The 57,240-nt window shown below is 42.9% G+C and carries 57 protein-coding genes (1 of these 57 only partly in view); 40 read left to right on the forward strand and 17 right to left on the reverse strand.

Translation table 11 applies throughout. The features are described 5' to 3' along the window. Positions 1-145: 145 nt before the first annotated feature. From L3V37_RS15645 to L3V37_RS15760, 23 genes are all read left to right on the forward strand, one after another. Positions 146-808 carry a hypothetical protein gene (locus L3V37_RS15645; RefSeq protein WP_029853294.1) on the forward strand — a complete coding sequence of 221 codons (663 nt, stop codon included), beginning with the start codon at positions 146-148 and terminating at the stop codon, positions 806-808. Between the two features lie 142 nt (positions 809-950). Further along, the gene (locus L3V37_RS15650; RefSeq protein ID WP_077281663.1) at positions 951-1,448 is read left to right on the forward strand and encodes a hypothetical protein; all 498 of its coding nucleotides are present in this window, start codon (positions 951-953) and stop codon (positions 1,446-1,448) included. A 208-nt stretch (positions 1,449-1,656) separates the two neighbouring features. Next, on the forward strand, positions 1,657-1,947 hold the full coding sequence (locus L3V37_RS15655) for a YkgJ family cysteine cluster protein (RefSeq protein WP_079879636.1): 291 nt from the start codon (positions 1,657-1,659) through the stop codon (positions 1,945-1,947). Between the two features lie 185 nt (positions 1,948-2,132). Next, complete coding sequence (locus L3V37_RS15660) at positions 2,133-2,891, forward strand: hypothetical protein (RefSeq protein WP_237306573.1); 759 nt, start codon at positions 2,133-2,135, stop codon at positions 2,889-2,891. 154 nt (positions 2,892-3,045) lie between these two features. After that, positions 3,046-3,597 (forward strand): class IV adenylate cyclase, encoded by a 552-nt coding sequence (gene cyaB / locus L3V37_RS15665; RefSeq protein WP_115386074.1) that lies wholly within the window; start codon positions 3,046-3,048, stop codon positions 3,595-3,597. 106 nt (positions 3,598-3,703) lie between these two features. Then, complete coding sequence (locus L3V37_RS15670) at positions 3,704-4,129, forward strand: hypothetical protein (protein ID WP_171748329.1); 426 nt, start codon at positions 3,704-3,706, stop codon at positions 4,127-4,129. A gap of 139 nt (positions 4,130-4,268) precedes the next feature. Next, the gene (locus L3V37_RS15675) at positions 4,269-4,649 is read left to right on the forward strand and encodes a hypothetical protein (RefSeq protein ID WP_025539259.1); all 381 of its coding nucleotides are present in this window, start codon (positions 4,269-4,271) and stop codon (positions 4,647-4,649) included. Between the two features lie 151 nt (positions 4,650-4,800). Then, positions 4,801-5,094 carry a hypothetical protein gene (locus tag L3V37_RS15680; RefSeq protein WP_213973602.1) on the forward strand — a complete coding sequence of 98 codons (294 nt, stop codon included), beginning with the start codon at positions 4,801-4,803 and terminating at the stop codon, positions 5,092-5,094. 171 nt (positions 5,095-5,265) lie between these two features. Beyond that, entirely contained in the window at positions 5,266-5,619 is a 354-nt protein-coding gene (locus L3V37_RS15685; RefSeq protein ID WP_130546151.1) for a hypothetical protein, read from the forward strand. A gap of 558 nt (positions 5,620-6,177) precedes the next feature. Continuing rightward, a complete protein-coding gene (locus tag L3V37_RS15695; protein ID WP_130546150.1) occupies positions 6,178-6,579 on the forward strand; it encodes a DUF2007 domain-containing protein in 402 nt (133 codons plus the stop codon). A 143-nt stretch (positions 6,580-6,722) separates the two neighbouring features. Beyond that, positions 6,723-7,331, forward strand: a complete 609-nt coding sequence (locus tag L3V37_RS15700) for a pyridoxamine 5'-phosphate oxidase family protein (protein ID WP_237306574.1) — start codon at positions 6,723-6,725, stop codon at positions 7,329-7,331. Between the two features lie 141 nt (positions 7,332-7,472). Continuing rightward, on the forward strand, positions 7,473-7,886 hold the full coding sequence (locus L3V37_RS15705; RefSeq protein WP_130546149.1) for an RDD family protein: 414 nt from the start codon (positions 7,473-7,475) through the stop codon (positions 7,884-7,886). Between the two features lie 143 nt (positions 7,887-8,029). After that, the gene (locus L3V37_RS15710) at positions 8,030-8,593 is read left to right on the forward strand and encodes a sugar O-acetyltransferase (protein WP_053306980.1); all 564 of its coding nucleotides are present in this window, start codon (positions 8,030-8,032) and stop codon (positions 8,591-8,593) included. 253 nt (positions 8,594-8,846) lie between these two features. Beyond that, positions 8,847-9,392: a GNAT family N-acetyltransferase gene (locus L3V37_RS15715; protein WP_130546148.1), complete on the forward strand. Its 546-nt coding sequence runs from the start codon at positions 8,847-8,849 to the stop codon at positions 9,390-9,392. 142 nt (positions 9,393-9,534) lie between these two features. Further along, entirely contained in the window at positions 9,535-10,176 is a 642-nt protein-coding gene (locus tag L3V37_RS15720; RefSeq protein WP_054579575.1) for an alanyl-tRNA editing protein, read from the forward strand. 142 nt (positions 10,177-10,318) lie between these two features. Continuing rightward, the gene (locus L3V37_RS15725) at positions 10,319-10,606 is read left to right on the forward strand and encodes a putative quinol monooxygenase (RefSeq protein ID WP_237306575.1); all 288 of its coding nucleotides are present in this window, start codon (positions 10,319-10,321) and stop codon (positions 10,604-10,606) included. A 143-nt stretch (positions 10,607-10,749) separates the two neighbouring features. After that, complete coding sequence (locus L3V37_RS15730; RefSeq protein ID WP_033907479.1) at positions 10,750-11,046, forward strand: antibiotic biosynthesis monooxygenase; 297 nt, start codon at positions 10,750-10,752, stop codon at positions 11,044-11,046. Positions 11,047-11,118: 72 nt separating this feature from the next. Next, a complete protein-coding gene (locus L3V37_RS15735; RefSeq protein ID WP_237306576.1) occupies positions 11,119-11,724 on the forward strand; it encodes a hypothetical protein in 606 nt (201 codons plus the stop codon). 97 nt (positions 11,725-11,821) lie between these two features. Then, entirely contained in the window at positions 11,822-12,175 is a 354-nt protein-coding gene (locus L3V37_RS15740) for a DUF1428 domain-containing protein (protein WP_017821465.1), read from the forward strand. A gap of 129 nt (positions 12,176-12,304) precedes the next feature. Further along, positions 12,305-12,931 carry a LysE family translocator gene (locus L3V37_RS15745; protein WP_237306577.1) on the forward strand — a complete coding sequence of 209 codons (627 nt, stop codon included), beginning with the start codon at positions 12,305-12,307 and terminating at the stop codon, positions 12,929-12,931. Between the two features lie 327 nt (positions 12,932-13,258). Further along, positions 13,259-13,885, forward strand: a complete 627-nt coding sequence (locus tag L3V37_RS15750; RefSeq protein ID WP_005377098.1) for a LysE family translocator — start codon at positions 13,259-13,261, stop codon at positions 13,883-13,885. A 169-nt stretch (positions 13,886-14,054) separates the two neighbouring features. Continuing rightward, on the forward strand, positions 14,055-14,519 hold the full coding sequence (locus tag L3V37_RS15755; protein WP_005377099.1) for a DUF2846 domain-containing protein: 465 nt from the start codon (positions 14,055-14,057) through the stop codon (positions 14,517-14,519). Positions 14,520-14,855: 336 nt separating this feature from the next. Further along, complete coding sequence (locus L3V37_RS15760) at positions 14,856-16,514, forward strand: autotransporter assembly complex family protein (RefSeq protein ID WP_237306578.1); 1,659 nt, start codon at positions 14,856-14,858, stop codon at positions 16,512-16,514. 58 nt (positions 16,515-16,572) lie between these two features. Here the strand turns inward: L3V37_RS15760 and L3V37_RS15765 are convergent, their stop codons facing one another. From L3V37_RS15765 to L3V37_RS15790, 6 genes are all read right to left on the reverse strand, one after another. After that, positions 16,573-18,024, reverse strand: coding sequence for a phospholipase D family protein (locus L3V37_RS15765; protein ID WP_237306579.1), 1,452 nt, complete (start codon positions 18,022-18,024; stop codon positions 16,573-16,575). 101 nt (positions 18,025-18,125) lie between these two features. After that, on the reverse strand, positions 18,126-20,165 hold the full coding sequence (locus L3V37_RS15770; RefSeq protein ID WP_237306580.1) for a carboxylesterase family protein: 2,040 nt from the start codon (positions 20,163-20,165) through the stop codon (positions 18,126-18,128). Between the two features lie 210 nt (positions 20,166-20,375). After that, positions 20,376-22,031, reverse strand: a complete 1,656-nt coding sequence (locus L3V37_RS15775; RefSeq protein WP_130546141.1) for a hypothetical protein — start codon at positions 22,029-22,031, stop codon at positions 20,376-20,378. Positions 22,032-22,332: 301 nt separating this feature from the next. Further along, entirely contained in the window at positions 22,333-23,688 is a 1,356-nt protein-coding gene (locus L3V37_RS15780) for an FUSC family protein (RefSeq protein ID WP_237306581.1), read from the reverse strand. A 13-nt stretch (positions 23,689-23,701) separates the two neighbouring features. Beyond that, positions 23,702-24,562: an HlyD family secretion protein gene (locus tag L3V37_RS15785; protein WP_005435679.1), complete on the reverse strand. Its 861-nt coding sequence runs from the start codon at positions 24,560-24,562 to the stop codon at positions 23,702-23,704. 10 nt (positions 24,563-24,572) lie between these two features. After that, on the reverse strand, positions 24,573-24,785 hold the full coding sequence (locus L3V37_RS15790; protein ID WP_031781105.1) for a DUF1656 domain-containing protein: 213 nt from the start codon (positions 24,783-24,785) through the stop codon (positions 24,573-24,575). Positions 24,786-25,211: 426 nt separating this feature from the next. Between L3V37_RS15790 and aspT the strand changes: the two genes are divergently transcribed. From aspT to L3V37_RS15820, 6 genes are all read left to right on the forward strand, one after another. Continuing rightward, the gene (aspT, locus tag L3V37_RS15795; protein WP_237306582.1) at positions 25,212-26,927 is read left to right on the forward strand and encodes an aspartate-alanine antiporter; all 1,716 of its coding nucleotides are present in this window, start codon (positions 25,212-25,214) and stop codon (positions 26,925-26,927) included. A gap of 95 nt (positions 26,928-27,022) precedes the next feature. Continuing rightward, positions 27,023-28,618, forward strand: coding sequence for a bifunctional aspartate transaminase/aspartate 4-decarboxylase (locus tag L3V37_RS15800; RefSeq protein WP_237306583.1), 1,596 nt, complete (start codon positions 27,023-27,025; stop codon positions 28,616-28,618). 125 nt (positions 28,619-28,743) lie between these two features. Continuing rightward, on the forward strand, positions 28,744-29,601 hold the full coding sequence (gene pdxY, locus L3V37_RS15805) for a pyridoxal kinase PdxY (protein ID WP_005377109.1): 858 nt from the start codon (positions 28,744-28,746) through the stop codon (positions 29,599-29,601). A 210-nt stretch (positions 29,602-29,811) separates the two neighbouring features. Further along, complete coding sequence (locus L3V37_RS15810; protein ID WP_158156557.1) at positions 29,812-30,981, forward strand: patatin-like phospholipase family protein; 1,170 nt, start codon at positions 29,812-29,814, stop codon at positions 30,979-30,981. Between the two features lie 17 nt (positions 30,982-30,998). After that, positions 30,999-31,427, forward strand: coding sequence for a hypothetical protein (locus L3V37_RS15815; protein WP_237306584.1), 429 nt, complete (start codon positions 30,999-31,001; stop codon positions 31,425-31,427). Positions 31,428-31,569: 142 nt separating this feature from the next. Then, complete coding sequence (locus tag L3V37_RS15820) at positions 31,570-32,478, forward strand: LysR family transcriptional regulator (protein ID WP_130546136.1); 909 nt, start codon at positions 31,570-31,572, stop codon at positions 32,476-32,478. Between the two features lie 286 nt (positions 32,479-32,764). Here L3V37_RS15820 and L3V37_RS15825 read toward each other — a convergent pair whose 3' ends face one another. From L3V37_RS15825 to L3V37_RS15845, 5 genes are all read right to left on the reverse strand, one after another. Continuing rightward, positions 32,765-33,916 carry an ABC transporter permease gene (locus tag L3V37_RS15825; protein ID WP_237306585.1) on the reverse strand — a complete coding sequence of 384 codons (1,152 nt, stop codon included), beginning with the start codon at positions 33,914-33,916 and terminating at the stop codon, positions 32,765-32,767. Continuing rightward, on the reverse strand, positions 33,913-35,079 hold the full coding sequence (locus L3V37_RS15830; RefSeq protein WP_104975369.1) for an ABC transporter permease: 1,167 nt from the start codon (positions 35,077-35,079) through the stop codon (positions 33,913-33,915). The genes L3V37_RS15825 and L3V37_RS15830 overlap by 4 nt, the downstream gene beginning before the upstream one ends. A 22-nt stretch (positions 35,080-35,101) precedes the next feature. Further along, positions 35,102-36,082 carry an HlyD family secretion protein gene (locus L3V37_RS15835; RefSeq protein ID WP_206949659.1) on the reverse strand — a complete coding sequence of 327 codons (981 nt, stop codon included), beginning with the start codon at positions 36,080-36,082 and terminating at the stop codon, positions 35,102-35,104. A gap of 3 nt (positions 36,083-36,085) precedes the next feature. After that, entirely contained in the window at positions 36,086-37,501 is a 1,416-nt protein-coding gene (locus L3V37_RS15840; protein ID WP_053306992.1) for a TolC family protein, read from the reverse strand. 130 nt (positions 37,502-37,631) lie between these two features. Continuing rightward, positions 37,632-37,859, reverse strand: coding sequence for a hypothetical protein (locus L3V37_RS15845; RefSeq protein ID WP_005377125.1), 228 nt, complete (start codon positions 37,857-37,859; stop codon positions 37,632-37,634). 476 nt (positions 37,860-38,335) lie between these two features. On the opposite strand from L3V37_RS15845, the gene L3V37_RS15850 reads away from it, so the two are divergent. Both L3V37_RS15850 and L3V37_RS15855 read left to right on the forward strand, forming a co-directional pair. Beyond that, positions 38,336-39,955 (forward strand): sensor histidine kinase, encoded by a 1,620-nt coding sequence (locus tag L3V37_RS15850; protein ID WP_025768107.1) that lies wholly within the window; start codon positions 38,336-38,338, stop codon positions 39,953-39,955. Then, positions 39,952-40,638, forward strand: coding sequence for a response regulator (locus L3V37_RS15855; protein WP_017634565.1), 687 nt, complete (start codon positions 39,952-39,954; stop codon positions 40,636-40,638). Before L3V37_RS15850 ends, L3V37_RS15855 begins: the two co-directional genes overlap by 4 nt. Positions 40,639-40,729: 91 nt before the next feature. Here the strand turns inward: L3V37_RS15855 and L3V37_RS15860 are convergent, their stop codons facing one another. Next, on the reverse strand, positions 40,730-42,865 hold the full coding sequence (locus L3V37_RS15860) for a TonB-dependent siderophore receptor (protein ID WP_237306586.1): 2,136 nt from the start codon (positions 42,863-42,865) through the stop codon (positions 40,730-40,732). A 99-nt stretch (positions 42,866-42,964) separates the two neighbouring features. Beyond that, complete coding sequence (locus L3V37_RS15865) at positions 42,965-43,930, reverse strand: helix-turn-helix domain-containing protein (protein ID WP_213915344.1); 966 nt, start codon at positions 43,928-43,930, stop codon at positions 42,965-42,967. 537 nt (positions 43,931-44,467) lie between these two features. Here L3V37_RS15865 and zwf point away from each other — a divergent pair. From zwf to gnd, 3 genes are read left to right on the forward strand one after another with little or no spacing between them, the layout of a single operon-like run. Continuing rightward, complete coding sequence (gene zwf, locus L3V37_RS15870) at positions 44,468-45,970, forward strand: glucose-6-phosphate dehydrogenase (RefSeq protein ID WP_017634563.1); 1,503 nt, start codon at positions 44,468-44,470, stop codon at positions 45,968-45,970. Further along, positions 45,967-46,683, forward strand: a complete 717-nt coding sequence (gene pgl / locus L3V37_RS15875; RefSeq protein WP_017634562.1) for a 6-phosphogluconolactonase — start codon at positions 45,967-45,969, stop codon at positions 46,681-46,683. Before zwf ends, pgl begins: the two co-directional genes overlap by 4 nt. 38 nt (positions 46,684-46,721) lie before the next feature. Continuing rightward, on the forward strand, positions 46,722-48,170 hold the full coding sequence (gnd, locus tag L3V37_RS15880) for a decarboxylating NADP(+)-dependent phosphogluconate dehydrogenase (protein ID WP_005377160.1): 1,449 nt from the start codon (positions 46,722-46,724) through the stop codon (positions 48,168-48,170). Between the two features lie 85 nt (positions 48,171-48,255). On the opposite strand, the gene L3V37_RS15885 is transcribed toward gnd, so the two are convergent. Beyond that, positions 48,256-48,459 carry a hypothetical protein gene (locus L3V37_RS15885; protein WP_005377162.1) on the reverse strand — a complete coding sequence of 68 codons (204 nt, stop codon included), beginning with the start codon at positions 48,457-48,459 and terminating at the stop codon, positions 48,256-48,258. A gap of 577 nt (positions 48,460-49,036) precedes the next feature. On the opposite strand from L3V37_RS15885, the gene L3V37_RS15890 reads away from it, so the two are divergent. Then, the gene (locus L3V37_RS15890; protein ID WP_165401698.1) at positions 49,037-49,174 is read left to right on the forward strand and encodes a hypothetical protein; all 138 of its coding nucleotides are present in this window, start codon (positions 49,037-49,039) and stop codon (positions 49,172-49,174) included. Between the two features lie 61 nt (positions 49,175-49,235). Here L3V37_RS15890 and L3V37_RS15895 read toward each other — a convergent pair whose 3' ends face one another. Further along, positions 49,236-51,002: a sigma-54-dependent Fis family transcriptional regulator gene (locus L3V37_RS15895; RefSeq protein ID WP_237306587.1), complete on the reverse strand. Its 1,767-nt coding sequence runs from the start codon at positions 51,000-51,002 to the stop codon at positions 49,236-49,238. 239 nt (positions 51,003-51,241) lie between these two features. Between L3V37_RS15895 and L3V37_RS15900 the strand changes: the two genes are divergently transcribed. Then, the gene (locus L3V37_RS15900; RefSeq protein WP_005377169.1) at positions 51,242-52,762 is read left to right on the forward strand and encodes an aldehyde dehydrogenase family protein; all 1,521 of its coding nucleotides are present in this window, start codon (positions 51,242-51,244) and stop codon (positions 52,760-52,762) included. A 126-nt stretch (positions 52,763-52,888) separates the two neighbouring features. On the opposite strand, the gene exsE2 is transcribed toward L3V37_RS15900, so the two are convergent. After that, the gene (gene exsE2 / locus L3V37_RS15905) at positions 52,889-53,194 is read right to left on the reverse strand and encodes a T3SS regulon translocated regulator ExsE2 (protein ID WP_017821350.1); all 306 of its coding nucleotides are present in this window, start codon (positions 53,192-53,194) and stop codon (positions 52,889-52,891) included. 8 nt (positions 53,195-53,202) lie between these two features. Next, positions 53,203-53,649: a type III secretion system regulatory chaperone ExsC gene (gene exsC, locus L3V37_RS15910; RefSeq protein ID WP_005377174.1), complete on the reverse strand. Its 447-nt coding sequence runs from the start codon at positions 53,647-53,649 to the stop codon at positions 53,203-53,205. Positions 53,650-54,037: 388 nt separating this feature from the next. On the opposite strand from exsC, the gene L3V37_RS15915 reads away from it, so the two are divergent. The 4 genes from L3V37_RS15915 to L3V37_RS15930 form a co-directional block, all read left to right on the forward strand. After that, the gene (locus L3V37_RS15915) at positions 54,038-54,451 is read left to right on the forward strand and encodes a YscW family type III secretion system pilotin (RefSeq protein ID WP_017634557.1); all 414 of its coding nucleotides are present in this window, start codon (positions 54,038-54,040) and stop codon (positions 54,449-54,451) included. A gap of 609 nt (positions 54,452-55,060) precedes the next feature. Then, complete coding sequence (locus tag L3V37_RS15920; RefSeq protein WP_005377191.1) at positions 55,061-55,921, forward strand: AraC family transcriptional regulator; 861 nt, start codon at positions 55,061-55,063, stop codon at positions 55,919-55,921. Positions 55,922-56,069: 148 nt separating this feature from the next. Next, positions 56,070-57,050, forward strand: a complete 981-nt coding sequence (locus L3V37_RS15925; protein ID WP_005377193.1) for a T3SS regulon anti-activator ExsD domain-containing protein — start codon at positions 56,070-56,072, stop codon at positions 57,048-57,050. Positions 57,051-57,062: 12 nt separating this feature from the next. Beyond that, positions 57,063-57,240, forward strand: partial view of a YscB family type III secretion system chaperone gene (locus tag L3V37_RS15930; RefSeq protein WP_237306588.1) — the 5' portion only. The gene runs 251 nt beyond the window's last position; 178 of the gene's 429 nt are visible here — the first part of the coding sequence; the start codon lies at positions 57,063-57,065; the stop codon falls past the right edge of the window.

Below are 57,240 nucleotides of genomic sequence, written 5' to 3' on the forward strand. Positions count from 1 at the left end.
GGCTAGTAAGGTGGCCATCTTTGAGAACAGTGCCCTAACAAAGCATTTAAGAGTGATTCGCAACGCTTGGCGTTTTCGCTTCGCTCAAGTAGAGCCAAGCGCTGCTCACACCTTAATGCGGCGTTAGGCATCAGGAGGTAAGTCTGTGGCATTAACACAAATTCAGGTAATTCAATCACTAGGTGAGTCGATGTCTTGGCTTGAACGCGAGTTAAATTGGGGCGTTCCTATTACTGAGCTCAGGCATTTGACAGGAAGAATTGGTGAGCTGTATTCAGCTTTGATTACCAACGGTCAAATGGCAACTGAAGTTAATCAATCGGGATATGATGTAGTCAGCGGGGACGGTGAAAGAGTCTCGGTCAAAACCACCGGACGTTTGGCTAATAATGGGCAAGTTTCATTTAATCCAAATACACTCAATAGTGTTGACCGAGTTATCGTGTTGCGGATTAACGTTGAAGAAATGCAAATCGAAACCTTGTTCGATGGAAGTGTTGAACAAGCCAAATCGCTCATGTGTACTTCTGGCTCAAAGTACACACTTGCTTTGAGCAAACTAACAAAATCTGACAGCATCGATCGAGACATTCCAAAAGTTAAAGAGGCTGTCTGGGGTAACTTAACTATTGCTGAGCGTGAGAATGGTTCAATAGAGGTTATTGAAAATGGCTCTCCTCTTGTGCCAGCTAAACCATACTTGAGGCAAGTAGCTAAAGCGCTTGGGGTCTCAATACTAAATAGCAATGGTAACTACTACAACACAAGGCAGTTAGGTAGTTTACTCATCCGTGAACTGAGTGCCTAACAAACGCTTTAAGACGGATTCGCAACGTTCGCCGGTTTTGGTTTGATTTAACTTTAGTGTTTACGGTGGAATAATTTTGTGTCGTGGTAGCGTTGCTCACCACTTAAGCGGGCGTTATGCCTTACAAGGAGGATGTAGGTTTATGGAAATACTACTGAAATTGAAGTCTTGGCAAATGTTTTTGCTAATTGTTACGCCTATGGTCTTGCCTTCGATGATTGGGGTCGTCCCTCATCTAGTCGTGTTTTTTATAACCTGGCTGTTGTGGATGTCAGTGCTTTTGGGTTGGATATACAGTGTAGGTATTAAGGCTAATAGCTTAGTTCCCGACAGTTTGAAAAAAAGCACGAGAATATTGAAGTTTTCACTCGGTATACCAATAGCTTACTCAATTGTATTTTCAGTTTTAACCCTAAGTAGTCAGAGTTTTCCTCCTTGGCTCGTACCGGTACATCTCATTTCTATGATCTGTGTTTTTTACGGAATGCTTTTCGCGGCAAAGCAAATGGTTGTTGCCATGAAACAGGAGCCTGTTGGCTTTTTCGAGTATTGTGGTCCGTTCTTTCTGTTTTGGTTTTCTCCAATTGGAGTTTGGTTCTTGCAACCAAAAATTAATAAGCTAGCTGAGGCACAGGCATAACAAGCAATTTAAGAGGGATTCTCAACGCTTGGCATTTTTGCTTCTACTTCAAATATAGCGTTTATGGCACAATGCTTTAGGTTTGGATGGAGGCGTTGTTCACCCCTTAATTGGGCGTTATGGCTCACAAGGTAAGCAATCTCAGAAATGAAGGTTGTTAGCATCAAATTTACGGTATCATGCACAATTGACTAAACTGTAGTTACTTATGCTTATACCAACTAATACACCTTCTTCCTCAAATATATCTTGCTCAAACTGCAAAGCTTGCTGCTGCCGTCTTGAAGTTATGATTATCTCTGATACTGGCGTGCCTGAAGAGTTCATCGCACGTGACCAGTATGGCGGTGAAACAATGATGCGATTAAATGATGGTTGGTGTGCGGCCTTAGATAGAGACACTCTAATGTGCACAATTTATGAAAATCGCCCTTGGATATGCCGCGAATTCGAAATGGGTTCTAATGAGTGCTTAGATGAACGTGTAAAGTTCATCTAAAACAGTCGGTTAATCTTGCAGGTCATTCGTGAGTTGTTAGCCATAACAAAGCGTTTAAGAGGGATTCTCAACGCTTGGCAGTTTTGGTTCAAAGTTTAGCTTTTGTGTTTATGGCACAATGGTTTAAGTTGGGTGGCATCGCGTTGTTCACCCCTTAACGCGGCGTTAGCCGTCAAGGAGGAAATATGGAAGTGCAGGTGATAGCATCCCTTATTGGGGTCGGAGGCATTACGTTGAGTGCGCTCCTTGGTGGTTTCGGGTACTTCTTTAAAGTGCGGGCAGAGAGCCTTAAAGTTACACGTCAAACATTGTTTTATCTATTGGAATTTCGTGCGCATACTCTGGCGTCTGCATTTGACTCTTCTGAACTGTATGATCAATATATTAAAAGGTGTGAAAAATACTTTGAGCAGAAAAAGATAGAAGGCATCGAGTTTCCTGCGGAAAACAAGCAGCTCATGCTAGCTTTTTTTTCAAAACTTGTAGAGCAAATTACTCCTCAGTTGTCATCAGATTTTATCGAGGGTTACGAAAACACCATAGTCAACCTAGCTAAAGAAAAACCGATACTGGCTTATAAGCTTCGCGGTAAAGAAGTTTCAAACAAAATGGTTACTGTGCAGAAAATCTACTTAGAACAAGTACAAAATACAGAACTATTTCGCTTGGACAATGGCATTGGTGAGTTTTTAAAGAAGCAAGTATCTGAAGTCCACAACAAGGGTTTAAGTGAAATACTCAAGGTCATTGAAGAAGACTTGTTACTTGTATCTAAAGCTTGTGGCCTTATTCATTACTTAAAAGTGAGAAGTATTGTCAAAAAGCGAATCAAGCCATCTATGAGCATGGATGAAATCAATATCGAGGAAATGTTTGACGGTATGTTTATTGCGTTTTCTAAGCATGTTTCTAAAGATGTAGAGCACGCTGAAGAAAACGGCTAACAAAGCATTTAAGAGTGATTCGCAACGCTTGGCATTTTCGCTTCGCTCAAGTATAGCCAAGCGTCGCTCACACCTTAATGCGGCGTTATGCGTACGAGCATGATTAGCTACTCTCTCTTATGGTAAAATTCGCATTTTGTTATAGGATCCCAAGATGAGCGATGAGCATTTTCAAGGTAAGTATGAGGTAGAGCTAAAGTACCGCCTTGAGTCGAAGACTAATTTCATGAATGTTTTGAAAAATATACCTCATGAAATAATGGTTGAGGACAATCTAGAATCCGATTGTTATTTTGATACTCCTGATAAATCATTGTATCAGCAGAATAAGAGTGTCTGTATTCGTACTATGAAGCCTTCGGGTATTAAGCTTTGGATTGTAAAAGGCCCTGAGGCAGACCGATGTGAAGCGACTAATATCACTGATGCAGAAAATGCTAAAAGTATGCTTGAAACTATGGGGTACGAAATTACGTTAAAGGCTACCAAAACTCGAAGTATCTATTTCGTTGGCAAGTTTCATATCACGGTTGATTCATTAGATGGTATTGGCGACTTTGCTGAGTTCGCTATCATGACAGACGATGAATCAATGCTAATTGCTTATAGGTCGGAACTTGAAGCCCTAGCTAGCAAGTTTGGGTTGACAGGTTCAGCATTGCAGAATAAATCCTATAAACAGATGTTTGAGGAAAAGTACGCATAACAAAGCATTTAAGAGTGATTCGCAACGCTTGGCATTTTCGCTTCGCTCAAGTATAGCCAAACGTCGCTCACACCTTAATGCGGCGTTATGTTTCTCAGAGGGATAAATGACACTTATCGACAAAAAGCTAAAAGATGCCACTGCATTAGCAAAAGCAGGGAATTTTGAAGCATCAATTTCGTTGCTGAAAACCGTAGTGAAGGAGATGGGAAGGGTTGGAGGTTATCCACACTCTGCGTTCTGTAAAATTATTCCTTATTTCCAAAAAGCAGGCTTGTATGATCAAGCTGAAACATACTGTATAAACGATCTATTCTCTGCAGTAGAAACAAACTGCAGAATAATGTTTAGTCAGCGAAATGAAGAAACAATCCAAGCTTTTGTTCATCTGCATAAGGCCATGATTTTCGATAAGCTAAGGCTAATTGCAAAGCGTGAGAGGCGTGCTTCTGATGAAAGTCGGTTCGTAGAGCAGCAGTCCAAGCATTATTCCATTTACGAACAGTGGTTTGAGAAAGAGAGCAAAACATAACAAGCAATTTAAGAGTGATTCAGCACGCTTGGCATTTTTGGTTTGGGTTTAGTTCAGTGTTTACGGTAGTCAAATTGAATTCTGTGGTAGCGTGCTTCACACCTTAATTGGGCGTTATGTGATAAGAGGAAGTTTCGTTATGTCTACACCACAGGGAATTTCAGAAACAGCGGTACGATCGTGGTATATGTACGTAAATGAGGTCGTTGGGACTCTAGCTTTAACATCAGCTTTTACCGCATTACAATTTAAAGAATACTCTGCTGAAGTTGCTACGTTTCTTTTGATTTACATAATGTTACTGCATTTCTCAATGGCTGCTAAACGACGAATCAGGTTTCATCAAGATAGGTTATCTCGAATGAATGGGTCACTTTCTACAACCATTGAAGCATTGTTAGGTACGCTGTTCTTATTAATTGGTATTGTTGCTTTAACTTTTGTCGCTTTGGGCTTTGATATGACATATATAAAAGGATGGTCTTTGGAAATGCTTGTATTCCATAGAAATATCACATAACAAACAATTTAAGAGTGATTCCTAACGCTTGGGATTTTTGGTTCTAAATTTGAGTATAGTGTTTACGGTGTTCTAGTTGAGTTTCGTGGTAGCGTTACTCACACCTTAATTGGGCGTTAGTTGCCAACGAGGAAAGCGCAGCTAAAACAGAATGTTTAGGTCTAATCGTTCGTGTGCTTTCTCGATTCTGCACTTCGAACTTCGGGATTTTGACTCGTGGGAATTGAGCTTCGATCTTTTCCTAGTTTGGTTTGCCATTTCAGAAGCTGGTTTACTTGTTGAAAGTCAGCTTTGTGGAATTGTTTCTCCAAAAGGTCTTTTTGGTGTTGTCAGTTCGTTTTCTACGGCGTTGCGTGTTCCAAGTGGTTTCAGTGACAAACGCTTTGAAACTGCGCCTGATTTGAGTTTTTCAAAGTACATAAAGCTAGCGTTGGCAAAGCGGTAATAAACTCCATACTTAAGCCTTGGGTTTGGCAACTAACAAAGCATTCAAGAGGGATTCACAACGCTTGGCAGTTTTGGTTTGAATTAGCTTAAGTGTTTACGGCACAATGGTTTAGGTCGGGTGATTTGCGTTGCTCACCCCTTAATGCGGCGTTAAGTGTCAGGAGATATTATGGAACTAATCAATACAGCTATAGGTGCACTTACTTTATGTGTATTGATAGCAATCTTCTTTAAACTGTCAGCAATTTTGATTCAGATGAAGAGCGATAAATTCACCTTTCTCGCTTGTGAAGAGGCGCGCATTAATCATCGAACGGAAATCTCTGAGCAGCAAGCATATTTTCTTGAGCAAATGACTCACAACATCGAGTCCCTAAAAGATGATGTCCGTGATATGAAGCATGTATCCGACGTGTTTTATGAATATAAACTACCGGATAGAAAAGAGCGTGAATTTATCGACAAAATTAGGATTGATAATGAAGTCTCCGAAGGTTTGAACAAATCACGGAACAACACTTAACAAACTGTTTAAGAGTGATTCGCAACGCGTGGCATTTTTTGCTATGCGTTGCGTTTAGTGTTTAAGGTGGTATGCGGCGACATCGGTATTGCGTTGCTCACACCTTAACAGGGCGTTAGTCGCCAGAAAAAGCTAGCAGTCAAAATCATGTTTCTAAGCTCAAAATTTGGCTGCTGATCGTTCGGTTTACTGGTTCATCGTCGTTGGTCCAAACTCATTTTCAGCTGTTTCAAATCCAAAGTTTTGTAACTGTTCTAGCGGTTGTTTTGTTTTTTGGTGGTGATAGAGCGGGGCAATCGAAAATCTGTTTTTGGTTGCAAATCTGCTCGGTGAGTTTGTTGGTTTAAAGGCTTATTTACTAGCTGAAAGGACGTTTTCTTTGGTGTGGTAAGTTCCACATGGTTTCAGTGACTTTGCTGAAAGTCCGCACTTGTAGTTTCAATAGTTGTGGTTGGGTGATTAGGTACAACAAACGGCTCAAGCTAGCATACCATACATGGCATTTCCAATTAGCGTTGCTTATGCCTTACGAGCGCGTTTTCCCACAAGGAGTAATATGTGATTGTAGTAGCAAGGTTTTCTTTTCCTCATGAAGCTCATATTGCGAGAGCAAGCCTAGATAATGTCGGAATAGAAAGTTACATCGCTGACGAGCACACGGTAAATACTCAGTGGCTTTATTCAAATGCAATAGGCGGCGTCCGTCTGATGGTGGCCGAAAGTGATGCAGAAGATGCGAAAAAAATACTTAGTAGCGATTTCTCAGAATCATTGGGAAATGAAGTTGACGTTGATGAAGAAAAAGACGTTTGCCCTAAATGTGGTAGTAAAGATCTATTTGCATTTACAAAAGGTAAACGCCCAGCTTTCTTAGTTTTTATTTTACTGGGTTTTCCACTGTTTTTTTACAAGCATGGTTATAAGTGTAAGCAGTGTGGGGAGTTTAGTGAAAAACTTTAAATCTTTAGATAACAAGGCATTAAAGAGATAACTTGTACTCGTAGTATTTTTACGATGAGTTAGGTCTAGTGTCTATACAAGAAGTCAGAGTTACTGCTTGCTTACAAGCAAAGCATTATACGATAGTGAAGGAACAACATTGAATGAGTGAAATTAAAACAATAGAGCAGTTAAAAGAAATTTACGCTGAGCCAAGTGCGAGAGCTAAAAATAAAGCGCTGCCTGTGCTGGATGTTAATGCGATTACATTAATTAATAATTGCCATTTTGCAGTTCTAAGTACCGCTGATTCACAAGGGTATATCGATCTTTCTCCTAAAGGAGGAGAGCCTGGCTTCGTAAAAGTTTTAGATGAATCAACATTGTTGCTCCCTGATAGCTCGGGGAACAATCGTATCGATAGTCTAAAAAATATCATTAGTAACCCCAAGGTAGGGTTGTTATTGATGGTAAATGGTATTGATGAAGTGCTCCGTATTAAAGGAATCGCAAGTATTCACACCGACGCCAACTTGATATCTGCTTGCCCCGATGGAAGTAAAGATCCTAAGGTTGTTATCAAAATAGTCATAGAGAGTATGTATTTTCATTGTGCGAAAGCGGTGATGAGAGGGAAACTTTGGTCTGATGACTATAAAGTAAATCGCTCAATTCTCCCTTCATTAGCTCAAATCTTTAAAGATCAACAAAAGTTAGAAAGTAAAGCGCTTAATCAAGAAGAGATGTTGAAATATTACCAATCTAGCCTTTAGAACAAGCGTGGTAATATATTGAAAAGATAGCAAAATCAGGTTCGACCGTGCTTTACGGAAGTATGGATTAGGTTTAGTGGGGATGTTACTGTCTCAATAGCGTTAGTTCACAAATAAACAATTGTTAGTCCAAATTTTAAAATGAAAAATGCAGGAAAATTTACTCTAGAAAATTACGTTTTGGCTAGTCCGGGAGTTAGGTGTGTTGGACAAATGATTGATCTTTTTGTCAGTTTTAGCATTTTTACTCTCGTTTTATGGGTCGGCTTAGAAATCGGTATTGAAAAAGAGCTTGTGCGCGCTACAGCAGTAACTGCGACTGTATCGTATTACCTTTTTTCTGATTGTTTACCAAATGGTCAAAGTGTGGGTAAAAAACTTTTGGGCATTGCAGTTATAAGTGCAAGAACGGGTAAAAAGTGCAATATTTTTCAGTCGCTCTTTCGAAATGTTATTACTCCATTCTTAGGTTTTATTGACTCAATTTTCATTCTTGGTAAAAAGAGGCAACGGCTCGGTGATAAGTTAGTGAGAACGGTGGTGGTAGTGCACTAGTTTGTTGAAAAAATTGATAGCGCTGAGGACTTGCGTTCAAGTCGGGCTTTGTTTTCGTGCTGGAGCAGCCTTGCTTAGGTGGTAGCGTTACTCACATACTTAATGTAGCGTTGTAAGAAAATTGGTATTGGAGTCCAAGTTTTATGTCAGAAAAAGAGAAAATGTTAGCAGGTGAGCTTTATGACCCAAGTGATGAAGAGTTATTAAAGTTAAGGTTGAGCGCTAGGTTACTAACTGAAAAATTGAATGCTACCTCTGTTGAGCATAAACAAAAGCGAGTTGAAATAACTAAGCACTTGTTCGGCACAACAGGTGACGATATTCATGTTGAATCTTCTTTCAATTGCGACTACGGATCCAACATTCACGTTGGAGATAATTTCTACGCTAATTTTGGTTGTGTGATTTTGGATGTTGCGGAAGTTAAGTTTGGTGATAACTGTTTACTTGGGCCTCAAGTTGGCATTTATACTGCGACTCATCCCTTAGATCCTATCGAGAGGAACAGTGGTTTAGAGCTAGCAAAGCCCATAAACATTGGTGACAATTGTTGGATAGGTGGCCATGCCGTAATCAACCCTGGCGTAACACTTGGGAACAACGTGGTGGTAGCCTCTGGCGCAGTCGTTACAAAGAGTTTTGGAGACAATGTCGTTGTTGGTGGTAACCCAGCCAGAGTACTGAAGGAAATCGTCACTAAGCGATAATAAAGTATATGGACTATTTTGAGCCTGAGTTTAGGACTTATGATCAACTCACCCCAAGCTTTGATGCGTTCAGCGGTTACTTGTTGACGCACTTGAATGTCTAAAATTTGCTTCAATATAGAGTCGTTACACGTGGCGCTTTTACCCTGAGTTGAGCTTGTTTAAAAGTCTCATACGAAATCATTTGTATTACGTGTCTCACACTTTTATTGGATTTTCGTCACCAATAACGAACCAAAAGGCTGACTCCTAAATGTTAGTAACAAAGATTGAAACGGAACGATTAATTCTAAGAGAGCTAGTTGAAGATGATGCAAGCGAATTGTTTGACATCTTCTCAGACCATGAGGTCATGAAATATTGGAACACTGGCCCTTGGGTTTCAATTGAAGAAGCGCGGACATTTATAGCCAAGAGTACACAGGCCATGAATAGTAATACAGAAGTGACACTAGGCATCTTCCTAAAGAGCAATGGCCAACTTCTGGGTAAGATAATGCTGTTTAATCACGTGAAAGAGTCTAGGCGCGCAGAAATTGGCTTTGGCGTGAGTCGTAATTTCTGGGGTAAAGGCATTGTATTAGAGGCGGGAAATGCATTAATCGAACACGCATTCAAAACACTGAATCTACGTCGAATCGAGGCTGAGATAGATCCAGACAATACTTCTTCAGGTAAAGTCTTGGAACGGTTAGGTTTTATAAAGGAAGGTTTCCTAAGGCAGCGTTGGGAAGTGAATGGAGTAGTCTCAGATTCAGCAATTTACGGGTTGTTAGCTAAACCCCTGGACAGCGTTTAGTACCCGGCCTTAAAAGCATCTAATAGATCTAGCCTGCTCGCACTCGATACACAACCTTACACTTGACGGCGAGGTTTCTTGAATTGACTTGGTGGTCACTGAATGTACTATCAAGGATAGGACTTACTGCAAGGATAGCAGCATGAGCGAGAAATTATTTTGGGTTAATCCCTACCAAACAGAACTTAACTCAAGAGTGACCAATGTAGACGGAAATAAGGTTGAATTGGACCAGACTATCTTCTTTGCAGAGTCTGGAGGCCAAGAGAGTGATAAAGGAACGATTAATGGTATTCCGGTTTTGATTGCTCAAAAGCTAGGTGTTCGACTTATTTACACATTGGAATCCTCTCCAAATTTTACTCTTGGTGACATTGTAACTACGAATATTGATTGGAAGCGTAGATACGCCTTAATGAAGCTACACTTTGCGGCTGAAGTGGTGCTTGAGATGTTTTATCAGCGTCGGGAAGGCATTGTTAAGATAGGTGCGCATATTTCTGAAAATAAGAGTCGCATAGATTTCGAGTGGTCTGAAAGTATTGGCCCGCTATTGAAAGAAATTGAAACTGATGTGCAAGCTTTGATTAACTCTGATTCAGTTATTATTAGTGACTTTTCCGATCAAGAGAGTGAAAGAAGGTATTGGAGAGTGGATGGGTTTGCGCAAGTGCCTTGCGGTGGCACTCACTTAAAGCGCACATCAGAAGTCGGCCAAATTCAATTAAAACGCAAGAACATCGGTAAAGACAAAGAAAGGGTAGAGATAACCTTATGCTCGTAGGTCGATAGGGCATTAGAAATAGATTCCTAACACGTGGCATTTAATTCATGGTGAGATTCACATTTGAGATATGATGGTTGAGATTGAGGGCGTGTTGGCTACTTCTTAACAAAACGCTACACGATAGGGGCGGGAGGATGATATGTCGAAAGTTACATTGAAAGGCTTTATTTTAGTTCCGGAAAAGGATCTAGAATTAGTAAAACATGAGTTAATAATTCACAAAAGGCTCACGTTAGAAGAGCCGGGCTGCCTTAGTTTTCTTGTGACTCAAAGCTCGACTAATCCGTTTCGTTTTGATGTCTATGAGGAGTTCGTCGACAAAGCCTCTTTTAAACAACATCAGGAAAGAGTTCAAGCCTCACATTGGGGAAAAGTAACAGCCAATGTTAAACGGCAATACGAAATCTTTGAATGTGTGCATGACTAATCGAATCGGAGTGATTTAGAGCGTTTACACTTTGCTTTTCATGTTGCTCTACGCTCTACTATGTTGCTTTATTCAGCTATTCACCTGGCTTAGTGTTCTTAATACTTTGCCGTATTAAATCTAGAAATTTTAATGGAAGTGTTATGTTTAGAGTTGTGTATGAATGGCGTGTGCCAAGTGAAAAAATGGATGAGTTTCAAAATATATGGCGTTCGACGACAGATTCAATTCATCAGTCAGTAGAAGGGGCGCTTGGTAGTTTTATGCTTCGTTCTTACGATGTACCGGAAAAGGTTTTAACTATTGCCAAGTGGCGAACACGTGAAGACTGGGAGCGGTTTTGGGGAACTAGTAACCCAGAAAAAATGAAGAAGATGAGTGAAATTGCAGAGCGTATTTCAGTTGAACCATTCGATGAAATTGAAGATAGAACTAAGTAGGGCAATAGAGTGATACCTAATGAACAGTTTGGCGGACAATATGAAAGACAACCTTAACCAAGGAATAGGGTTATGCAGATTTTAATCGTTGGAGGTAGTAAGGGTCTAGGAAGGTTCTTGGCTACGAACTTACAGGGTACAGAAATTTATGCGATTTCTAGATCAAAGCTAGTTGAGGAGGGAGTCGCTTCTGTTTGTATTGACGTTGATCCCGGTAAAAAGCCAGATTATACGTGCTTCAAAGGTGTAGAGTTTGACATCATAGTTTATTTGGCGTCGATGTGGGGAGAGTCTTCAGAATTGACAACAAACGAACTGATTGAGTTTATGAATATTGGCCCGATTGGGTTTCTTAATCTAGTCAATGAACTTAACGCTTTAGGTTCACTTAACGATAAATGCAATATTGTATCTATTGGCTCTACAGCAGAGCTTTCAGAAAGTAGTGAATACCCTGCATTCGCCCTCAGTAAAAGATTACTCAAAGATATTTCTAGCCAGCTGCAAAACGTTTATCGTGATTACCGCTTTACTCACTTTACAATAGGTGGGATCGGGCATGCTGAAGAGGAACGTATTGAGTATTCGAGTGTTTTGGAGATTATAAATATGCTAACCAAGCTTGATCCAAACACATACCTTTCAAATATGCATATAAAGTCCAAGCTAGGAATGTAGCTCTCAAGCTGTATTACGTACCTGCTTCTATGGTTTGGCATCATGTGCATTCTTTTTATTGAGCTATGGTTATAACTCCAATGAAAGGAGTTTACTTATGTCATACATTGATGGGTTTGTCGCTGCAGTACCGACAGCGAATAAAGAAAAGTATATCGCACACGCAAAAATAGCAGCAGAAATGTTCAGGGAGTTTGGGGCCTTAAAGGTTGTTGAGACGTGGGGGAGTGAAGTACCAGATGGTGAGATCACATCATTTCCCATGGCAGTTAACGCTGAGAGCAACGAAACCGTTGTGTTTTCGTGGGTAGTCTGGCCTTCAAAAGAAGTTCGGGACTCAGGGTGGCAGCGGATCATGGGTGATCCTCGAATGAGTCCAGATAATAACCCAATGCCCTTTGATGGAAAGCGTCTCATTTATGGCGGATTTGATGTTATTTTGGAGCAGTAAAATACCAAAGAATCTCAACTCGATTCGTGACACTTGGTGTTTTAATCAGTATTACGCTTCTGATGTACGTTCAATAGAGTATTCCGCGATAAGTGTTGATAAAACTCCATTTGGAGGCTTAGAGTAAAAATGGAAGAGATAAATTATTCACTGATTGTCGTATCAGCTATCGCTGCCATAGCTAGCCCCGGACCTGCAACTCTTGCGATAGCAGGCACGTCAATGAACCACGGTCGGTGCTTTGGAGGGTATTTGGCTGCAGGTGTTTTAACGGGGTCTTTATTTTGGTCAACCTCAGCCGCTTTTGGTCTCGCAACCATACTCTATAGCAATGTTTGGCTTTTTGAAATTCTTAGATATTGTGGGGCATTTTATCTTTTATATTTGGCTTTAAAGTCCGTACATTCTGCCTGCAACATCGAGCAGCTAAAGTTACCCAAAACATACGTAACGACAAAGAAGGGTAACTACTTAACCGGAGTGTTAATTCACTTAACTAACCCAAAGGCTATTCTGTTTTTCGGTGCGCTTTATTCGATAGGGGTTCCTCCTAAGGCCAGTCTGTTGGAATTGTTGTCGGTCATTTTTGTTGTGGGGCTGGTTAGTGCTTTGGTTTTCTTTGGCTATGCTTTTCTTTTCGCGCATAAAAAGGTCAGACAAACCTATCTCAGATCCAAAGCAGTTTTTGAAGGCGTGTTCGCGTTATTTTTTGGTGTAGCAAGTATTAAGTTGCTGCTTAGTGAGGCGGGAAAATGAAGCACAAAAGGCTTGAAGAAATAAGAATAGATAATCTATCTGATTTGACGGTCTATTAAGTATACTAAGTAGCCGATTTGTTAACTTCCATAAGAGCTGCTGGCTAGAAAAAGCTTACAACCAAATGATGCTAAATATTATCATTCAAAGGGCTAACAAAGGCCCATAATTTAATTCGTATCACTGTTCATGATTGTGCTCTTCGTGCAGTGCTGTAGTATTAGTAACGTGTTGTTAATACTAAATATAACCAATTGAAACCTGGACGTTGCATTACTTGTAGTTCGATGAAATGTTATCCCGCAAGACGTTAATTTGGAGAAAAGAATGGATTCAAACTCACTATTATTATTTGTTGTCGCTTGTCTCGCTATCAACATGATTCCTGGACCTGATGTAATTTATATTGTTTCCAATACAATGAAAGGTAAATTATCTGCTGGGCTGAAAGCGGCTCTGGGGCTTGGTGTTGGTTACTTTTTTCATACACTAGCGGCATGTTTAGGTTTGTCAGCAATAATTCTGAGTTCATCTTTGGCTTTTAGCGTTGTTAAATGGTTAGGGGCCGCTTACCTAGTTTATTTAGGTGTTCAGTCATTACTGTCCATGTGGCGTGGAGAAAGTAAAATCGTTGAAAACAAAAATGTTGATAATAATAAAAATGTGTTTGTTCAGGGAGTTATCGTCAGCGTCTTGAATCCAAAAGTAGCGCTATTCTTCCTATCATTTCTGCCTCAATTTATTGATACGTCTGCAAGCTCAACATCAATGCAATTATTAGTACTTGGCTTGCTGTTCAGCGTACTTGCGACGACATGTAACGTTTTGTACGCATCTGTGGGTAATTGGGTATTTAGTCGTCCACACTCTCAGCGTTATTCAAGAACTCTTGAAGGTGTTTCAGGTATTCTACTTATCAGTCTAGCGAGTAAAGTGGCATTTAGTGATCGTTAGATACAGGGCATTTTATTCTCGTGATTATTATATGGCTAATGTTTGCTCAATCCATACGTTAAATGAGTGCTATTGCATAGGTTGAATCACAAATTTCAAAAATACCAATAAGTGAACGTATTTATTTATAGTATGGTTGGCGCGATTTTATCGTAGCTAGGTTAATAACATGAAAAATAAAGTAATTCTGTGTTCCGCATTCCTTTTGGGTTTGTCAGGTTGTGCTTCTGTTCCTACTGTTGATTCGACAGTATCAAATCAAATGAAATCATTTGAAGCACCTCAAAAGGGGAACGCAGGGATTTACATTTATCGAGAAGATGCTTTTGTCGGAGCAGCGCTTAAAAAGTATGTTTACGTCGATGGGGAATGTATTGGTGAAACCGCTCCTGGTGTATTCTTCTACCATGAGGTCGAAGGCAATAAAGAACATCAAGTAAGTACAGAGTCTGAGTTTTCTGAAAATCACTTAACTATCTTAACGGAAGAGGGCCGTAATTATTTCGTTAATCAATACATTAAAATGGGTGTATTTGTTGGTGGTGCGGGCGTAGAACTCGTAGACGAAAGCAAAGGTAAAGCAGAAGTACTAAAAGTCGACATGGCAGAAAAAGGAAACTGTTCTTCGATCTAGTTTTACAAACAGACCGCTTTTTAGATTAAAAAACACATTATCAATGTAACCCAGCGCTTGATGAGATCCATTCAGCGTTGGGTTTTGTATTTTTGGCAAACAGTATACCTATTTCAGACCGCATGATTTGCCACCTCCTAGCTTGAGCCAATTTATCGTTCAAAGTATCTACTTGTGAAACGTGAATTTTCGAGAGGATTTCGTAGGGAGCAATCCTACAAACGCGATTAACTGATATGCCATTCCATCATTAACCTTGTCGAGTGTATTGCTAAACTAGGTAGCGGTGTGTCTCCTCTCATTAAACAAATAATAGGTATATCAGTTTTAGCTTCTATGCCTTTACATCATGCACTCGGAGCGCAATTTAAAATCAAAGGGCTAACATCAATATTAGAGAAAAATCTTGAAAGTCACCTTACACCACTAACGAAACTCTCTGTTTCAAACATTACCTCAAATCGACTAACGCAGATGGTTAATAATGCGTTAAACCCTTATGGCTACTATCATTCCGAGCTCAATGTTCAGAGATCAGAGAATGATCTCATCGTGCTTGAGGTTGACGCGGGGGAGGTGATGTTGGTCAAAAAATCTAATATTGCTGTGTCGGGAGAGGCCAGTAACGATCAGGATTTCATCGAACTAATCAATCAAGCTCAACTTAAGCAAGGGCAGCCGTTGCTTCATTCTGAGTACGATACGCTAAAGCGAAACTTGATTTCATTGGCTCAGCAAAAAGGTTATTTAGATGGACGTTTTATCGAATCGTCTTTGGAAGTCATTCCAAGTTTGAATGAAGCCCATGTGAATCTGCAGTTCTCTAGTGGTTCTCGCTACCAATTTGGAGAGCTGTCTGTTCTTACGTCGGGTATCGAAACGGCTCGAATAGAAGCGATGAGAACATTTGAGCGGGGCGACGATTTTGATACTTTGAAATTGAGTCAATATCAGGCCGATCTCTCCAGTACTGATTGGTTTCGCAGTGTGATTGTGAAAGCGGATTTCGAGGAGATATCCGATGGTCATAAGGTGCCGATAGAAGTGCTCGCAGAGCCGAATTCACGCAATATTGTGCAAGTCGGTGGAGGGTATTCGACAGACTTGGGATTACGCGCTTCGCTAAACTGGACCAAGCCTTGGTATAACGCACGTGGACACAGTTTTGAGGCACAAGCGTACGCTTCCAAACCGGAACAATCGCTATTACTAGGTTATAAAATTCCCACCAAAAATGTTCTAACGGATTACTACGGGATTCAGTTTGAATCTAAGCATGTCGACTATCGAGACACATCGAGTTTTTCTAATGATTTATCGTTTGAAAAACACTGGCAGTTAGACAGTGATTGGCAAAGCACCATGCACGTTCGTTATTTGCAAGAAAGTTATCGACAAGCGTCGGAGAATGACGAATCACAGTTGTTATTACCGGGGGTGACATTTTCACTGCTTGATCGCAAGAACGATCAATTAGAAGTAAAGCACCGTCACGTTTACTCATTGGAATACTCAGACCCTAATTTTTTCTCCGATTCTCGTTTGCTGCGTATTGAGGGCAATAGTGTTCTGTCATGGGATATTAGTGAAAAACACAAGTTTCACTTTCGTTCTAATGTCGGTATTAATGTCGCTGACACTTTGAGCGATATTCCATCCTCGTTACGCTTCTTTGCGGGAGGTGATGGCAATCTTCGTGGTTATGGTTATGAGTCTATCTCTCCTAGAGATGAAAATGGCGATTTAACGGGTGCCCGTTACATGTTTACTGCTGGGCTGGAATATCAATATCAGGTCTACCGCCAATTGTGGCTTGGGGCATTTTATGATGTTGGTGATGCCTTCAACGATAAGGTGGATTGGAAAAGTGGTACAGGCTTGAGTTTGATATGGAATTCAAAATACGTGCCCGTCAAAGTGGACTTTGCTTATGGTTTAGATGCTCCTCAAGGAGACCAATTCCGCGTTCACTTTTCGCTCGGAACGCAGTTTTAGCGGGCATTAAAAAGGCTCTCATCCTTGCAGATAGAGAACCTTTTTAAGCCTTGATTGTTTAGAGTTCGAACTCACCATTCAGTTTCTTGAATATCCAGTTAGGTGCCTTATGCCATCCACCATAGTTTGGATTCTTAGTATGGATCTCATTCATTGATTGCCACCGAGTTTGGCCTTGTCCATCTCGAGATACTCGCCAAAACAGTTCATCTTGTTGTCGAGTTAAGTAGTGCATGACATGTTCTGCAAAGGCTTCGCTTTGGACCAACACACCAAATTCCACATTAAGGAAATCCGATCTTGGGTCGAAGTTTGATGAGCCGATATAAGTCAGCCGATCATCGAGTATCACCGTCTTGTTGTGATAATAAGTATCCGCATGGAAGTAATGGTCATCATTGTTCGCTTGGTTTTTGTACTCAAGTATATGAACGCCCTTATCTAACAGGGTTTGGCGATGCTCCTCGTAATAAGCCGGAATAAAGCCAGAATCATTAGAGGCAGACGAGTTCGTCATTAACGTGATGTCCGCTTTTTGCTCCATCAAGGTATCAATAAAGGCAAATTCACCATCACTCGGTACCACATAAGGCGTTGATATCACTGCTTTGGATGCAGTGGTTATTTGTTGCCAAACTTGGTGTTCTGCACGTTTTCTAAAGTAGGGTTTGTTGTTTTCTAACTTGTTTAATGAGTCGAAAACGGGGGTGACTTGCGCAGCAATGAAGTCGGGACTGATCAGTTGTTTTACCTGTTTTTCAACTTCAGCCAGAATGATGCTTTTGTCTTTCTCTTCTTTATTAAGCGCTTTAGTAAACGCGGAATAGTTTGGGGTAACGTTAACGATGTTTTCTATTGGCGTAACATGCTCGCTGTCCCAAAGCTGTTGGTAGTTTTTGTCGAATGCTCGAATAATGCTGCCTTTGAACAAGACATCCATATCAAAGAAGTTGGCTTTGCGGCTGTAACCAAAATAGTCGTCGCCAATGTTACGTCCACCTAGAATCATCCATTGATGGTCGACGTTGAAGTACTTCTCGTGCAGACGATTGTCCAAACGTTGTTGATGAGTAGAGAAGTTGACGGCGCGACCAATCCAGCCTGACTTACGTGAATCAAACGGATTGAATAAACGGATTTGAATGTTGTTGTGAACACTGAGATCGGCAAGCCATTTCTCGTTAAACACCAATAAATCATCGAGAGTGAGTCGAACTTGCACGCCTCGATCTGCTGCTTGTTTGAGTTCATTGAGTAGCATCAAACCAAGCGTGTCACTCTCCCAAGAAAAGTAAGTCATATCGATGCTTTGCTGAGCGTTTCTTACCAGTTCAACACGACGAGCAAAGGCTTCTGGAGCGGTAGGAATTAAGTAAACTTCGGCTTGATGCTGAGTAGTTTGCCAATTGGCTTCAAAATCCGGTTCAACTTGAGGGTAGGGCTGGGCACAGCCAACCAACAGCGCGCCGAAGATAAAGAGTAGCAGAGCACGAATGGCGTTAGGAAACATGAGTAAACCTTCCTAATTATGTTCAAGGAATAAGGATGAAAAAAGCCAGCGAACTGGCTTTTAGGTATTCGGTAACGAGTTTTTAGTGACTGAAGATAACGTTACATGTGACTCAGAATCAGCCCAAGTTCCTCGAGACCATTGAGGCGACCTTGGCGCAGTTTTGGATCTATGCCTGAGTGATGAGCATTGTCCCAGTCTTGCGTGGATTGAATACCGCCATCGTTATCGATCAGCAGTACTCGATCAGTCGCGCTGTTGTATTGGAAGTCTTCAAATAAACGCTCGCTAAACCACATACGAGAGAGCTCGTTCATCATCGCTTTGTCTTTGCTACCTGGGCGAACACTTGAACCATCAAGCTTTAATGCCTTATTAAACACAAATGGTAATTCCGATGCATTACAAGCGCCCACAATACAACTGATGCTTTTGAGTAAATCACCCACGTCGAGATCGCCATTTTCACCTTTTGTGTTGTAAGTCCATACGTTGAATCCAGGTTTGTAGTCAAAGTAGTAGAAGCTTGGCGTCGCTCCTGTTGCTTCTTCAATTGAAGCTTTATGACGGTTTGGACCCGTGAAGAGCAAATCATGCAACGTGGTTTTGAATTGCTGCATGTTTTTGGCCGCGCCATTCAGTTCGCTTTCATCGTTAGGGAAGAAGTCAGCCAGAGCAAGTAACTCCGTGGTTGAATCGGAGTTCCCCAAACCGAAGAACAACTTGGTCATCGCTTCATAAGCGGTGCTAGGCAGCAGTTCCAATAAGTCAGAAAGATCGAGTTCAATCGAAGCTGAATCGTCGAGTAATGAACGATATTCAGCGCGTAAACGGTTCAAGTTCGTTTCCGATTCTAGCCACTCCACCATGTATTCGACGATTAAGTTTTCATCACCACTGTCAATGATTTCTGGTGCTTCTTGGCTCAAGATTTCAATAATAGCTGGGATCAAAAATGTCAGGCTCGGCAGCATGCCCAGAGTATTGCTTTCTGCACTGTTTGAGCCAATTACCGTCGGTACGATCCATTCACTCTCAATGGCTTGTTTAGTAAAGTGATAGCCCGGTACTTCTTTCACTAGAAACGCTGGTGGGCGATGCTCGATGTAAGGCGCAAATGGCATCAACGTAGCTAATGGGCTGTTGTCGCGTGTTGGACTGATAACCGGAATATTCGCGGCGGTCAGTACCCAGTTCTTAAGACGTTGAATAGGATCAAGCATCTCGCTCTGTACCTTCATGACCTCTTCCAGTGGTAGTAACGCAAGATCTTCAACGCTTTGTTCTGGCCTTTGGCTCTTGGCAACATCGTAACTTTTATATTCAAAGCCGTAAGCGTTGCTTTGCATGATGGCACGCTGAAAGTGCTCACCTGCGATTGCAGCATCGCCTTTTGATTGCTGTAAAATTCCCACAGACATGGCACCCGCACCTTGACCCATGAGTGTCACGTTTTGCGGATTGCCGCCGAATGCCTCTATGTTTTGTTGAACCCATTCAAGCGCGTGTTTTTGATCACCTAAGCCAAAATTACCGCCTTCAGGGTTGTCCAAACCATCGACCCAAACACTGCCCAACAAGCCCAAACGATAGTTAAAAGTAACAGTAATAAACGGGTTACCATCGTCAGCACCTTGTGCAACCACCATATTACCATGAATCAGCGGTTCTGAGCCCGCGCCGTATTCAAAGTCTCCACCGTGAATAAAGACATACACTGGCAAATCTGCGTACGCTTCTGTCCCTGCTGGTCGCCAAATGTTTAGGTTCAAACAATCTTCTGATTGCGTTTGTGCCGTGGTTTTTAACTGCGGGCACGCATCACCGAACTGAGTCGCATCAATATCGCCTTCAAGTGGGACCGCAATGCTGTGCTGAAAGCGGTCTGCTTGCGCAAATTGGATACCTTTGAACGCCTCTACCGCTGCCAGCTTTTCATCCGCATCAAGAGGCGTGATGACAAGGGACTCTTTGGTCGCTTGAATGGTTGCATCGCCAATTTCCAAAGCGATTTGCTCTGGTGGTAAGGGTTGTAGTGGCTTCGGGCCGTTAGGAACGCTAGGTTTACCAGAGTCATCACTGCAAGCTGCTAAGGCAAGAGTGATGGTAATGGCTAAAGTTGAGCGATTGAGTAAAGTCATTGTTATGTCCAAAAAGTCATTTGGTGCGTACACCGAAAATGTTAAACGGCATCTAACAAGCGACGTCCTGACGCTTTGGCATTAATCCGTGAATGGTTGGATGGCTTGTTGTATTGATGGCTCAAATGGTAGGACATCGGCGACAGTTTCAGTAATCGCCTTTGTAGGATGCAGTCCTACCATCGTCTAGGGGCCGGCTCTTTATGAGAGCTAGAAACGGTAACCAAGATTTAAGGTTACTGACTCTCGAGTTTCCCCTTTGTTATAGAGAAAGGTCAGGTTGTAGTTTTTGCCGATTTGCTTATTGAAACCAGTCAAAAACGCCCATTGATTAAGATCTACACCAATGTCGTAATCGAATTCGATATCACCGCTTTTTACATGCCCGTCCATTCGAGCGTCCAGTCCTTGATATTCTGCTCCGACAAAGAACTGCGTGCGATAATCGACAAGTTGATAACCCAACATCGGCTGTACAGTAACAATACCATCGCCCCAATCATCTAAGCCCTTTAAGCGAGTTTGCGAATAGGTACCAGTGACAGAAGCAAAGAACTCTTTATAGCCAACCGAAAGGGTTGTACCTATACCACGAAGGTCATATTCCAAATGCAGCGGCACGTCTAAGCGTCCGCGACTACAAAGTGCAGATAAACCATCGCAAAACTTATCACCTAATCCTGGCAGTTTATCGTTCAGCTTATCTTTTATGTACTGGCCACCTTCACCCGTGTAGGCGGCTTCAACATTGGCATCGACATTAACTTTTCCGATGTAACCAAATACATTCCAAAATGGCAGGATGTTTACATCGCCACGAAGCGTCATGCTCTCAGCACTCACGATGCCGACACTGTCTTCTGGATCAAACAGTTCATTAAGGCCGATGCCTTCAATCGTGAAATCATTAAATGGAATATTCATATCTTGATTTCGATACGCTAGCGATACACCAAACGGCAGAGGCAAATCGATACCTTGACGACGAACCATATCACCCATTAAAGGAAAAACGCGGTCTAGCTTAACACTGGCTTCTTGCATGCGTGGATCAGAGACCTCATTCAAGCGTTTTTCGTCTAGTACTTGCACGCCAAGCTTATCTTCATAAATCGCTACCGGTTTTACGCTGCTCATCATTTCGAGGGGTTTATTTTTCTTTGAACCAACTATCTTGGTGTTTTTACTGGCAATCGCAATTTTGCCTGATGTTAACTTCTGGAAGAGGATCTCTTGATCGTAAGAATCCACTTGGTAGTTGTGATGTGTGAACGGTTTATCGTTGGTAATGACCATACGTTTCGGTTCACCATTAACCAACTCAATATCAACGCTTAAAAAGCGAAAGTAGGCGATATCTTGAGGAAGACCGTATTTTGAGTAATTAAAACTGATGATCACATTACCATTCTGATCCTCTTTGGCTCTTACTGATGACGGATCAAAACTCTCCGCGTAGTTTCGAAGGCGGTATTCTGTTCGTGTGAAAGCTTCGATCTCATCAAGTACTTTTTCATTTTCATCGAGTTGTTCAGGGTTGTACTTGATACGCAGATCAATGTTGCCTTTGTTATCGGTGTTCTTAACCAAGTAGACGGACGAATCGCGAACGCTATCACCGATTTTAACACTTCGGTGGGCATGCTCGACCAAATGCTCGCCTTGAACTAGAGAGCTGATGGCCAGTTTTGGTAAATCATGACTGATACCATATTTGTCGAACAGTGCTCGGCCTTGCTCGATTACTTCGTTGTAGGTCGTCGTCTCTTCAGCGGCGAAGCCAAAAGTGGGGGTAGTAAGCATTAGTGCGCTCGCGAGCACAGTAAGAGAAGACGTCTTGCCGGCGCGTAATTCAAAAAAACTCATGACAGTTTCCACTCTGAATAGTCTCAAACCTTCGAGACTCAGACAGTTAATGTGTCACTGAACTTCTTGTTCAGTTAGATAGATATGTTTGCTGTGATTTATGTTGTGAATGCGGTGTTTTAAATTGCATTTCGTAAATCAATGAGAGGATTTTATGGGGGCTAGAGAAATCCCGTTAATCGCTTTTGATGGATACTATCCTCGCTTTATGGGTGAGGTAGGAATAGGGCAGCGAACAAAGCAAAAAGCCCCGCAGAGCAAAAGCAATGCGGGGCTTTAGTTTCAAGAACGGAGGTGACGCTTAGGCCGTGACGCGAACACGGAACAGATCGGTAAACAACTTGGCAATCATCAAAATGATCATAATGTTTACCAGCATCAGCAAGGGCGTTTCAATTCGATACGCTGGGGTTAAATTGAGCGCTCCTGATGTCAAGACAACCAATAAGTTAATACCTAGAATTCTGTGTACCATCAGTTTTGGTGTGGAAAAGACTTTCCAAATTACGATGATGTTGATGAAGTAGAATAGCCCAAGCTGCCAAAGCTCGGTCATCATTGGCATTAGGAAAATGTATTGCAATAGAATCACCGTGCCAGTGCCTATCACACCAAAAAATGCATCTTTAATAATGCTTGGTGGCATAGTAGGAACGATTGAAGAGAACACGCCTGCTAGCATCGGAAAAATGAAACCTCCGGGTACGGGCAGATAAATCCAGATCAACAAAGAAGTGACGAACATGGATACACCTTGCAATACCTTTCTGCCGTCTTCATTCAAATGCTGGATAAACGTTCGATGCTCGTGATGCCAAACCGTGTTTTTCTCTCTTTGCATGACATAAGCAACGTGACCAATGAGCGACGTACTTGGATTTTTAATATCAAAGCTTTGCAGTTGCTGCGTTAGTGTTGGCCAATCGATCTCACGACTTTGCGATTTATCTGCTTGTTCTAGCAATCGGTCTTGGATTTGTGCCATCTCATTTAAACGCGCACGCCATAGCTGACGATGTTCTTTCAAGTGGTAGCTGCCAGTAAGTGGTAAGCCGACCAGTTGGAATAACTTTTCTATGTTGGCGGTGTTGGTCTCAAGAGCTTCAGTATCTATATCATTGGGCGATTTCATAGCGTTAAGCATCGCCTCTCTGCTGGCCTCAAAACGTTGAATGAAGTTTTGTTCTGTACTGACTGGCCAAACTAATCGGTACACAACAGAAAACGTGATCACACCAAGAATCGTCTCTTGCATGCGAAGAACAGCGAAGTGGAACGTTGCTTGACTATCAAATCCTCCCATACATGCGATGATGGAGCACACAGCAAAACCGATAGAGAACACATAACCATACTTCTCGTCGCTCGACATAAATATGCACACACCCAAAAACAAGGTGAAGAAGGTGAGGAACAAAAAGCGGTCTTGAGAGAACGTCGCGATAAGAAAGAAGGCATAACCGATGCCCAATAAGGTTCCCAGCAATCGGTTATTACCTTTGTTTATCGAGTGTGCGAAGCTTTCGTTCAATGCCATCACCGCGACCGCAATCGCCGCCCAGTAAGGTTTCTCCCATTGAAACCATAAGGCAAGGCAGATCGCGATAACGATAGAGAGCGCAGCTTTGAACGCTTCTTTGGTAGAGGCGCTGAACATAACAATCACCGAATTATTTAATGATTTTGATAGAAGCCGTCATACCCACGCGAAGTTGCAGATCGTCTGGCAGTTCATCCAGTTTTACTTTGATGGGAATACGTTGAGCCAAACGAATCCACTGGAAGTTCGGATTGACGTTTGGCAGGAGATCGTTGCCTGTGCTGCCATCTTGCTTTGCAATACCGTAGCCGATGCTTTTGATTTCACCTTTTAGTTGCACATCGTTGTGCATCATCAAGGTTACGTAAGCGGTGTCTTCAGGATTGACGCCTACCAGATCTGTTTCTTTGAAGTAACCTTCTATCCAGAAGCTGTCTTCATCAATTAAGGCTACGACCGGAGAGTTGGCGACCACTTGAGAACCGACGCGTAAGTTCAAATTAGTGATGTAACCATTCGTTGGTGCATAAACTTTGGTGTAATCAAGGTTCAGCTTGGCTTCCTCTACATTGGCTTTTGCGAGTTCTACGTTGGCAACCGCTGTTTCTACCGCATTGTTTAGGTTGTTCAATGTCAGTACCGGTACGGCTCCAGGTGTGCGCTTTTCTAACTTAAGTGCGCGCTGCTCTTCGTTTTTTGCTTTTGCTAGCAGAGCAACCGCTTGCTTTTGAGTCGCCAACGCTTTGTGGTATGCCGCTTTATAGATGCTAGGATCGATCTCAAACAGTAAATCGCCTTGTTTTACTTGAGAGTTGTCTTCGACATACACGTTAATGACTTGTCCTGTCACACGCGGCGTGATTGAGACAATGTATGCACTGACTTGACCGTCTCGTGTCCAAGGGCTGCTTGAGTACGACTGGTAATAGCTGAAAATCACACTGCCAGCGGCACAAAGCAGTAGCAATGTGATGAGATAACGTTTAATCACGGGGTTTGCCTCAAAAGATGGTAATGAATCGACCAATAACGCCAGTAAAAATCACAATTAGGCTCAGCTCTGCGAGTGCAGGAAATGCAACGTATTTGTGGATACCCAATTTTGTAGCAACGGTTCCGACCAAAATGGTGAGCATGTAAGCCAATGCAATAACCAGCAACAAGGGTGGGAAGTAAACTTCGCCCCACACAAGTTCATGTGGCATTGAGTTCATGGTGTTTTTCTCTATTAACTTGATGAATGGAAAGATAAGGCAAATGGTGGCATCCGTGATAATCGCTTTTGGAGGATCTAATCCATCAAACGAAAGATGTTATGCGCTATATAGAGGGAATGATGCAACCAAACAGTTTTTTGAAGCGCGGAAACAAAAATAAAATTATTTTGCGATTTATTTGATGTTCATTGCAGAACGCTAAGTTATTAAATTTTCGACAATTATTGTTCAATGTTTGCTTTTGAATATGCGAAGTGATGGTTTCATCCTTCAAATGGGATTACGAGTTGTGAGTTTTTGTTCCTAATATTCGCTTCGAAGCAAACGAGATGCTTTTTAAATTAAATAATCCAACAAATATGAGTGACAGATTATTCGTTAGATTATTTGAGTTTTATATTTATTAGTAAGAGTAAAATTGTCATGGAAATTATTTCTAACCTTTTTGACATGGCACCATTTGTTGCTCTCTTTATTACGCTCTCTCTCGGTTATATGGTTGGTAAAATCACCATTGGTCGATTTGTTCTTGGCGGTGTTGCCGGAACATTATTAATGGGTGTAATTATTGGGCAATTTGGTGTTCATATTGATCCCGGCGTAAAAAGCATTTTCTTTGCGCTCTTTATTTACGCAGTAGGGTATCAAGGTGGTGCGCAGTTCTTCAAAGCATTGAACTTTAGAACCATCAACATTCTACTTTCTGCCGTGGTTATGACGGTTTCAGGTCTGCTTTGTGTGTTAGCGGCAGCTTGGATGTTTGATCTAGACAGAGGTACGGCAGCTGGTCTTGCAGCTGGTGGTTTGACTCAATCGGCAATCATCGGTACAGCGGGTGATGCGATCGCACGTCTTGGTGGTGTGACAGAAGAAGCGAAACACCTAATGCAGACCAACGTCGCAGTCGGCTATGCAGTTACGTACATCTTTGGTTCGCTTGGTCCAATTCTTATGGTGACATGGGTATTCCCAACACTGATGAAGTGGGATATCCGAGCAGAAGCGATTGCTCTAGAAGAGAAAAACTCAAATGGTAAGCGCGATCTTGCGCCGGGTGAATTCAACGCAGTAACCGCGCTGGTTACACGAGCATTTAAAGTGAGCAAAGATGGCGGGCTAGCAGGCAAAACCCTAGCTCAGTTAAACCAACACGCTCTAGCTGCTTGTATTGAATTGATTCAACGTGATGGCAAAGTGCTAGAAGTGGACAAATTCACAGCACTGAAAGAAGGGGATGTCATTGTTGTAACAGGTCGCCGTAATGCGGTACATCAGCTGCAAGATGGTTTGGCTGACAATGAGATTGCACTTCCTGAAGGCTATGAAGTTATTGAAGAAAACCGTCAACTGATCGCAGACAACCGCAAGCTGATCGGTAAGTCGCTGCAAGAGATCAAAGAGGCTTCGAACCAAGGTTCAATGCGCGGCATTTATGTGACGGATTACATTCGTGAAGGCAGCTCTATCGAAATGACGCCGGATCTTGTGGTGAAGAAAAACGACGTCATCCAGCTTACAGGTACAGCAAAAGACATTAATCGCGTTGAGAAAAACATCGGTCAACGCATGGGCTCTGCAACCATGACGGACTTTATTGTGCTTGGTATGGGTATGGTGCTTGGTCTATTGATTGGTCTCATCAGCTTTAAGATTGCAGGTATTCCCGTCACTATCGGTTCTGGTGCAGGTTGTTTGATCTCAGGTTTGATTGTGGGTTGGTTGCGTAGCCGCAATCCGCATGTTGCTCAGTTTCCTGTGGGGGCCGCGAACTTTATTCGAGATTTCGGTTTGGCAGCATTTGTGGGCATTGTTGGCCTTGAGGCTGGGCCTCAAGCGGTCGACACCATCAAAGAACACGGTATGTCTCTGTTGTTCCTTGGCATGGGTGTAACGATTATCCCTCAGATTATTTCGTTCTTCTTCTCATATTTTGTATTGAAGATTAAGAATCCAGTTGAAGCACTTGGCTGTGTGACAGGTGGACGAAGTGCGAACCCAGCATTTGCGGCTTTAATGGAAAAAACAGGTAATGCAACACCAGTATTCTCATTCACCGTGACTTATGCAGTCGCCAATGTACTGCTTACCCTATGGGGTCCAATTATTGTCGGCATTATTACTTTAAACGCAGGCATGTAATTTAAATAAATTCGAACAATCTTATCGCCTAATTAAATAGGCGGTAGGGGAAGTATTATCCAAATTTTACTAAATAATAGATTCAGGTAAATATTATGACTACGCAAAATACAACAATTGATTTTTCAAAATTTGCAGATTTAAGCCCATTTGAATTAAAAGATAAACTTATTGAAGTGGCACAAACTGTTCCTGACCGCGCTTTATTAGATGCAGGTCGTGGTAATCCTAATTTTCTTGCGACACTACCGCGTAAAGCGTTCATTCGTTTGGGTGAGTTCGCAATATTGGAAGCCGAGCGCACTTATTCATACCTAGATGGTGGTTTCGGTGGCATTCCAGATGGTGTGGGCATTGTTGAACGCTTTGACACGTTTGCAAGCGACAATAAGAAAGACCAAGGTGTGCAGTTCTTAGAAAAGTCGCTGAGCTACGCAAAAGACCGTTTGGGTCTAGAGAAGCAAGCTTTCTTGAATGAACTGGTTAATGCATACCTTGCATGTAACTACCCAGTGCCACCACGTATGTTGACGAACATCGAAACCGTTGTGAAGCAGTACATCGCAGAAGAGATGTACGGCCCAATGCCAATGACAACAGACTTCGATCTGTTTGCAACGGAAGGCGGCACAGCGTCTATGACGTACACGTTCCAAACTATGTTCAACAACGGTCTGTTGAAGAAAGGTGACAAGGTCGCGCTAATCACTCCAATCTTTACGCCGTACCTAGAGATTCCAGAACTGAGTGAATACGAACTGGAAATCGTTGAGCTACGTCTGGATGAGACAACATGGCAACTGCCGATGTCTGAAATCGAAAAGCTTGCAGATACAGACATTAAACTGCTTTGTGTCGTGAACCCAGCAAACCCAGCGTCTGTGAAGTTCTCGGATGAGACTCTGGATAACCTATCAAATTTTGTGAACAACGAACGTAGCGACCTGTTCATTGTGACTGACGATGTATACGGCACATTTGCGGACGACTTTGTCTCACTGTTCGCGAAACTGCCATACAACACGCTTTGTGTGTACTCGTTCTCTAAGTACTTCGGTGCAACAGGCTGGCGTTTAGGCTCGATTGCAATTCAACACAACAACGTGTTTGACGATGCAATGCGCAGCCTTCCTGAAGCGCGTCAACTTGAGTTGGACGATCGTTACAAAACGCTGACTCCGGAACCTCGTGAGATCAAGTTTATTGACCGTATCGTTGCCGACAGCCGCAGCGTAGCACTTAACCACACAGCAGGTTTGTCTCTTCCTCAACAAGTTCAAATGGCGCTGTTCTCATTGAACTGCTTGATGGACTCAGAGAAAAACTACAAAGAAGCATGTAAACGCATCATTCGCGATCGTTACAAAACTCTGTACAAAAACATGGGTGTAGAAATTGAAGAAAACAAAGATCGTGTGGACTACTACACACTACTTGAGCTCGACACTTTGGGCGGCAAATTGTACGGACCAACCTTCGTTGAATGGTTCAAAGCGAGCGAGAAGGGCAAAGACTTCCTGTTCCGCCTTGCACATGAAACCGGCGTTATCCTACTTCCAGGCCAAGGCTTCGATGTAGTGCATGCATCAGTTCGAGTTTCACTAGCAAACCTTACTCACCACGAATACGAGCTTATCGGTCGTGCAACACGCAAAGTGTTGGATGAGTACTTTGCTGAATTCCAAGGCTAATGAATCCAACCTGATTAAGAATAAGCCTCGGCGTTGTCGAGGCTATTCCGACCAAATAAGCACAGTGCGCGATATTGTGTTTATTTAGTCGCCAAGCTAACAAACTTCTCAATTAAGAGTGACTTATGAAAAGTATTATTTCTATTCAATCTCATGTGGTTTATGGCCACGCCGGAAACAGTTCTGCCGTCTTTCCGATGCAGAGAATGGGCCTCGAAGTCTGGCCAATTCACACGGTTCAGTTTTCAAATCACACTCAGTACCAGCAAGGTTGGACTGGACAGAAGTTTGGGGCAGATGAAATTCATTCTCTAATGAGAGGCTTAGATAACATTGAGAAGTTAGGCGAATGTGGCGCGATACTGTCCGGTTATCAAGGCAGCGCAGAGCAATGTCGAGCGGTGGCCGAAGCGGTAAGTTTAGTCAAATCGCGCAACCACAGCGCGCTTTATGTGTGTGACCCAGTTATGGGTGATCCAGACAAAGGTTGCATTGTGGCAGACGGTGTCAAAGAAGCGATAAGCCATAGCTTGTTGCCCATCGCTGATGTGATTGTTCCTAACCAGTTTGAACTGAGCGAGTTAACAGGTGTGAAAATTGACTCTCTTTATGATGCGGTCACTGCATGTAAAAAAGCCCTAGAGCTGGGACCGAAAATGGTATTGGTGAAACATCTGCATGCACTAACAGATGACGCCTTCAGTATGATTTTAGCCACGCCGAAAGCAAGCTATTTGGCCCAACGCCCTAGTGTTGAATTTGCTATGCAGCCAGTAGGTGTCGGTGATTTGATTTCTGCGATTTTTACTTCTTGTTTGGTGAAGAAGATGTCTCCTGTCGCAGCCTTTCGTCATACACATAACGCCGTTTACGGTGTATTGGAGATCACCAAAGGCTATGGCACATGGGAGCTACAGACGATCAATGCCCAATACGAATTTGTCGAACCGACGCATGAGTTCAACGTCGTGAAAATTGCTTAGCGCAGTACCTAATTAACGGAGAAGCGTAAAGTTAGCATATAGAAACTTGGCATAATTGCTTTGATGGATAGCATCCTACAATCGCGATTATGGGGTTTAGCCGTGCCTAGCTATAGTAACTCCACACAACGAAACGGACTTCATTTTGACCCAATTAACTTCAAACTGAGTCTCTGGTCATACGCCAGAGAACATTAAATGAGACTGATTATGAATCGTTTAATTTCCTCTGGTGTGACGGTTGTACTTTCGCTGCTGATAGTAGCTTGTAGTTCACCCCATACGCTGGATGTTCGTGTTTCTCAAAGCAACTATAAAGATGTCGAGATCGCGAGTTCGACACCAAATGAGCCACTTCGAATGTGGGCCAATGAAGCTCCGGATTTTCTCTACTCGTCGCACAATCAAACCACACCAATCAAAGTAGAGGGTGAACAGCTCAATATTTTGGCCTTATCGGGTGGTGGCGTAAACGGCGCATACGGTGCCGGCGTTTTGATGGGGCTGCAGGAAAAGGGGGAGCTAAAAGATTATGCCATCATTACTGGAGTCAGTGCGGGTGCCCTAATCGCTCCTTTTGTTTTCATTGGCGGTGATGCGATGCCAAAGATGAAAGAAGTCATGCTCAACATCAATGATAAGAATATTTTGGGTAAGAAGAACTTCTTAAATACCCTGTTTAAGGACGCGTTTACCGATGGTGAGAATCTCTATGATTTCATCGCAGACGCTTACCCTGAGCCCATGATCGAGGCGATGGCGCAGCAACACCGCAATGGTAAACGCCTCTTTATTGGCAGTACCCATTTTGATTCAGGCGAACTGGTGATTTGGAATATTGGTGCGATTGCGAACAGTGATTTAGCGGACAAATCTGAACTGATTTACAAGGTGCTTGCTGCGAGCGCATCGATCCCTGGTGTTTTCCCTCCACAATTTATCGATGTTGAACATGATGGAGAAACTCTTGAGGAGTTACACGTAGATGGTGGTCTCGCAGCGCAGGTGTTCTTTAATCCGTCTAACTTCAACTATCAACAAATCTCAGATGCTTTGGGGTTAGAAAAAGCGCCTCAGTTGGATGTGATTCGCAATGGTGCGTTAAAAGCGCCGTATCGTCCACTAAAAGACAAAGGTTTGGACTTGGTATCGAAAAGTGTCTCAAGCCTTACGCTAGCGCAAACTCGTGGTGATCTCTATCGAATGAAATACATCAGTGAAATCAACGATATCGAGATGCAGTTTACCTACATTGATCAAGATTTCAGGTACGCCAAAGTAACGAAAGATATGTTCGATCACCGCTACTTGCTGACGATTTACGAATATGGATTCAAAAAAGCCACCCAAGGGCAACTTTGGGTAACTGAACTCCCTTAATACAGGAAAACGATACAATGAAAAAAGCCGTTCTTACACTCATGATGCTTACCGCTTCCGCGACTGCATTCGCCCAAAGTGGAGCCCATCTTGACCAGCAAAAAGTGGATAGTGATATGCAGCAACTGTCTGCAATCAAAGAAGAAGGTGCAGCCTTTATCATGATTGACGAGAACTCGAGTTACGTGGCGGTCGAGTTCGTGGGAAAGTGGGAAGAGATCAACAACTATGTGTCACACAAAGAAGCGAAACAACGTAAATTGGAACAAGTGAACAAGCAGTTCGTGTACTCTCAGGTCGGTGAAACGTTGGAGTCACTTGAGCAAAAAGTCGTTGACCACATTTACGCTGATCAACCTAAATATTTCAGTGTCGATGTCTACCGCGATTACCATGGTGACTCAGGAGAATTCAACTATTTAGCTCGTGTCGTTGAGTACAACTAAGTTAGAGAAAACCTACTGACGCTAGTAGGTTTTTTTGTGTCGTCGAGAAGGAATTCAAACGCAGATTGTTACCGTTACCAAGTAGCAATTCTACGATCTTGTGGTAATTTAATTAGATAACTCTAAAAAGTAAGCACAACCTATGAATTTTAGTTTTGAACAACTTCTCGCGTTCGTAACCGTTTATGAACAGCTTTCGTTTAGTAAGGCGGCGGTCAAACTCAATAAGCACCGAACCACAATAGGGCAGGTGATTACCAATCTTGAAGATCAACTGGCGGTCAACCTGTTTGAGCGAGTGGGGCGCTCGGTAGAACCGACAGAAGATGGTCATCTTCTTTACCACTATGCTAAGCAAACCATCGAACAAGCACGTACTTTCGATAAAGTCGCATTAAGTCTAGCTTACGGTGGGTTAGAGAATGTTAGTATCGCCTATTCAAGCGCTATACCACACCGTTTTCTTGTATTGCTTCGTATTCAATTAGCAGCAGATTTTCCGATGATGCGAGTTAACTTTCTTGTTCGTAATCGCAACGAAATTAAAGAGGGTTTACAGAATGGTGAGTATCAATTCGGTATTGTCAATGTGCATGATAGTCGAGCTATACATAGTCTGGATGCGACGTTTTTAGGTCATTTTGAATTTGTTCCTTTCGTCCAGAAAGGTGGTGAACTCGCTTCTATGGCACCAGATCGAGTATTGACAGCCTTGAGGAATAGCAAACAATTTGTACTGCGTTCTCTTATTGAAGAGGGAATGGGCGAAAAAGTCATCGTAAGTTCGAACCATGAAGAGGTCGACCAATTGGCCCTAGTAGTGAAAATGGTTGAAGCAGGTTTAGGATGGGCGATTCTCCCCAGAACGTTTGCCCATTCGGAGTTTTCTAATAATCATATAGAGCCAGTGGAAGTTTCTGAATTATTGGAAGGTTTTAAGTTTGGTTTTGGCCTATGGTGCCAACCCTCTAAGCAAGTCGGTGATGTAAAAAATTCAATCATGAAGGTCGTTACAGAATACCGAGAGAAAATAATCCGTGATATGACTTAGCGGCGACATGTATCCTGCTCATCCCTATCAACAACAAGACTCAATGTGAGTCTTGTTTTTTTGTGTCTGAAAAACGTTATCTTTCTAGCGAAGACTAATGTCTATTGGAAGGATATGACCCTCTATATGAGAGTATGGAATCCATACTTTTTGGCTTAATCTAATCTCGCTCAATGGGTAAGCCCAGAGCAAAAAGTGTTTTTACCATATGTCCGCTGCAAGGACGCAGATTTTCAGCCGGGTTTAGTTACCCGGCTTTTTTTATAGTAATAAAAAATGTCAGCTGTCACCCCAAGCTCTCTGTTACAACTGGCTTGTTACTTCGCTTAGCAATCCAGTACGCAACGCTACCCCAAAGCACAGTGAGTGCCCAAAGTGCTGTCCAATGTGGAGCGACTTGTTGCCAGGTTGCCCCCATTTGGTTTAGCGCTAAGAAAGCTTTGATCGCCCAAGTGCTTGGGCTTAAATCAGCAATCCATAGTAAGGGAGTAGGTATGGATTCAATCGGCCAAATAAAACCAGCCAAGAAAATGAGCGGCATAGAGCTCACTAGGACGACTAAGGTGACAAGTTCACGCCGAGGTAATAAGTAACCTAGCCAGAAGCCTAGTCCGCAACAACCTAAAAAGAACGGGAACAACATAGCCAGCAATTCGCCCGCATTGGCGATATGGTTTACGTTTAAACGTTCGAAGCTAAAACCAAAATAATAGGCGCCGAGTAAATAATAAATTGCCACAAATACTAACGTTCTCACAAGCAGCAGCGATCCCGTTGATACTTGTGACCAATAGCCACGACCATGACGCTGTGTTCCCGTTTGTAATCCAACCGCCATGATCAACGTTTGTTGTAAAATCAGAACAAATACTGCCGGCACTACGTATTCGATGTAACCCATGGTTGGGTTGAACGTTGGTTTCATATTAAGCTTAATAGCAGAGTAATTATGGCTAGCCATACTCATGGGCACACCATCTATCACCATTTTACTGACTTTCACTTGGGCCCCTAATGTGCCTCCAGCTTGGGCCAGTCCTTCTACCACGGTTCCGTACACGAGAAAATACGAGGCGTCCGCAGCGTAGGCCAGAGTCGGGCTTTTACCTAGCATTAGGTCTTTGTAAAAGTGTTCTGGTATGACTAAAAAACCGGTGATCTCTCGTTGTAAAAATGCTTGCTTTGCATCGGCAATCGTATGAAGTCGAGTGACTACGTTGACTTGCGGAGTGGCATCAACCATACGTTCCAGCTTTAAACTCGTCTGACTACCATCCAGATTAACAATCGCGATTGGTTGTTCACGAGGCGTTTGTTGTGCATAAGGCAAAGGGTATAAAAACGAGTAAAATACGACACCACCAAACACGGTCAACGTAACGACTGGATTGGTTAGAACGGCCTTAAGTTCCGCTTTAATCAGTTGCCACAATGTCATACCGCCTCCTTCGCTTGGCGTGTTGATGAAGCTGTTCGATGTTTACCCATCAAGGCTGCGGTAATGAGCAGGGGCACAACGTAACCAATCATAGGCCATAGCGAGCTTAAAGATTGCGCGGCCGATGCTCCATAGCTTGCTTGACTCACTTGTACTTCAATGTAATGGGTAATCGGCAATAATGAACGCCATGCATAAGCGAGCGTGTTCATGTCAGAAACTGGGAATGTAATTCCCATGAACGCGAAGCTTGGAGCCGTAAATGCGCCAGCAAAACTCATCGCACGTGCAGGATCCATCGACAAGAAGAAGAACAACGCTCCCATAATGATACAGGCGATAACCGTCGCCAATTGTGCTAGTAGCATAACCACAAAACTGCCTTCCATTGGCCAATCAAGCACGGAATAAAACCAGTACAAGAACAACGCACCTTGCGCCATAAAGACCGGAATGTACTGACTTAATAGGGTAGTGAGCCTGGCGTATGGCTTTTCGCCCAAAAATGCAAATCCATTCTTTCCACCATAAATGCGAAAGTGCGCGGCAAGAATCAAAATAGTGCTTACTACAATACATATTTGCCAAATGGCTGGCACGATAGCCGTTACCAAAAATTGTGCGTAGTTATTGTTACGGTTAAATAATGCGGTTATTTGTGTCGACACGGGTACAGCCTGTCCTGCCGCTGCTAACGTTGTGGTGTTACCCTTAGCCAAGTTGCCCATTACTTCAACCTGAGCGTCGAAATAGCCTTGTGCTTGCGCAACGGCAGAGTTGATCAATTTCGCTACCAAAATGTACTGACTGTTGTAAAAGACAGAAAGTTGAGGTTGGCGGTGCTGGAGAATATCTTGGTCGAACTTAGATGGGATGACCGCGTAAGCGTAGATATCGCCTTCAATCATCGCATTTTTTGCTTCGCTTGCACTGGTGTAGTGATAGTTAACAGCCAGACTCGACGACGCATCCAAAGATTGAATGAGCTTTCGAGAAAGTTGGGAATGTTGTAGATCAACCACACCGATTGGCAGATCCCGGGCAATGCCCGCAGAGAACACTCCCCAAATCATCATCGCGAGCAAAATCGGTATCCAAGTAAGGCACGAAAGCAACCACTTGTCTCGTCGTAAGATATGCCGCTGTGAAATCTTAATCGTCATAGCATTAACCTAGTGGTTGTGATTAAAGTTCAACGACAACACTCATTCCCATACGCAGTTCAGGTTCGGGTTGAGCTGGACGAGCTTCTACTTCAAAGGTACGAAGATCAAAACCTTGAGAAGCATCGGTTGCTCTCCACGTTGCAAAGTCACCCATAACGGCAACATGCGTTACTTTGAACTCAACATTTTTGTTTAAGGCAGGCAAATAGGCATCAAAGGTTGCTCCTTTTGTAAAGTGTTGAAGGTAATCTTCACGCACATTCAGTGTCGCCCAGGCATCTTCTGTATCTATCACAGTAACGACTGGGAAGCCCTGAGGTGCTAATTCACCACTTTGAAGTAGAACTTGAGAGACTTCGCCGTCGAACCAGCTGTAGATCTGAGTATCTTTCGCATACGCTTCTACTTCGGCTACGGCACCTGATGCCATGCGCGCTTTTTCCGCCGCAGCCACTTTGGTTTCACTTCTAGCGCCTTCTTTTGCCATTTCGTACATTTGAAACGCGGCACTTTCTGTGTATTTCGCTGCTTGCCACTGAGTTAAAGCTTCATCGCGTTTTTGTTCTGCAACCACGCCATCGTTATAAAGGTTATTCACACGATTGTAGGTTTTTTCCATTAAATTCGCAGCGGCTTTGGCTTTCATCCACTGATCTTTTGCTGCTTGGATTTGTTGCTCACGTGCGCCTTTCTCAGCTTCTTGAGCTAAGGCGTCCGCCGCTTTTTCACCTGCTTTTGCTTGTTCTAACTTCGCTTCAATTTCAGGACTATGAAGGGTAAAAATAAGCTGACCTTTCTCTACATCGTCGCCTTTACGTACCATGACCTCATCAATACGCCCTGGAACTTTTGAGGAAATGCTGTATTGCTGGGCTTCAATTAATCCCTGTAAGCGGATCGGTTCCGGTTGATAGGCTTGGTAAAATTGATACCCAACCCAAGAGGCAACACCCAAAGCACAAAGTGAGAGTAAAACGGGTTTTAGTGATTTAGCTGCCATGATTTATTTCACCTCTTTGGATGTTGAAGCAGGGATATAAGCGGTATTTTGATATTGTTCGAAGCTGTTCATTTCACTGCTCAATGCGAGTAGCTTGGTTAAAGATATTAAATAGCGGAAACGCGCCGCCGAACGTTGTGTTTCTATACTCGCGACATAAAGTTGTGCATCCACAACATCCAGAGAAGACGACAGACCCTGAGTAAATGCTTTTTCACGCAAGCGCAGGTTTTCGTTAGCGAGTTCAATGCTAGATGCGAGCCCTTGTACTTCATCAATGGCTTGCTGAGCCTCCAAGTATGTCTTTTGGACTAACAGCGATAAGTCTTGTTTGGCTTGGGACTTTAATGAGTCGACCTGCGAGACGACGCTTTGAGCGGCTTTGACTTTTTCGCTTCGCCCTGAAGATTCAATCAGTGGAATGCTGACACCAACACCAACTAACCAGTCAGGCTTCATTTGGCTTGCGAGAGAATCGTCTTCATACAAGCTGTAGTCGCCGTAAAGATAAACTTCAGGGTAGTATTTCCCTTTTTCTGCTTTGATTAAGCTAGAGGCTTGTTTGTGTTTAGCGCTCAGAAGTTCTAACCCCGGATAGGTAAGCAACGTTTGATCGACAAAAGCGCTAAGAGGGGGAAGACTGTCGTTGATAAACAAAGATTCAGCGGGCTCTACGGCGTCATCTTGTGCGAGTAATTTACCTAATGCAGCCTGAGCGATACTCAAATCGCTGGCAGCTTTACGTGTTTCTACGGATGCTTTATCTAAAGAAGCCTCGGCTTGCAGGCGCTCAACGTGCGCGATTTGTCCTTGCTCTTCAAGCTTAATGGCAAAATCTCGATGCTTTTTTAGCCCTGCTTCAACCGCTTGCCGCGTTGCGAGTACTTCCTTTGCCAGTACGACAGAAAAGTAGTACTTCGATAAATCTTCAAAACGCGCTTGTTGTTCCATTAGAAGCTGACTTTTCGCCTCATCCGTTTTGCCTTCTGCTGCTGATTGAGCCGCAGAAATTCGACCACCAGTAAAAATTGGCCAAATCGCACGAATAGACGAAGAGAAAATATCGCGCTCGGTTATGGTCGAAGTGGTATTAGCTAAGGCACCAAAAATAGGCTGAAAAGCAGGAGGTACGTTAATGTGTGCTCCTGTGCTGTCTAGGATCTGTTTTCCCGAAAGCGTGATATCGGTATCTAAACGCGTGTAATTCGCGCCAATAGTAACCTGAGGTAAGTTGAGATTGCTGGTGGCACTCTCTTGGTATTGGTAGTTCTCGACGTTTGAGCGTTGAGCTTTGAGAGAATAGTTGTTTTCTAGCAATAGCTGCCATGCGGTATCAAAAGTGATCGGTGCCGCATGACAGGCAAGGGAAATCGAGCTGCTAAGTAAGCCCAGTATCCAAAACTTTCCTGTTTTTTTCATAATGGCTGCTTTGTCGTAGAGTATTAGCTCTAATATAAAGGATTCGTAACTGCGTGTTAAGTAGGAGGGAAAATTGGGCAGTAGTATGCGCCCAGTTATATTTGTGCTGGGCGCGGGAGATGTTACAAATTTATTTCGTATATGGACAGTGAAACTCCGCTCTCCACTCGAGCTGACGAGAACCTCGCATCGTATTCAATAGATCTTTTCCACTCATTTGAGGGAAAGATAACAGGACTTTGAGATCAGAAGTACCGCCTCCGTTTTTTTCATAAGCCCTGACGTGTGTAAATGTTGAATACATATTCTCTGACAGCATCGCCTTATTCAGGCATATTCCAAAGGTATCGCGTTCCATGTTTGGTGTTCCTTCTAACTATAAATGCACCTCTGTTTATAGTTTTCCAGTTTTCAGATGGTGTCTAAGTGTTTGTCATATAGTCAGTATTTGTGTTTTGTTTTATTTTTGTCCAAACCACTGACATCAATGTTGAGCTTTTAATAGACTTCCAGCTTCACTGCTTTCAAACCGAAACTCTCATTGGTTTCGTTGATTAAAAATTATACGTTGTAAAGTCTAAAAACGCCTCAAAAACCGCTAAAATCGATGTGATCGCGATCATGATTTTAAGGGCAATTTATGTATGGAATTGAGTATTAGAGAGGAATGCTAAATTTGGTGAATGGTTGTAATTTTATGTTTCAGCTCGTCGATTAATTAACCGTAAACTCTGCGGTTTGTTTGCCTTCCTCACAGATTTATCACCGCGACAACGTCATGCTGTTAACTGAGTGTTAACGTTACGCTCAAGAGTGAATCACAAGGATGTATCAATGAGTTGGAAAACCATCAGCTTTCGTAAGCGGATGCTCATTATCATGACGCTATCGGGGTTGATAGAGCTGTTATTGCTTGTCGCCGCGGGGTTCACTTATCTCAAAATCAATCAAGAGCAAGAAATGGGAGAAAAAGCACTGGGTGTTGCCCGTTTTTTAGCGGACTCAGCGGTTGTTCGTGAAATGATCGAAACCCAAAACCCCCAGCCATACCAACTTCGCTTTAGAGAATTAACCGAAGCCATAGGTGCTGCATTCATCGTTATTGGCGACCATAAGGGAGTACGCTTAATCCACCCTGTTGATGAGCGGTTGGGCAAGCCAATGAGAGGTGGCGACAATCGTCGAGCGCTAGAACAGGGGTTGTCTTATGTTTCGACGGCACAGGGCTCGTTAGGTTATTCAGTTCGTGGTAAAGCTGCGATTTTTGACGAGCAAGGGAACATCATTGGTGTGGTTTCTGTTGGCTATTTGCTCGACCGACTGCAAGACCGCATCGAACCATTTTTGGCCTTTTTGATTTTAATGGTCATCGTAGTTGTCGTCGCTAATGCCATTGTATCCAATTATGCGTCGAGAAAGTTTCAGCGCGCCATTTTAGGCTTTGAGCCTGAAGAGATAGGGCGGTTGTACGGCGAATTAGAAGTGACGATGAGCACTATCAAAGAGGGCGTGTTAAGCATTGATGCCCAAGGGATACTTCGCTCGATAAATCGTAGTGCCTGCCAGATTCTCGGTATTGATAGAGAATCAGCGCTCAATAAACCTTTGACTGATACGCTGCGTGATAGCGATCTATATACAGTGTTAGAAAGCGGGCAGGAAGATCATGATATTGAAATATTCCTTAATCATAAGCGCCTGATTGCAAATCGCTCTCCAATTTATGTTGATGGAAAAATCGTGGGGGCGGTATCGAGTTTCCGTTTAAGGGATGAAATCAATGATCTAACCGAGCAGCTATCACAAACCAAGGAATATGCAGATTTGTTACGTTCGCAGACCCATGAGCATCGCAATAAGCTCAACACCATTAGTGGGCTAGTACAAATGGGTGAACTTGATGCGGTGCAAAAGTTAATTGGACAAGAAACCGCACACTATCAAGCAATGATTGAGTTTTTAAGAGATACCGTTAAGGACCCGCTAATTGCAGGTATGTTGCTTGGAAAAACTGAACGTGCTCGCGAGTTAGGCTTACAACTGGTGGTTGAGGAAGGCAGTCGTCTGGAGCCCCTGCCTGAGTGGCTAAATTCGGAAGACCTTGTCACAATTTTGGGTAATTTGATTGATAACGCTTTCGATGCCACGTTAACTTCAATTCGCGATGAATCAAATGTTGCGTCAGAACGCAGAAACATTGATGTGTCCGTTAGCGATTACGGGAATGAAGTGATACTTGAGGTGATAGATCATGGCTGTGGCCTCCCAAAAACAGTGGATCCACAAACATTATTTACAAAAGGCGTTTCGACGAAATCTCGTCAAAATCGAGGTGTTGGGTTACACCTTGTCAATCAGCTTGCTACTCGATATCACGGCCATGTTGAGATGATACCCAATACAAATTATGGGACAAGAATAACGGTGTACTTACCCAAGGAAGAACAATTATGAGTATGGCGACTCGCGTAATGATCATTGAAGATGATCTGGCTATTGCTGAGCTGCACCACAAATACTTAAGCCAACTGACAGGTTTGGAAGTGGTCGGAATTGCGACCACGAGAATGGAAGCAGAAATGCAACTCGACATTCTTAAGCCAGATTTACTATTGATGGATGTCTATCTTCCCGATGGCACAGGGCTTGAGATACTAAATACACTGCGTGCAAGTAACCAAACGTGTGATGTCATTTTGATTACAGCCGCAAGGGATGTCGATACATTACAACAGGCGATGAGGGGTGGCGTTGTCGATTACCTGTTAAAACCCGTGATGTTTCCACGCTTAGATGCCGCACTGAAAAAGTATGTGTCCCAACGCCAACAACTAGACATCGTAGAGAGTTTGGATCAGAACCTCGTTGATAAAATGCTGCAGTCTCATGCCAATCAAGACAACTTGCCGAACCGATTACCAAAAGGGATTGATGGTGTAACCCTAGACAAGATCAGAGAGTTGTTCCCAAATGGCAGTGTGCTGACCGCTGATGAGGCAGGCGAAAAGATCGGCGCGAGCCGAACAACGGCGAGGCGCTATTTGGAGTATCTGATCAGCACTGGTGAACTAGAGGCTGATTTAAACTATGGGTCGGTAGGTAGGCCGGAAAGGTGCTATAAAAAAGTGACACGGTAGCGTTTATATTGATGCTCTATGCAAAATAAAAAGCGATGGCTTATTGTAGAAACCATCGCTTTACAAATTACTGCTGTTCCGCTCTAAGAGGTTAGAAGTTGTATTCTAACTTCGCTTCGATAGAGCGCTCAGCGCCAAACCAACAGTTATTTTTGTCGTAACAAGAATAGTATTCTTTATCGAATAGATTGCTTGCAGAAAGCGTGACGCTAGCCCCTTTCATTGATTCAGATACCGTTGAGAAATCGTAACTTGCTGCCAAATCAAACAAGGTGTAGTCCGGTACTTTTTGACTATTCTGTGCATCAATTTGTGCTTCTCCGATATAGCGAACGCCAGCACTGGTACGAAGGCCTGAAAGATTTCCTTCAAAGAAGTAATTTGCCCATAGAGAGGCCGTTTGCTCAGGTACCCAAACCGGCGTTTTACCTTCTTGGTTGTAATAACTGTCCTCGGTAATCTCCATATCGGTATATGTATAGCCTAGAGTGAAATCAGCTTGTGCTGTGGCTTGCCATTTTGCCTCAAGTTCAATACCTTGTGATACCACTTCGCCCGCTTGATAGTTCGGTGCATATGGATTATTCGGATCGGTCAAGATCGCGTTTTTCTTCGTAATATGGAAGAGTGCTAAGTTACCTGAGATATCACCAGATAATGGTGCGTATTTAAAGCCTAACTCCCATTGATGACCGGTTGATGGCTCAAATGCTTTACCAGAAGAGTCGGCACCCGCAATTGGCTCGAAACTTTCCGAGTAAGTAAGGTATGGCGAGAGACCAAAGTCTAGCTCATACAAACCACCGACTCGGAAAGATACGTTGGTATCGTCTAACTCTTCCTTGCTCTTGGATACTGTTCCTAGATAATCGCTAACGGCGTCTGTATTTGAATCGTATTTATCCCAACGAAGACCTGCAATCATTACAAGTTGGTCGTAACGAACTTGATCTTGGAAATAAACGCCAATCTGCTTCGTTTTGATATCCAAGTTTTGTTTGTATTGGAAATTCAGTGCATTACGATCAATGCTGTTGTGGTCAGGATTAAAAATGTCCTGAGTTAGCGAATACCCAAGCGTGTCTTTGTATTTTACATCTGAGTCTAGATACTGATAATCAAGCCCGAACAATAAGTTATGTTCAAAATTTCCTGTTTTAATGTAGCCCGATAGTTGGTTGTCAATCACAAAAGATTTGGACTTTTCATCGGTTAAATAGGCATTTCGACCAACGGTACGGTTATCCGCTTCAAGTGCACCGTTATATGTGTTTTCCTGATAGGCATCGGCGGTCATGTAGCGGGCATTCTGTAGAAATTGCCAATTGTTGTTAAAGTCGTGTTGGACTTTGTAACCCATCATCAGAACTTCGCGTTCGTAAGTGTTCCAGTCCTCATCCCCTAAATAAGTGCTTGGTGACATCGAGCCAAGTGGGTTTTTAATCACTGAGCCAGATGCAGGCACAGTCGTGTAGATACCTGCTGATGGATCATTTTGATAGTAAACATTCACGTTCACTAATGTGCTTTCTGTCGCTTGCCAATTGAAAGATGGGGCGAGTACATAACGTTCATCTTCAGACGTATCGGCTTGACCATCTCGCTGTTTTGCCAGGCCGACGATACGGTAATCCACATTAGAATCACCAATTTGTCCTGTGGTGTCGAACGTCAGTTCTTTTAGGTTGTTAGTCCCAGTACTAATCGAGACAGAGTGTGAGGGTGTTGACTGAGGCGCCTTGGCGATAATGTTGACCATACCTCCTGGTGGAATATTGCCGTAAAGAACAGACGTTGGCCCTTTAAAAACCTCGATTTGCTCAAGAGCAACGGAATCGACCTGCGGTTGAAGGTTCCAACCGTTGTACAGCAAAGGAAGACCATCATAAAAGTTGGTGTAGTTAATAAAACCACGAATATTGAATAGGTCAAGTCGGGAAACGGCACCACCACGCAATTCTGTATTTACGCCAGGCGCATAACGCAATGCTTCGCTCACCGAGTTTACGCCGCGTAGGTCCATGTCATCTTTAGTGATTACCGTGATCGCTTGCGGTGTTTCCTCCGGTTCTAAAACGGTTTTAGTTGCGGTGTTTCGGTATGTTTCTCCTAGCACCGTAATCGTTTCGTGTTGGGATACGCTCTCAGTCGCATTGGCGTGGCCAGCGAGCAATGCGGATACGACGATAGCAACCGCTGAACGATGAAATCGAATCGGACTTTCCATATTTATAAATTCCACTACTTTTTCTATTTATTGATAATGATTGTTATTTGTATTCTATATTCAAAGAAATAGGAAAAGTTAACAATTTGGTGCAAAACACTAATCTTTGGAACTTATTCTTCTGTTCTTAGGTTTTAAAGATAGCGAGTCGTTTGGCTCGACAGGAATCCAATACTGCATTTGTGCTTGTTCGCTATCAACATCATAACCTTCTGGATAAAGCTCTAACTCATAACCATCGATAGCATGATAATTAGAGTAGGGTAGCCAATGTAAAATAAACCATTCCAGCGTTGAGGCGAGCTCTGATGCTTTGCCTATGTGTGTAATGACGGCGTAGGTTTGCTCAGGAACAGCCAAGAGGTCTAACCCCGAGTTGGAAGAGTTCGTTGATCTTGGTACGTTTGCTGTTGGACTGCACTCATAACCTGCCCAATACTCAAGTTGTTGGTTGTTTGAATACGCTTGCGTCACATCAATCACGCCAAAGTAAGTACTTTCCGAATTATTAAGGTTTTCAGATGAATAAAGACGTGACCAAAGTGACGGTACTTTGGATTGGAAATCGGGCGTAGCGGAAAACAATCCGTGAATAGGTTCATGATAACCAGCAAGTTCAAAAGCCGGTTTTGTTTCTATTCGAACTTCAATAAAGCGCTGATGTTTTTTCTCTTCTTCTGGTGTCTTACGCAGCGTCAAAGGTTGCCTCAACCCGGAGAGTTGTTGCGTTTTTCGATATTCGCGGGGGCTTTTTGAAAACATATTCCTGAACGCTCGGCTAAATGCGTGTTCAGATGTAAATCCCATTTCTATCGCTATATCTAACGAGCGGTCAGAAGTATGGATTAAGCGCTCAGCCGCAAGGCTAAGTTTAAGCTCTCTGATGTAGTGAGCGACGGATACGCCAGTGTGTTGTTGAAATACGCGTTGCAGTTGCCAGCGCGACCAACAACTTGCTTTTGATATTTCATCTACGCTCAGAGTGCTGTCTAAGTTGGTGTGAATGTAGTCAAGCACCGATTGTATTCGGTTAATGGGATGTGGGTTAATGGCGCTTGATTTCATGGCGTTCTACTTTCACATTAATAGTGATTTCATTATCTTTAATTGAGTATCATTATCAATAGGATGATGAAATAAAAAGTAAGTAACACAGATCACGATAAAACTGTAATGGATTGCAGGTATGAGTAATTTTTACCCACATTAGAGTTTTTGCTTAAATTTTGTAGCGTTCAGATGAAACTTTTTTTATCAATAAAATACAATCGCTTATGACGTTTTGTGCAACTTATTTAAACGTTTGCACTGGCAAGTGTTGATGTAAATCAAATAGTCGTAGACAATATTGCCCCGTGTCGGACTCTCCTCCAGCGAGTACAGTGTGTACTTTTGAGACATAAGTGACTTAAATGACCTCAATACGTCGTGTTTCCAAGAATCGGAAATGCAACTTCTTGAGGTTCTTTGGGCCCATAGACTTTACCTATCAACGTAATAGGTAAGACCAATTTTCTATTTTGAGGTGCCATTGATAGGGTTGGCTCATTCTCTAGCCGTATCCGGGCACACAATAAGTACCTCGTTTTTAAGGGAAAGATGATGGTAATACCAGAAAACAGCAGCATCGTTATTTTTGGTGCTTCAGGTGACCTTACGTACCGTAAGCTCATTCCTGCTTTATACCACCTCTACGCGAACAAGCAGCTTCCAGAGAATTTTGCCATTCTGGGTGTAAGTCGCACTGAATACAGTGATGAGTCTTACCGCGCGAAGCTGAAAAAATCGCTTCAGGAAATGGAAAAGACTGAGCCAGAAACGCTTGATGCATTTATTAACCATCTGCACTACCAAGCAATTAATACTTCTGACACACAAGATTACGGTAAGCTATCTTCTCGCTTAGACCAACTTGCGGACGAATATCAATTCGAGCAACGCAATACGCTTTTTTACTTAGCAACCCCACCAAGTTTATACAGTGTGATCCCTGCAAGTCTTGCAGCACATGGTCTTAACAGTGAAGAGGATGGCTGGAAACGCCTGATCATTGAGAAACCATTCGGCTATGATCTTGAATCGGCGCGTATTCTGGACAAAGAAATTCACGAGCACTTCCAAGAGCATCAAATCTACCGAATTGACCATTACTTAGGTAAAGAAACGGTACAAAACCTACTTGTGCTTCGTTTCTCTAATGCGATGTTTGAGCCGCTTTGGAACCGTAACTTCATTGATTACGTTGAAATCACAGGCGCAGAATTCCTTGGCGTAGAGGAGCGTGGTGGTTACTACGACAACTCTGGCGCTGTGCGCGACATGTTCCAAAACCACTTGCTACAAGTATTAGCAATGGTAGGTATGGAACCACCAGCGCAAATCAATGCAGACTCGATGCGTGATGAAGTGGTAAAAGTGCTTCAATGCTTAAAGCCATTAGACGAAAACGCTCTGCGCAATGACCTAGTGTTAGGCCAATACACGGCGTCTGAAGTTCGTGGGCAAAGCCTACGCGGCTACCGTGAAGAGCCGGGAGTTGCAGACGATTCTCGTACAGAGACTTACATCGGTTTGAAAGCGTACATCAACAACTGGCGTTGGAATGGCGTGCCATTTTACGTGCGTACTGGTAAGCGTCTTCCAACACGCGTTACTGAGGTGGTTATCCACTTTAAACAAACACCGCATCCTGTGTTTGGTCAAAACGCACCAGAAAACAAGCTGATCATTCGTATTCAACCAGACGAAGGCATTCAAATGAGCTTTGGCTTGAAAGAGCCAGGCGCAGGCTTTGAAGCGAAGGAAGTGAAAATGAACTTCCATTACGCTGACCTGCAAGAAACGCAAATGCTAACGGCATACGAGCGTCTTCTACTTGATGCTTTGAATGGTGATGCTACGCTATTTGCACGTAGTGATGCGGTGGAAGCGTGCTGGCAATACGTACAGCCAATCTTAGATTTTAAGCAAGATCCACAATCCCTCTTCGGGTACGCATGCGGCACTTGGGGACCTAAAGAGTCAGATGACTTGTTACAGCGTGATGGCCGTGCTTGGCGTTTCCCATGTAAAAACTTAACAGATACGGATTACTGTGAACTATGATCAACCATAAGATCTACCAAACAGCAGAACAGGTAGTTGAAAGCCTAGCTAACGATATGAAAGCGTTTAGCGAAATGGGCAGACCTGTTCACATCTCTCTTTCTGGCGGCAGCACTCCTAAAATGCTGTTTAAACTACTGGCTTCAGAGGCTTACGCAACCTCCATTCAATGGGAAAACCTCCACTTTTGGTGGGGTGACGAACGTTGTGTTGCCCCTGACGATGCAGAAAGCAACTACGGTGAAGCGAACACGTTGTTGTTTAGCCAAGTAAATATTCCTGCAGAAAACATTCACCGCATCCGTGGCGAAGATGAGCCTAAAGCAGAAGCCGAGCGCTTTGCAAAAGAGATGGCAGAGGTGATCCCGAGTGAAAACGGCACACCTGTGTTTGACTGGATCTTATTAGGCGTTGGTGCAGATGGTCATACAGCTTCTCTGTTCCCTGGCCAAACGAATTATGATGATGCGAACCTATCTCTTGTGGCGTCGCATCCTGAATCGGGCCAACTTCGTGTGTCGAAAACCGCACGCGTATTAGAAGCAGCGAAACGCATTAGTTACTTAGTGCTTGGTGCAGGAAAAGCGGACATTGTTGAAGAAATTAACAGTTCACCAGCACACGCACTGCCATACCCAGCGGCTAAGATTCAAGCGAAATCGGGCCTAACGGAATGGTATTTAGATTTAGACGCGGCAGCAAAAATTGCTTAAGACGCGGCTCGTCGATGAAATAAAATTGGAGAGAAACAATGAAAGGTGATATCGGTGTAATTGGCCTAGCAGTAATGGGTCAAAACCTTATCCTAAACATGAACGATCACGGTTTTAAAGTGGTTGCTCACAACCGTACTGCTGCTAAAGTAGACGAGTTCCTGGAAGGTCCAGCAAAAGGCACGAACATCATCGGTGCATACTCTCTAGAAGAACTAGTAGAGAAGCTAGAAACGCCGCGTAAAGTAATGTTGATGGTTCGCGCTGGTGACGTTGTAGACAAGTTCATCGAAGCGCTAGTACCTCTGCTAGACAAAGGCGACATCATTATTGACGGTGGTAACACTAACTACCCAGATACAAACCGTCGTGTTGCTGCACTACGTGAAAAAGGTATCCACTTCATCGGTACTGGTGTATCTGGTGGTGAAGAAGGTGCGCGCTTCGGTCCATCTATCATGCCTGGCGGTGCTGCTGAAGCATGGGAAGCGGTTAAGCCTATCTTCCAAGGTATCGCTGCGAAAACTGACGCTGGTGAGCCATGTTGTGACTGGGTTGGTAACGACGGTGCTGGTCACTTCGTTAAGATGGTACACAACGGCATCGAATACGGTGACATGCAGCTTATCACTGAAGCTTACCAGTTCATGAAAGACGGTCTTGGTATGTCTGCTGACGAGATGCAAGCAGTATTCGCTGATTGGAACAAGACTGAACTAGACAGCTACCTTGTTGAAATCACGGCTGACATCCTTGGCTACAAAGATGAAGACGGTGAGCCTCTAGTTGAGAAGATCCTAGACACAGCAGGCCAAAAAGGTACTGGTAAATGGACTGGTATTAACGCACTAGACCTAGGTATTCCACTAACGCTTATCTCTGAGTCTGTATTCTCTCGTTGTCTATCTGCACTGAAAGACCAACGTGTTGAAGCTGAATCTCTATTCGGTAAGACAATCACTCCAGTTGAAGGCGACAAGCAAGAGTGGGTTGATGCACTACGTCAAGCGCTACTAGCTTCTAAGATCATCTCTTACGCTCAAGGCTTCATGCTAATGCGCGAAGCATCGAACGAAAACGGTTGGGACCTAAACTACGGTAACGTAGCACTAATGTGGCGTGGTGGTTGTATCATCCGCTCTGCGTTCCTAGGCAACATCCGTGATGCGTACGAAGCGAACCCAGACATCGCATTCCTTGGTTCTGATGAGTACTTCAAAAACATCCTACAAGGCAGCCTAGCAGCATGGCGTAAAGTAGCAGCGAAATCTCTAGAGTCTGGTATCCCAATGCCATGTACGATTTCTGCGCTATCTTTCCTAGACGGTTACACAACAGCTCGTCTACCAGCGAACCTGCTTCAAGCTCAACGTGACTACTTCGGTGCTCACACTTATGAGCGTATTGACCGTCCACGTGGTGAATTCTTCCACACTAACTGGACTGGTACAGGCGGCGACACAGCGTCTACAACTTACGACGTTTAATCCGCAGTCAGTAAACGAATAAAAGCAAAAGGATGCCCAAGTGGCATCCTTTTTTGTGTTTGCTTTTACGGAACTTCAAGAGCGCCTAGGCGCTCTTTTCAGTGGTCGTTTTCTTGTTTTGATAAAACCTGTCTTTTAGGTAGAGAATTGCACTGACCACAAGAGCCACTAAAGAAACAGTAAATAGGGCGTACATGCTGAGAATCCATGCGAATGTGGCCGTCAAGAATGCAATGAAGGAAAACATCCTGCTGAAAGACATCACATGGCCAAGTTTGTTACTTTTCATAAACGCCTCCCGAAGCTAAGTGGGGATAGACAATTGTGGTCATATGCCACACTTTTAATTGTCTGCTCTTTTGGGGCGTTTCACACAAAAAAGTGGCTAAAGATTTCTCAAAAAAGGTGAAATATTGAACCGGTAGACAAATCGTTAAACTGAGTTGCACAGATATGACTTCGGTTGTCTATCACTTCAAAGTTTTTAACTACGCAGATTAAGGGCATGTAGCGTTATTATTATCGTATTCGAACTCTACGATACACAATTGCAAGTGAACCTACACTCGTAAGCTCATCCCTGTCGTCAGTTACAGTAAAAGCTTTTTTCTCTTTTTAACAATACCTTAGTAATTACGGGCAACTAAATCCGTTTTTCGATCGAAACTCAGATTGCACAAAAGGTGAAAAAGAGTGCTAGGTAAGCCTTTAAACTACGCCTATAATTTCGCCCACATGGAGGATGTTTATTATATGAACATCCTTTATTTTTTGAAACTAGCAACAAGGATCCAGTAAAACATGTTTTTCTGGTTTTGTTTACGTCGACCAAGAAGGTAATTAACACAGCAAATTGAGGTTCTAAGATGACTCTTAACAAGTACTTTGTTTTCATTCCAGCAGAATTGGAACAGGAAACGCACAAGGACAATCAAGTGATCTCTGAGAAGGAAACTCAACGTCAGGCATTAGTAAAACAGGCGCAACAACAAGGCGGCCTGTAAGCTAGGTTTCAAAGAGAAAGAGCACCGCAACGGTGCTCTTTTTGTATCTGAGGTCGTAGAATTAACTTAATATGCCAAGGCTTTTCAACTTTCTGTAAATGGTATTTCGGCTCACACCAAGCATACGAGACGTTTTGCTAATGTTCCCCTGGTTGGCTTGATATGTTTTGAGCAACTTATCTTCGACGGTTGCACGCAGTTCTGAAGTTGGTTCAGCGGATGCTGCTCCTTCTTGAGCTTGGCTGAGTTTCTTACTTAGGTGGGCTGGGACGTGTGTGAGTTCCAATATTTCTTCACCTTGCGCCATTAAGGCGGATACTTTGATTAAACTATCGAGTTCACGTAAATTTCCTGGCCATGAGTAAGACAGCATCAGAGAAAGTAGGTGAGGGCAAAGCTGTTGTTCAGATTCGGCGTGACGCCGATGAATGTTCTCTATCAGTTGTCGTTTGTCATCACGTTCCTCAAAGCGAGGTAGCTCAATGATCAAGCCATTAAGGCGATAATACAAATCTTGGCGGAACAATCCTTCGCTGACCAAATGTTCCAGATCTTTATGCGTGGCTGCAATGATTTGCGTATCGACTTGAATACTTTGGTTTGAACCCACGGGAAGCACGGTTTTATCTTGCAATACATGGAGCAATCGGCTTTGAGCTTCCAAGGGTAAATCCGCGATTTCATCCAGAAACAAAATCCCTTTGTGCGCTTGGCGAATTTTTCCCTGATAGCCTTTGCTGTTTGCGCCAGTAAAGGCACCGGCTACATAGCCAAATAATTCAGATTCAACCAGATCTTTTGGTAGCGCTCCGCAGTTGACGGAAACTAACGGTCCCGTTTTTCTCTGGCTGTTTTTATGGAGTGCTTTTACAAACTCGTTTTTGCCAACACCAGTTTCTCCGAGAATCAACAAACTGATGTCTTTATCGATGACGCGATTGGCTTGCTGCCAACAGTGCTCAACAGCGGAGTCGCCATAATGAAGATCATTGGACGCCGCTACAGCCCGAGACTTGACCTTGCTATCTTTATCGGCAAGCGGTTTTGTTTTGAAAACGAAAGGGTGCTCATTTCCCCGAGTGGATAGAATGTCGTCTAAGGATTGCCCAATGATACTTTTTTGCGCAAAAAGTTGAGAGGCTACTTGATTGTGAGCCAAAACTTGTCCGTCTTCATTTGCAATGATAATTCCTTGCCAACCACTATTCAGTAAACCTTTTTCGCACGCTAAATCCACACGAATATGCCCTTGTGGAATCAAGTTAAGTAGTTGATTCTCCACTTGCTGGACCATGTTTTGTACTAGTACTTGCGTTGAGAAGTCATGTCTCTTTTGCTCGCTCGTAATATCTAATACGCCAATGAGGTTACCAAGATGATCGAAAATAGGATTAGCCGAACAGCTAATAAAACGATGGTGTTGGATAAAGTGCTGATCACCAATAACAGAAACGGGCTTTGCTTCAACCAAGGCTGTACCAATGGCGTTGGTGCCTTTGACCTTTTCTTGCCAGCATGCTCCAGAGCTTAGCGAGATTTCCGTCAACTTCTCACGAAATCTAGGCTGTCCCCAACTGCCGATGATGACACCATCTGAATCCGTCAAAATTAAGCGACTGTCGCTATGAGCAAATAGCTGATTAAACAAAGGGAGCGCAAATTGAGTGACTGCCTCTAGCAAAAAATTGAGTTGGTGACGCCTATCTTGGAGCGTCGCTGGCGTTACTCGAATATCTTCAGGGCGTCGACGCTGTTTTAAACCCGCTTGTTCACTTCTGACCCATGAAGTTGAAAGCCAATTGTTATCGCTAATATGTTGAAGTTCCATGACTGTACCATTTTGTCACAGTGAGGGTGTGCCATTTTGGAACACTTGAACATTGGTGTTCACACCATACATCCGCTCAAACATCGCTCACTTGGTTTGTTATCGCTTGGTAATCATAGTTTTACATTTAATTAACAACAAGTGTGGCGTAGTTGGCGTGTGACTTGCGTAATGCTCTTTGTGAACAGTGCGATACGACACTGCAATAACACATTGAACGAGAAACAAAAGGAAGAGTTATGATCTATGCACAGCCAGGTAGTGAAAATGCCATTGTTAACTTTAAATCGCATTACGATAACTTTATCGGTGGGGAATGGGTAAAACCAACGGGTGGTGAGTACTTTGACAATATCTCACCAATCAACGGACAAGCGTATTGTAAAGTTGCTCGCTCTGGCGAGGAAGATATTAATTTAGCACTGGATGCCGCGCACAACATCAGAGCAAAATGGGCCAAAACCAGCGTGACAGAACGTTCGAACATCTTGCTGAAAATTGCTGACCGTATTGAGCAGCATCTAGAAGAGCTTGCAGTTGCAGAAACTTGGGAAAACGGCAAACCAGTTCGCGAAACCTTGGCGGCAGATTTACCTTTAGTAGTGGATCACTTCCGTTACTTCGCTGGCTGTATTCGCGCACAAGAAGGCAGTGCGGCAGAACTGGATGAGCACACCGCAAGCTACCACTTCCCAGAACCGATTGGTGTGGTTGGTCAAATTATTCCGTGGAACTTCCCAATGTTGATGGCGGCTTGGAAACTAGCACCGGCACTAGCGGCGGGTTGCTGTGTGGTATTGAAGCCAGCAGAGCAAACCCCAACATCCATTCTGGTTCTGATGGAAAAAATCGGTGACCTTCTTCCTCCTGGTGTCATCAACGTTGTAAACGGATATGGTTCTGAAGCGGGTCAAGCATTAGCAACCAGCAACCGCATTGCGAAACTCGCGTTTACCGGGTCTACGCAAGTTGGCAACCACATTCTGAAATGTGCAGCAGACAACTTGATCCCATCGACAGTTGAGTTAGGTGGTAAATCTCCAAACATCTACTTCTCAGATATCTTCGATTACGAAGATGAGTATCTTGATAAGTGTATCGAAGGTACGTTACTTGGTTTCTTCAACCAAGGTGAAGTTTGTACTTGTCCATCTCGCGTACTGGTTCATGAAGCGATTTATGACAAGTTTGTAGAGAAACTGACGGAACGTGCACAGCTGATTAAACAAGGTAATCCGCTCGATACCGATACTCAAGTCGGTGCTCAGGCTTCTCAAGAACAGTTTGATAAGATTTTAAGTTACCTGGAAATTGGCCGTGAAGAAGGCGCAAAAGTGGTCTTTGGTGGTGGAGTGTCAGAACAGCCAGAGTCTATCAACCAGGGGTACTACATTCAGCCAACCATGTTGGAAGGCCACAACAAGATGCGAATCTTCCAAGAAGAAATCTTTGGCCCAGTGATTGCTATCACCAAATTCAAAGATGAGGCTGAAGCGTTGGAAATCGCAAACGACACCGAATATGGCTTAGGCGCAGGTGTTTGGACACGTGATGCGAACGTCGCATATCGTATGGGCCGTAATATTGAAGCTGGTCGAATCTGGATTAACTGTTACCACGCTTACCCTGCACACGCAGCGTTCGGTGGTTACAAAAAATCGGGTATCGGGCGCGAAACGCACAAGATGATGCTGGATCACTACCAGAACACGAAGAACTTGCTGATTAGCTACAGCATCGACCCGTTAGGCTTCTTCTAGTGAAACTAAGTAATTAATAAAGAAAAAGCAGTATGAATCAAAACCCCGAATCTTCGGGGTTTTTTATTAGCGTGAGCTTGTCGGCTGAAGGTTAACTTAGATGTTTAACCTGCTTATATTGTGATATCAGGAACGTTGAATTATCGCCACTTTTCGTTCCATAAGCTTTTCTACGGCGGCGTTTTGCTTGTCAATATTGAGTTGTGGATCAAAGTCCAAAACGCGATTGCAAGATTCGAGACTGGCAAATTGATTTAAACATTCACCAAGCTCTCTTTTAGAGCTTGTTCGCATCAGACTGCTTTCTGATGAGGAGAGTAGGGTGACTTTACGGCCATGAAACGTTCCTTGCGGCACTGCATCACTTTGCTGCGCTTGTTGAACGTCATGAACCGATGAATTGGTGTATGTGGATTGGATGTCATTGGACATAAAGACACCTAAACTCTCAAGTCTAAAGTTTGTGGCATCGGTGGTGCCTCATCAATGGTTACATGAGAAGACAATAACGCTTCCCACGACTCGCTGTGCGTCAGCAATTCTGCTAAAGCTGTTTCAAAATATTCGTAATCCAGTCGCCTAATGTTAATGAGTCGGTTTAAACATAGGACATGTCGGTGGTTATCTAAACTAAAAAATAACTGGTGCTCAGGCCAGTGATAATTAAAGGCCAAGAAAGAGCGATAGAGATCGGAATTTACAATTTGAAGGCCAACAATCTCAGCTTCGAGCTGCAGAGTTGTCGATTCTGGATGAAAGATGATATGCACCCTTAGATTATCATCAAAGGCTAAGCTTACTTCATTTTCCGTTAGATGCAGTGCAGGCAAGCCTATTTGATGAGCAAACTTTAGCAAAATCTCATCGATAGTTTGGCGTGCTGACATAGGAATAGTCCCTTTTGAAATTTTATCAAGGAAAATATTAGATGTATCTCTTCATGTTTATCAATATTAGTCGGTTGTTATTATATTTTGGCTTTTAAATGTGTTGAGAGAAATAGAAAGATAAAAGTAAGTGTGTTCAGATGCATATCTCGATGGCAATGATATATATGAATATCAATTTTCTCTAATGAACTTCAATTAAGGAAGGAATGAAAGAGAGAAGAAACTGTTTTTGAAATTACAGTCCATGTTAACTACGTGTTGTTGAAAAATGCGATTTATTGTCCGATTGTAGTATAAATATAAGTTGATCTTTTATATTTTTACATAAAGAATTGTGTGAATTTCAAATGAGCTAGATTATATAAAATAAGTTTATGGGGTCATAATGAACAATTCTATATGGGCTGGTTTTATTGGGTTGTTCATACTGAGTGGGTGCAGTCAGACTGTGTCCGTCAATGGGGTGGATGACTTTGATACACAGAGTCAGGCATCAGTCTATGGTTGGGTTTCTGTCGACGGCTACTTTCCACCTTCGATTACTTCTCTTGAAGTGGAAATATGTAAAGTTATTGATAATCAATGTCTTAAATCGGCATCTCAGAGCTACCAAGGCGTTCAGTTGCCTGTGCAGTATTCGTTTTTAATTGCACCAATTCAAGCTGGTGAAGGAAAAATGAAGATTATTGGAAAGCTTTATTCAAACGGTGAGCTCGTTGCTGAAAAAGAAAAGAACTATTTATTTTTAGAGGGAAATAAACAAGAAAACTTGATTCTTGTTCCAAAAATAAACAGATAAAATTTTAAGTACTACATTTTTATTAGAATTTTCTAATTTATAAAAATAAAGACCATATCTTTCCTTTTGTGAAAGATTTGTTGTCTTTTATAAACATTAATTACATGACTTCGAAGTCATCGGGTCAGTTGTTTTTTAGACTCATACTTGTTGCAAAAACAGTATTTTTTATGATTATATCTCGCTCCTTGAACACGTTGGCTTGGCTTTTTAGGCTATAAAACATACATTTTTATGATTTTGGAAATTTAATTTTGTTCTCGAAACGATGCCGAAATCTATTTAATTGTATTCTAATGTATAACAAAACAACCAAGCTTAAATAACGAAATGATATTTAAGTTTTGGCTAATGATAAACGCTATCTGATAAAAATAATAAAGACGGACAGCAGAAATTTACTAAGTCAAACTTTTACCTTTAGGTAAAGGTAATGCTTGGGTTATTCGCTAATTATTCGGGGGGTATGGTAAGTGATAGAACTTCTATGCTCTTTTCTTTGCTTCTTTAATTCATACAGCAGTACTTAGAAATAACAACAATCAAAGTAGTGCTTTGAAAGTTTCTCAACATTTGCACTGAGAAACTCAAAATAATGAAGGGTAGAAAATGGATGTGTCAGGCCAACTAAACTCAGAAAGGGTCGACTCGAGTTCACGAAAAATTCGTAGTTTTTCCTGCTATGAAAAATCTGACGAAGTATTTCACTCAGACCAGTCTCACATTGTTGTCGTTCACAATGGTCAGCTTCGAGTTCAAACAGGTGATTGCACAATCGATGTTGCTGCAGAAAATGGGGTATTTCTATCCCAAGGAGATTACTTGTTAGAGTACTCTCCGCTAGATGGGGCATACAAAGCGTCGATTATTGCCTACGACAATGAACTCGTTAGTCAGTTGCTGCAAAAACACAGTGATCTCTTGATGATGCTGCCTAAGGTAGACAAAGTTTGTTCTGGTTTGTTTACTTTTGGTTTGAACATACTCGTTGAACAAGTGCTTTCTAGCATGCAGACGCTTGAGCAACAAGCGTACCCTGATGCCATTATGTGCCTAAAATACGAAGAACTACTCATTCTCTTGCTACACAGCAAAGGAGGAGAATCACTGTATGCGTTGCTGTCACAACAAACAAACCGTACGTCGGAACGGTTACGTCGATTTATGGAACAGCATTACTTAAAAGAATGGAAGTTGACAGACTACGCGCAGGAGTTTGGTGCCAGCTTAACCACTTTTAAAGAGCTTTTTAATGAGCACTATGGCATTTCTCCAAGAGCCTGGATCAGTGAGCGTCGACTACTGCATGCTCATAAACTGCTGTTGACGAGTAAGATGAGCATCGTAGATGTGGCGATGGAGGCAGGGTTTTCCAGCCAGTCTTACTTTACGCAGAGTTACCGTCGTCGTTTTGGAACGACCCCAAGCCGCGTACGTTCGGGAGACGATCAAGTGGCTATCGCGAAATGAAATGACTTGGGACTAAAATTTTCTGACTAATTTTGAAAGTCACTCACCAGTGTAAATTCTATTATGTATCGTGTAACAACGAACGATTAAAAATTATTACATCTCTTTCTTTCTGGATTGTTCGAAAGGGGTGCGGAGACGAACATAAATGAAAAAGCAGCATTGGCGACGCCGTTCGCTTTTTCCAGACAGCATAGTGACACAGCGGAAAGTGACTGTTTTACAAAGAGGAGCTCGTTATGAAAGCGCCTCGAAACCTACGCAGGATCTCAATGTTGTGCACGTCAATCACCGACAATTGTTGAGTGAAGGCGTCATAAATTATGAGCAGTTATCTTTACTTCAACGCTTGTTGGATAGAAATGTCGTCGATAGCCTGTGCGCTAGCCAGTTAGTAAAAACGTATCAAAAACTTGGTGCTTCGATAGACCGGTTTGCTATGCGTTTATTTTTGGAAATTGGATCGCAGCTCAGTGATAGCAGCACAATCACAACGTTCGAACAAAGGCTGGACTACATCAACTCTCGTCTGGGCTTTCGCTTTAATTTGGCTGTCCCAAAAACGTTGATGCTTTGTTTCCATTTATCACTCAACGAGTGGATTAACCGACAAGTCGATCAAAGTGCTCTTCATGCTTCGATTAAAGTTGAACAACTTATCAATCAACTCGATATTCAGAAGGAATATTGGTCGAAGCTATCAGGGGAAGACACCAGTGCCGTCTTTGTTCAACAGCAACTCGATCTTATTAAGAGCCAGCAGCATCAACTTAAAAAGCAACTTGGGACGTTAAGCGAACAACAGTTGCAAGTGATTGAATGTCATCGTTTGTTAATTGAGAAGTGGCAACCGTCTTTAGACGAGCTGAAAGGGTTCGCGGAGTACACCTCGACAACCGAACAATTTATTTCTGAGTGGAAAAATTGGTGTTCGGAAGTACGACTTGAAGCCCCTGAGCTGAACGAAGTTTGGGATGCATGCGATGTGGTTTACAACGACCAAAATGCGGTTGCGAAAGTATGGCAATGGTTCAAGAACATGCAAACTGTTGGTGATATCGATCACTACTATTTTGATACTCAAAGTGGTCAGTGCGGCCAGGCTTGCAATCACCTCAGCCAGATCTAAATAGGGCGTTAAATGTTAGATAAGATGATGAAATCTTTAGCGGAAGCGCTAAAGGTAGGGGATTTTATTGCCTCAGAAAATGGTTCTTACAACATCGAGGTTGACCAGTTATCACTGACCATCAAGCAACGTGCGTCATGGATTTTATGGGAAGCGACGTTACCCTTCCAGTTTAAAGAGCATCTAGATT

This window comes from Vibrio sp. D54, from assembly GCF_021728075.1.
Lineage (GTDB): Bacteria > Pseudomonadota > Gammaproteobacteria > Enterobacterales > Vibrionaceae > Vibrio > Vibrio alginolyticus.

What these genes read in the sequence shown, in the direction of transcription:
- L3V37_RS15650 (WP_077281663.1), top strand. Translation starts at nt 951, where the DNA reads ATGGAAATACTACTGAAATTGAAGTCTTGGCAAATGTTTTTGCTAATT.
- L3V37_RS15655 (WP_079879636.1), top strand. Translation starts at nt 1,657, where the DNA reads ATGCTTATACCAACTAATACACCTTCTTCCTCAAATATATCTTGCTCA.
- L3V37_RS15660 (WP_237306573.1), top strand. Translation starts at nt 2,133, where the DNA reads ATGGAAGTGCAGGTGATAGCATCCCTTATTGGGGTCGGAGGCATTACG.
- cyaB (WP_115386074.1), top strand. Translation starts at nt 3,046, where the DNA reads ATGAGCGATGAGCATTTTCAAGGTAAGTATGAGGTAGAGCTAAAGTAC.
- L3V37_RS15670 (WP_171748329.1), top strand. Translation starts at nt 3,704, where the DNA reads ATGACACTTATCGACAAAAAGCTAAAAGATGCCACTGCATTAGCAAAA.
- L3V37_RS15675 (WP_025539259.1), top strand. Translation starts at nt 4,269, where the DNA reads ATGTCTACACCACAGGGAATTTCAGAAACAGCGGTACGATCGTGGTAT.
- L3V37_RS15680 (WP_213973602.1), top strand. Translation starts at nt 4,801, where the DNA reads ATGTTTAGGTCTAATCGTTCGTGTGCTTTCTCGATTCTGCACTTCGAA.
- L3V37_RS15685 (WP_130546151.1), top strand. Translation starts at nt 5,266, where the DNA reads ATGGAACTAATCAATACAGCTATAGGTGCACTTACTTTATGTGTATTG.
- L3V37_RS15700 (WP_237306574.1), top strand. Translation starts at nt 6,723, where the DNA reads ATGAGTGAAATTAAAACAATAGAGCAGTTAAAAGAAATTTACGCTGAG.
- L3V37_RS15705 (WP_130546149.1), top strand. Translation starts at nt 7,473, where the DNA reads ATGAAAAATGCAGGAAAATTTACTCTAGAAAATTACGTTTTGGCTAGT.
- L3V37_RS15710 (WP_053306980.1), top strand. Translation starts at nt 8,030, where the DNA reads ATGTCAGAAAAAGAGAAAATGTTAGCAGGTGAGCTTTATGACCCAAGT.
- L3V37_RS15715 (WP_130546148.1), top strand. Translation starts at nt 8,847, where the DNA reads ATGTTAGTAACAAAGATTGAAACGGAACGATTAATTCTAAGAGAGCTA.
- L3V37_RS15720 (WP_054579575.1), top strand. Translation starts at nt 9,535, where the DNA reads ATGAGCGAGAAATTATTTTGGGTTAATCCCTACCAAACAGAACTTAAC.
- L3V37_RS15725 (WP_237306575.1), top strand. Translation starts at nt 10,319, where the DNA reads ATGTCGAAAGTTACATTGAAAGGCTTTATTTTAGTTCCGGAAAAGGAT.
- L3V37_RS15730 (WP_033907479.1), top strand. Translation starts at nt 10,750, where the DNA reads ATGTTTAGAGTTGTGTATGAATGGCGTGTGCCAAGTGAAAAAATGGAT.
- L3V37_RS15735 (WP_237306576.1), top strand. Translation starts at nt 11,119, where the DNA reads ATGCAGATTTTAATCGTTGGAGGTAGTAAGGGTCTAGGAAGGTTCTTG.
- L3V37_RS15740 (WP_017821465.1), top strand. Translation starts at nt 11,822, where the DNA reads ATGTCATACATTGATGGGTTTGTCGCTGCAGTACCGACAGCGAATAAA.
- L3V37_RS15745 (WP_237306577.1), top strand. Translation starts at nt 12,305, where the DNA reads ATGGAAGAGATAAATTATTCACTGATTGTCGTATCAGCTATCGCTGCC.
- L3V37_RS15750 (WP_005377098.1), top strand. Translation starts at nt 13,259, where the DNA reads ATGGATTCAAACTCACTATTATTATTTGTTGTCGCTTGTCTCGCTATC.
- L3V37_RS15755 (WP_005377099.1), top strand. Translation starts at nt 14,055, where the DNA reads ATGAAAAATAAAGTAATTCTGTGTTCCGCATTCCTTTTGGGTTTGTCA.
- L3V37_RS15760 (WP_237306578.1), top strand. Translation starts at nt 14,856, where the DNA reads ATGCCTTTACATCATGCACTCGGAGCGCAATTTAAAATCAAAGGGCTA.
- L3V37_RS15765 (WP_237306579.1), bottom strand. Translation starts at nt 18,024, where the DNA reads ATGTTTCCTAACGCCATTCGTGCTCTGCTACTCTTTATCTTCGGCGCG.
- L3V37_RS15770 (WP_237306580.1), bottom strand. Translation starts at nt 20,165, where the DNA reads ATGACTTTACTCAATCGCTCAACTTTAGCCATTACCATCACTCTTGCC.
- L3V37_RS15775 (WP_130546141.1), bottom strand. Translation starts at nt 22,031, where the DNA reads ATGAGTTTTTTTGAATTACGCGCCGGCAAGACGTCTTCTCTTACTGTG.
- L3V37_RS15780 (WP_237306581.1), bottom strand. Translation starts at nt 23,688, where the DNA reads ATGTTCAGCGCCTCTACCAAAGAAGCGTTCAAAGCTGCGCTCTCTATC.
- L3V37_RS15790 (WP_031781105.1), bottom strand. Translation starts at nt 24,785, where the DNA reads ATGAACTCAATGCCACATGAACTTGTGTGGGGCGAAGTTTACTTCCCA.
- aspT (WP_237306582.1), top strand. Translation starts at nt 25,212, where the DNA reads ATGGAAATTATTTCTAACCTTTTTGACATGGCACCATTTGTTGCTCTC.
- L3V37_RS15800 (WP_237306583.1), top strand. Translation starts at nt 27,023, where the DNA reads ATGACTACGCAAAATACAACAATTGATTTTTCAAAATTTGCAGATTTA.
- pdxY (WP_005377109.1), top strand. Translation starts at nt 28,744, where the DNA reads ATGAAAAGTATTATTTCTATTCAATCTCATGTGGTTTATGGCCACGCC.
- L3V37_RS15810 (WP_158156557.1), top strand. Translation starts at nt 29,812, where the DNA reads ATGAATCGTTTAATTTCCTCTGGTGTGACGGTTGTACTTTCGCTGCTG.
- L3V37_RS15815 (WP_237306584.1), top strand. Translation starts at nt 30,999, where the DNA reads ATGAAAAAAGCCGTTCTTACACTCATGATGCTTACCGCTTCCGCGACT.
- L3V37_RS15820 (WP_130546136.1), top strand. Translation starts at nt 31,570, where the DNA reads ATGAATTTTAGTTTTGAACAACTTCTCGCGTTCGTAACCGTTTATGAA.
- L3V37_RS15825 (WP_237306585.1), bottom strand. Translation starts at nt 33,916, where the DNA reads ATGACATTGTGGCAACTGATTAAAGCGGAACTTAAGGCCGTTCTAACC.
- L3V37_RS15830 (WP_104975369.1), bottom strand. Translation starts at nt 35,079, where the DNA reads ATGACGATTAAGATTTCACAGCGGCATATCTTACGACGAGACAAGTGG.
- L3V37_RS15835 (WP_206949659.1), bottom strand. Translation starts at nt 36,082, where the DNA reads ATGGCAGCTAAATCACTAAAACCCGTTTTACTCTCACTTTGTGCTTTG.
- L3V37_RS15840 (WP_053306992.1), bottom strand. Translation starts at nt 37,501, where the DNA reads ATGAAAAAAACAGGAAAGTTTTGGATACTGGGCTTACTTAGCAGCTCG.
- L3V37_RS15845 (WP_005377125.1), bottom strand. Translation starts at nt 37,859, where the DNA reads ATGGAACGCGATACCTTTGGAATATGCCTGAATAAGGCGATGCTGTCA.
- L3V37_RS15850 (WP_025768107.1), top strand. Translation starts at nt 38,336, where the DNA reads ATGAGTTGGAAAACCATCAGCTTTCGTAAGCGGATGCTCATTATCATG.
- L3V37_RS15855 (WP_017634565.1), top strand. Translation starts at nt 39,952, where the DNA reads ATGAGTATGGCGACTCGCGTAATGATCATTGAAGATGATCTGGCTATT.
- L3V37_RS15860 (WP_237306586.1), bottom strand. Translation starts at nt 42,865, where the DNA reads ATGGAAAGTCCGATTCGATTTCATCGTTCAGCGGTTGCTATCGTCGTA.
- L3V37_RS15865 (WP_213915344.1), bottom strand. Translation starts at nt 43,930, where the DNA reads ATGAAATCAAGCGCCATTAACCCACATCCCATTAACCGAATACAATCG.
- zwf (WP_017634563.1), top strand. Translation starts at nt 44,468, where the DNA reads ATGGTAATACCAGAAAACAGCAGCATCGTTATTTTTGGTGCTTCAGGT.
- pgl (WP_017634562.1), top strand. Translation starts at nt 45,967, where the DNA reads ATGATCAACCATAAGATCTACCAAACAGCAGAACAGGTAGTTGAAAGC.
- gnd (WP_005377160.1), top strand. Translation starts at nt 46,722, where the DNA reads ATGAAAGGTGATATCGGTGTAATTGGCCTAGCAGTAATGGGTCAAAAC.
- L3V37_RS15885 (WP_005377162.1), bottom strand. Translation starts at nt 48,459, where the DNA reads ATGAAAAGTAACAAACTTGGCCATGTGATGTCTTTCAGCAGGATGTTT.
- L3V37_RS15890 (WP_165401698.1), top strand. Translation starts at nt 49,037, where the DNA reads ATGACTCTTAACAAGTACTTTGTTTTCATTCCAGCAGAATTGGAACAG.
- L3V37_RS15895 (WP_237306587.1), bottom strand. Translation starts at nt 51,002, where the DNA reads ATGGAACTTCAACATATTAGCGATAACAATTGGCTTTCAACTTCATGG.
- L3V37_RS15900 (WP_005377169.1), top strand. Translation starts at nt 51,242, where the DNA reads ATGATCTATGCACAGCCAGGTAGTGAAAATGCCATTGTTAACTTTAAA.
- exsE2 (WP_017821350.1), bottom strand. Translation starts at nt 53,194, where the DNA reads ATGTCCAATGACATCCAATCCACATACACCAATTCATCGGTTCATGAC.
- exsC (WP_005377174.1), bottom strand. Translation starts at nt 53,649, where the DNA reads ATGTCAGCACGCCAAACTATCGATGAGATTTTGCTAAAGTTTGCTCAT.
- L3V37_RS15915 (WP_017634557.1), top strand. Translation starts at nt 54,038, where the DNA reads ATGAACAATTCTATATGGGCTGGTTTTATTGGGTTGTTCATACTGAGT.
- L3V37_RS15920 (WP_005377191.1), top strand. Translation starts at nt 55,061, where the DNA reads ATGGATGTGTCAGGCCAACTAAACTCAGAAAGGGTCGACTCGAGTTCA.
- L3V37_RS15925 (WP_005377193.1), top strand. Translation starts at nt 56,070, where the DNA reads ATGAAAAAGCAGCATTGGCGACGCCGTTCGCTTTTTCCAGACAGCATA.